This is a genomic window from Microcoleus sp. Pol7_B2, from assembly GCF_036701035.1.
Lineage (GTDB): Bacteria > Cyanobacteriota > Cyanobacteriia > Cyanobacteriales > Microcoleaceae > Microcoleus.
On the sequence record NZ_JAUBQB010000013.1, the window covers coordinates 57,672 to 114,721 of the forward strand.

47 protein-coding genes and 2 pseudogenes (1 of these 49 only partly in view) are annotated in these 57,050 nt (G+C 45.6%); 23 read left to right on the forward strand and 26 right to left on the reverse strand.

Features of this window, described 5'->3' with window-relative positions; translation table 11 throughout:
- Nucleotides 1–3,786, reverse strand: the 5' portion of a protein-coding gene (locus QUA57_RS07730) for a PAS domain S-box protein (RefSeq protein ID WP_333060171.1). The gene continues 1,722 nt to the left of window position 1, outside the view; only the first 3,786 of its 5,508 coding nucleotides appear in the window; it begins with the start codon at nucleotides 3,784–3,786; the stop codon falls past the left edge of the window.
- A gap of 229 nt (nucleotides 3,787–4,015) precedes the next feature.
- On the opposite strand from QUA57_RS07730, the gene QUA57_RS07735 reads away from it, so the two are divergent.
- Nucleotides 4,016–7,828 carry a glycoside hydrolase family 2 TIM barrel-domain containing protein gene (locus QUA57_RS07735; protein ID WP_333060170.1) on the forward strand — a complete coding sequence of 1,271 codons (3,813 nt, stop codon included), beginning with the start codon at nucleotides 4,016–4,018 and terminating at the stop codon, nucleotides 7,826–7,828.
- 2 nt (nucleotides 7,829–7,830) lie between these two features.
- Here QUA57_RS07735 and QUA57_RS07740 read toward each other — a convergent pair whose 3' ends face one another.
- From QUA57_RS07740 to dnaK, 9 genes are all read right to left on the reverse strand, one after another.
- On the reverse strand, nucleotides 7,831–8,217 hold the full coding sequence (locus tag QUA57_RS07740; protein ID WP_333060169.1) for a type II toxin-antitoxin system VapC family toxin: 387 nt from the start codon (nucleotides 8,215–8,217) through the stop codon (nucleotides 7,831–7,833).
- The gene (locus QUA57_RS07745; RefSeq protein ID WP_333060168.1) at nucleotides 8,214–8,450 is read right to left on the reverse strand and encodes a toxin-antitoxin (TA) system antitoxin; all 237 of its coding nucleotides are present in this window, start codon (nucleotides 8,448–8,450) and stop codon (nucleotides 8,214–8,216) included. Before QUA57_RS07745 ends, QUA57_RS07740 begins: the two co-directional genes overlap by 4 nt.
- A 91-nt stretch (nucleotides 8,451–8,541) precedes the next feature.
- The gene (locus QUA57_RS07750) at nucleotides 8,542–8,787 is read right to left on the reverse strand and encodes an HNH endonuclease (protein ID WP_015179287.1); all 246 of its coding nucleotides are present in this window, start codon (nucleotides 8,785–8,787) and stop codon (nucleotides 8,542–8,544) included.
- 50 nt (nucleotides 8,788–8,837) lie between these two features.
- Nucleotides 8,838–9,272: a KGK domain-containing protein gene (locus QUA57_RS07755; RefSeq protein ID WP_333060167.1), complete on the reverse strand. Its 435-nt coding sequence runs from the start codon at nucleotides 9,270–9,272 to the stop codon at nucleotides 8,838–8,840.
- A gap of 28 nt (nucleotides 9,273–9,300) precedes the next feature.
- The gene (locus QUA57_RS07760) at nucleotides 9,301–9,669 is read right to left on the reverse strand and encodes a type II toxin-antitoxin system PemK/MazF family toxin (protein ID WP_333060166.1); all 369 of its coding nucleotides are present in this window, start codon (nucleotides 9,667–9,669) and stop codon (nucleotides 9,301–9,303) included.
- Nucleotides 9,650–9,853, reverse strand: coding sequence for a hypothetical protein (locus QUA57_RS07765; protein WP_333060165.1), 204 nt, complete (start codon nucleotides 9,851–9,853; stop codon nucleotides 9,650–9,652). Before QUA57_RS07765 ends, QUA57_RS07760 begins: the two co-directional genes overlap by 20 nt.
- Before the next feature lie 84 nt (nucleotides 9,854–9,937).
- Complete coding sequence (locus QUA57_RS07770) at nucleotides 9,938–12,373, reverse strand: dynamin-like GTPase family protein (RefSeq protein WP_333060164.1); 2,436 nt, start codon at nucleotides 12,371–12,373, stop codon at nucleotides 9,938–9,940.
- Nucleotides 12,374–12,757: 384 nt separating this feature from the next.
- Complete coding sequence (locus QUA57_RS07775) at nucleotides 12,758–13,945, reverse strand: J domain-containing protein (protein WP_333060163.1); 1,188 nt, start codon at nucleotides 13,943–13,945, stop codon at nucleotides 12,758–12,760.
- 124 nt (nucleotides 13,946–14,069) lie between these two features.
- Nucleotides 14,070–16,202: a molecular chaperone DnaK gene (dnaK, locus tag QUA57_RS07780; protein ID WP_333060162.1), complete on the reverse strand. Its 2,133-nt coding sequence runs from the start codon at nucleotides 16,200–16,202 to the stop codon at nucleotides 14,070–14,072.
- Nucleotides 16,203–16,257: 55 nt separating this feature from the next.
- Between dnaK and QUA57_RS07785 the strand changes: the two genes are divergently transcribed.
- From QUA57_RS07785 to QUA57_RS07805, 5 genes and pseudogenes are all read left to right on the forward strand, one after another.
- Nucleotides 16,258–16,425, forward strand: a complete 168-nt coding sequence (locus tag QUA57_RS07785) for a hypothetical protein (protein WP_333060161.1) — start codon at nucleotides 16,258–16,260, stop codon at nucleotides 16,423–16,425.
- Nucleotides 16,426–16,517: 92 nt separating this feature from the next.
- The gene (locus QUA57_RS07790) at nucleotides 16,518–17,771 is read left to right on the forward strand and encodes an FAD-dependent oxidoreductase (protein ID WP_333060160.1); all 1,254 of its coding nucleotides are present in this window, start codon (nucleotides 16,518–16,520) and stop codon (nucleotides 17,769–17,771) included.
- 49 nt (nucleotides 17,772–17,820) lie between these two features.
- Complete coding sequence (locus tag QUA57_RS07795) at nucleotides 17,821–18,045, forward strand: hypothetical protein (RefSeq protein ID WP_333060159.1); 225 nt, start codon at nucleotides 17,821–17,823, stop codon at nucleotides 18,043–18,045.
- An 86-nt stretch (nucleotides 18,046–18,131) separates the two neighbouring features.
- Nucleotides 18,132–18,422, forward strand: a pseudogene (locus QUA57_RS07800) (Uma2 family endonuclease); the annotation flags it as partial.
- Between the two features lie 352 nt (nucleotides 18,423–18,774).
- A complete protein-coding gene (locus tag QUA57_RS07805) occupies nucleotides 18,775–19,404 on the forward strand; it encodes a TraX family protein (protein WP_333060158.1) in 630 nt (209 codons plus the stop codon).
- Nucleotides 19,405–19,507: 103 nt separating this feature from the next.
- Here QUA57_RS07805 and QUA57_RS07810 read toward each other — a convergent pair whose 3' ends face one another.
- Nucleotides 19,508–19,672: a hypothetical protein gene (locus QUA57_RS07810; protein ID WP_333060157.1), complete on the reverse strand. Its 165-nt coding sequence runs from the start codon at nucleotides 19,670–19,672 to the stop codon at nucleotides 19,508–19,510.
- 381 nt (nucleotides 19,673–20,053) lie between these two features.
- On the opposite strand from QUA57_RS07810, the gene pds reads away from it, so the two are divergent.
- Nucleotides 20,054–21,427, forward strand: a complete 1,374-nt coding sequence (pds, locus tag QUA57_RS07815; protein WP_333060156.1) for a 15-cis-phytoene desaturase — start codon at nucleotides 20,054–20,056, stop codon at nucleotides 21,425–21,427.
- Between the two features lie 92 nt (nucleotides 21,428–21,519).
- Nucleotides 21,520–22,449, forward strand: a complete 930-nt coding sequence (crtB, locus tag QUA57_RS07820; protein WP_333060155.1) for a 15-cis-phytoene synthase CrtB — start codon at nucleotides 21,520–21,522, stop codon at nucleotides 22,447–22,449.
- A gap of 142 nt (nucleotides 22,450–22,591) precedes the next feature.
- On the opposite strand, the gene QUA57_RS07825 is transcribed toward crtB, so the two are convergent.
- The 4 genes from QUA57_RS07825 to QUA57_RS07840 all read right to left on the reverse strand — a co-directional run bounded on the left by QUA57_RS07825 (nucleotide 22,592) and on the right by QUA57_RS07840 (nucleotide 26,743).
- On the reverse strand, nucleotides 22,592–23,089 hold the full coding sequence (locus QUA57_RS07825) for a hypothetical protein (protein ID WP_333060154.1): 498 nt from the start codon (nucleotides 23,087–23,089) through the stop codon (nucleotides 22,592–22,594).
- A 74-nt stretch (nucleotides 23,090–23,163) separates the two neighbouring features.
- Nucleotides 23,164–23,511, reverse strand: a complete 348-nt coding sequence (locus QUA57_RS07830) for a DUF5615 family PIN-like protein (RefSeq protein WP_333060153.1) — start codon at nucleotides 23,509–23,511, stop codon at nucleotides 23,164–23,166.
- Nucleotides 23,512–23,823, reverse strand: coding sequence for a DUF433 domain-containing protein (locus QUA57_RS07835; RefSeq protein ID WP_333060152.1), 312 nt, complete (start codon nucleotides 23,821–23,823; stop codon nucleotides 23,512–23,514).
- 196 nt (nucleotides 23,824–24,019) lie between these two features.
- A complete protein-coding gene (locus QUA57_RS07840) occupies nucleotides 24,020–26,743 on the reverse strand; it encodes a valine--tRNA ligase (RefSeq protein WP_333060151.1) in 2,724 nt (907 codons plus the stop codon).
- Nucleotides 26,744–26,900: 157 nt separating this feature from the next.
- Between QUA57_RS07840 and QUA57_RS07845 the strand changes: the two genes are divergently transcribed.
- Complete coding sequence (locus QUA57_RS07845; protein ID WP_333060150.1) at nucleotides 26,901–27,278, forward strand: GxxExxY protein; 378 nt, start codon at nucleotides 26,901–26,903, stop codon at nucleotides 27,276–27,278.
- A gap of 71 nt (nucleotides 27,279–27,349) precedes the next feature.
- Here the strand turns inward: QUA57_RS07845 and QUA57_RS07850 are convergent, their stop codons facing one another.
- A complete protein-coding gene (locus tag QUA57_RS07850) occupies nucleotides 27,350–29,002 on the reverse strand; it encodes an FAD-dependent oxidoreductase (protein ID WP_333060149.1) in 1,653 nt (550 codons plus the stop codon).
- A 329-nt stretch (nucleotides 29,003–29,331) separates the two neighbouring features.
- Between QUA57_RS07850 and QUA57_RS07855 the strand changes: the two genes are divergently transcribed.
- The 4 genes from QUA57_RS07855 to QUA57_RS07870 are packed head-to-tail and all read left to right on the forward strand — an operon-like array spanning nucleotide 29,332 to nucleotide 34,808.
- Entirely contained in the window at nucleotides 29,332–31,449 is a 2,118-nt protein-coding gene (locus tag QUA57_RS07855) for a GNAT family N-acetyltransferase (RefSeq protein WP_333060148.1), read from the forward strand.
- A 17-nt stretch (nucleotides 31,450–31,466) separates the two neighbouring features.
- Nucleotides 31,467–31,898, forward strand: a complete 432-nt coding sequence (locus QUA57_RS07860; RefSeq protein ID WP_333060147.1) for an ASCH domain-containing protein — start codon at nucleotides 31,467–31,469, stop codon at nucleotides 31,896–31,898.
- Between the two features lie 52 nt (nucleotides 31,899–31,950).
- A complete protein-coding gene (locus QUA57_RS07865) occupies nucleotides 31,951–33,555 on the forward strand; it encodes an AAA family ATPase (RefSeq protein WP_333060146.1) in 1,605 nt (534 codons plus the stop codon).
- A gap of 56 nt (nucleotides 33,556–33,611) precedes the next feature.
- Entirely contained in the window at nucleotides 33,612–34,808 is a 1,197-nt protein-coding gene (locus tag QUA57_RS07870) for a 5-methylcytosine restriction system specificity protein McrC (RefSeq protein WP_333060145.1), read from the forward strand.
- 91 nt (nucleotides 34,809–34,899) lie between these two features.
- Here QUA57_RS07870 and QUA57_RS07875 read toward each other — a convergent pair whose 3' ends face one another.
- The gene (locus QUA57_RS07875) at nucleotides 34,900–35,904 is read right to left on the reverse strand and encodes a phosphoribulokinase (RefSeq protein WP_332956917.1); all 1,005 of its coding nucleotides are present in this window, start codon (nucleotides 35,902–35,904) and stop codon (nucleotides 34,900–34,902) included.
- A gap of 587 nt (nucleotides 35,905–36,491) precedes the next feature.
- Here QUA57_RS07875 and petH point away from each other — a divergent pair.
- From petH to QUA57_RS07890, 3 genes are all read left to right on the forward strand, one after another.
- Nucleotides 36,492–37,697 carry a ferredoxin--NADP reductase gene (petH, locus tag QUA57_RS07880; protein WP_333035852.1) on the forward strand — a complete coding sequence of 402 codons (1,206 nt, stop codon included), beginning with the start codon at nucleotides 36,492–36,494 and terminating at the stop codon, nucleotides 37,695–37,697.
- Nucleotides 37,698–38,012: 315 nt separating this feature from the next.
- Nucleotides 38,013–39,329: a homoserine dehydrogenase gene (locus QUA57_RS07885; RefSeq protein WP_333060144.1), complete on the forward strand. Its 1,317-nt coding sequence runs from the start codon at nucleotides 38,013–38,015 to the stop codon at nucleotides 39,327–39,329.
- A 217-nt stretch (nucleotides 39,330–39,546) separates the two neighbouring features.
- The gene (locus tag QUA57_RS07890; protein WP_333060143.1) at nucleotides 39,547–40,398 is read left to right on the forward strand and encodes a hypothetical protein; all 852 of its coding nucleotides are present in this window, start codon (nucleotides 39,547–39,549) and stop codon (nucleotides 40,396–40,398) included.
- Nucleotides 40,399–40,415: 17 nt separating this feature from the next.
- Here QUA57_RS07890 and QUA57_RS07895 read toward each other — a convergent pair whose 3' ends face one another.
- On the reverse strand, nucleotides 40,416–40,892 hold the full coding sequence (locus QUA57_RS07895; protein ID WP_333060142.1) for a hypothetical protein: 477 nt from the start codon (nucleotides 40,890–40,892) through the stop codon (nucleotides 40,416–40,418).
- Nucleotides 40,893–41,052: 160 nt separating this feature from the next.
- Nucleotides 41,053–41,937: a PhzF family phenazine biosynthesis protein gene (locus QUA57_RS07900; RefSeq protein ID WP_333060141.1), complete on the reverse strand. Its 885-nt coding sequence runs from the start codon at nucleotides 41,935–41,937 to the stop codon at nucleotides 41,053–41,055.
- 182 nt (nucleotides 41,938–42,119) lie between these two features.
- Here QUA57_RS07900 and QUA57_RS07905 point away from each other — a divergent pair, with 182 nt between their 5' ends.
- A complete protein-coding gene (locus QUA57_RS07905) occupies nucleotides 42,120–43,442 on the forward strand; it encodes a WD40 repeat domain-containing protein (RefSeq protein ID WP_333060140.1) in 1,323 nt (440 codons plus the stop codon).
- Nucleotides 43,443–43,588: 146 nt separating this feature from the next.
- Entirely contained in the window at nucleotides 43,589–44,143 is a 555-nt protein-coding gene (locus QUA57_RS07910) for a Uma2 family endonuclease (RefSeq protein ID WP_333060139.1), read from the forward strand.
- 82 nt (nucleotides 44,144–44,225) lie between these two features.
- On the opposite strand, the gene trpE is transcribed toward QUA57_RS07910, so the two are convergent.
- The 4 genes from trpE to QUA57_RS07930 form a co-directional block, all read right to left on the reverse strand.
- Nucleotides 44,226–45,773, reverse strand: a complete 1,548-nt coding sequence (gene trpE, locus QUA57_RS07915) for an anthranilate synthase component I (RefSeq protein WP_333060138.1) — start codon at nucleotides 45,771–45,773, stop codon at nucleotides 44,226–44,228.
- 111 nt (nucleotides 45,774–45,884) lie between these two features.
- Nucleotides 45,885–46,745 (reverse strand): GNAT family N-acetyltransferase, encoded by an 861-nt coding sequence (locus QUA57_RS07920; RefSeq protein WP_333060137.1) that lies wholly within the window; start codon nucleotides 46,743–46,745, stop codon nucleotides 45,885–45,887.
- Between the two features lie 163 nt (nucleotides 46,746–46,908).
- Complete coding sequence (locus QUA57_RS07925) at nucleotides 46,909–47,334, reverse strand: photosystem I reaction center subunit II PsaD (protein WP_332949173.1); 426 nt, start codon at nucleotides 47,332–47,334, stop codon at nucleotides 46,909–46,911.
- Nucleotides 47,335–47,633: 299 nt separating this feature from the next.
- Nucleotides 47,634–48,116, reverse strand: coding sequence for a peptidoglycan-binding protein (locus QUA57_RS07930; RefSeq protein WP_333060136.1), 483 nt, complete (start codon nucleotides 48,114–48,116; stop codon nucleotides 47,634–47,636).
- A 131-nt stretch (nucleotides 48,117–48,247) separates the two neighbouring features.
- On the opposite strand from QUA57_RS07930, the gene QUA57_RS07935 reads away from it, so the two are divergent.
- Nucleotides 48,248–50,029, forward strand: a complete 1,782-nt coding sequence (locus QUA57_RS07935; protein WP_333060204.1) for a hypothetical protein — start codon at nucleotides 48,248–48,250, stop codon at nucleotides 50,027–50,029.
- A gap of 244 nt (nucleotides 50,030–50,273) precedes the next feature.
- Here the strand turns inward: QUA57_RS07935 and QUA57_RS07940 are convergent, their stop codons facing one another.
- The 3 genes from QUA57_RS07940 to QUA57_RS07950 all read right to left on the reverse strand — a co-directional run bounded on the left by QUA57_RS07940 (nucleotide 50,274) and on the right by QUA57_RS07950 (nucleotide 53,705).
- Nucleotides 50,274–52,262, reverse strand: coding sequence for a DICT sensory domain-containing protein (locus QUA57_RS07940; protein WP_333060135.1), 1,989 nt, complete (start codon nucleotides 52,260–52,262; stop codon nucleotides 50,274–50,276).
- Between the two features lie 643 nt (nucleotides 52,263–52,905).
- Nucleotides 52,906–53,217: a DUF2973 domain-containing protein gene (locus tag QUA57_RS07945; protein ID WP_333035863.1), complete on the reverse strand. Its 312-nt coding sequence runs from the start codon at nucleotides 53,215–53,217 to the stop codon at nucleotides 52,906–52,908.
- A 158-nt stretch (nucleotides 53,218–53,375) separates the two neighbouring features.
- The gene (locus QUA57_RS07950; RefSeq protein WP_333060134.1) at nucleotides 53,376–53,705 is read right to left on the reverse strand and encodes a DUF2605 domain-containing protein; all 330 of its coding nucleotides are present in this window, start codon (nucleotides 53,703–53,705) and stop codon (nucleotides 53,376–53,378) included.
- Nucleotides 53,706–53,990: 285 nt separating this feature from the next.
- Between QUA57_RS07950 and QUA57_RS07955 the strand changes: the two genes are divergently transcribed.
- From QUA57_RS07955 to QUA57_RS07970, 4 genes and pseudogenes are all read left to right on the forward strand, one after another.
- Nucleotides 53,991–54,167 (forward strand): hypothetical protein, encoded by a 177-nt coding sequence (locus QUA57_RS07955; protein ID WP_333060133.1) that lies wholly within the window; start codon nucleotides 53,991–53,993, stop codon nucleotides 54,165–54,167.
- Nucleotides 54,160–55,989 (forward strand): threonine--tRNA ligase, encoded by a 1,830-nt coding sequence (gene thrS, locus QUA57_RS07960; RefSeq protein WP_333060132.1) that lies wholly within the window; start codon nucleotides 54,160–54,162, stop codon nucleotides 55,987–55,989. The genes QUA57_RS07955 and thrS overlap by 8 nt, the downstream gene beginning before the upstream one ends.
- A gap of 168 nt (nucleotides 55,990–56,157) precedes the next feature.
- On the forward strand, nucleotides 56,158–56,286 hold the full coding sequence (locus QUA57_RS07965; protein WP_333184679.1) for a DUF4058 family protein: 129 nt from the start codon (nucleotides 56,158–56,160) through the stop codon (nucleotides 56,284–56,286).
- A 267-nt stretch (nucleotides 56,287–56,553) separates the two neighbouring features.
- Nucleotides 56,554–57,026 (forward strand): annotated as a pseudogene (locus QUA57_RS07970) (IS1 family transposase); the annotation flags it as partial.
- Nucleotides 57,027–57,050: the final 24 nt, after the last annotated feature.

Sequence of the window (57,050 nt, forward strand, 5' to 3'; positions counted from 1 at the left end):
GTTTAATTCCTCCCCGGACACCGCCGCAGCTTTTACCTGCTGTTGAGTCAAAGCGCGATCGTCTGGATGCAACATTTCCACCCAACTTTGATAGCTGTCGATACCGCCTGCAGGCAGCCCGTACAAAGCCTCTAACTCCGGTGTACAGGCGATCTCGCCGGTTTGGACGTTCCATTCAAAAGTTCCGATTTTGCCTGCTTGCTGAGCGATTTGCAGCCGTTCTTGATTGTTTTTGAGTTCTGCTTCCACGCGGGAGATCTCGGTCAAGTCGATGAAGAATGCGACGATCGTCTCTGGTTCGCGATCGTCGGCACACAGAGTGGTTCCGCCCATCAGAATCGGCACGCGGCTGCCATCTTTGCGGATGTACTCTTTCTTGAAAGGAGTTGCGACTCCCTTAGCCCGCAGTTCTTGGGCCGCTAAGGCGTCAAGGTGCAGGTATTCGGGGGGAGTCATTCTGTCCCACCGTATTTGACCAGAGAGCAAGTCTGAGCGGGTGTAGCCGACCATGTTGAGCAGGCATTGGTTGGCGTAGGCGATGCGGCCGCTAAAATCGCCGATCGCGACTCCAAAAATATTTGACTCGAACAGCCGCCGGAATATGGCTTCGCTTTGCTGGATTACCCGTTTTGCTTGGTTGCGATCGGTGATTTCGGCAACCACGGTGCTGACTCCCAGCAGCGTTCCTGATTCATCGCTCACGGGGTAAAAGCTGATTTGCCAATCGCGCAAAACTCCCGGCTGTTGCTTTGTTTCGGCCTTAACTTCCAAGTCGAGCACGGGGGTTTGCGTCGCCAGCACTTGGCGGTAAATCCGCTCTACCATATCGGCCATTTCGGGAATTACTTCTCTAATGGTGCGCCCGATGTGGTCTGCGATCGATCGCCCGTTGATCTGAGCGAGGCATTCGTTCAGGCGGATGTAGCGCAAATTGGTATCGACAAAGCACAGCCCGACTGGTGTAGTCTTGTAAACTAAATCGAGTTCTGCTAGTTGGCGGCGAATGCGTATTTCGTTTTCTCGAAGTTGGTTTTGGGCTTGTTTGCGATCGGTGATATCTAGTACGAAGAATGCTCCTTTGTCTGTACATCCTTGGAAGTTTCCGCCGCCGACTAAAACTGGGAAGCGCGTGCCGTCTTTGCGGAGATATTCTTTTTCAAAAGGTGTGCAACTTCCTTCTGCTTCGACTTGCGCGATGGCGACGCGATCGAGTTCTAGATATTCCGGCGCAGTGAGTTCGAGCCAGCGGATCTGTCCCGAAGCTAAGTCTTCTCTTGTATATCCGATCATTTCCAGCAAGGCGTCGTTAGCGTCCGTAACTTCGCCGCTGGCATCCCAGAAACCGATGCCGATCATGTTAGATTCTACCACGCTGCGGAATCGCATTTCGCTTTCCCGCAAAGCTAATTCAGTTTGTTTTTCTGCGGTAATATCTGTGATAATTAGGCCGACTCCGATTATTTCTGCCCTTTCATTTTTTACTGGGTAGTAGTTGGCGAGCCAGTAGCCGAAATATCCGGGTTTTCCATCAGGTTCGCCGCTCATTTCTAAGTTTAAAACAGGCTGACCCGTTGCTAAAACTTGCTGAATTATCGGCGCAAATTTGGCTGCATGTTCTGGCAACAATTGCCGGAAGTCTTGGCCGAGATGCTGTTCTATCGGCAAACCGTTGAGTTCTGCTAAGACTTGATTGATACGGATGAAGCGCATTTCGCGATCCAGAAAGCAAATCGCTAGGGGAGATGCTTCTAATAGCGAGTCAATTAAGGCGAAGGATTGCGATGTTTGAGATAGTGCTTCCTGCGCTTCTGTGTAAAGTCTGGCGTTGTCGAGGGCGATCGCCACGCGGTATGCTAAATCTTCTAGCATTGCCATGTCTTCTGCAGTGTAGCGGCGGCCCAACTTCGAGGTAAAGCAAGTGATGGAACCCATTACCCGCCCGCGGGCTTTCAGCGGTACGCAAGCGTGAGATCCGATATTGAGCGATCGCAATATTTCCATTTCTGCGGCATTTTCCGCTCCTGCTGCTAAAATCTCCTCATCCACTTCGGTAATTAGTTGGGATTTTCCGCTGCGGATTACCAGGGGATAGCCGTTAACAGCATTGTCGGCGCTCAAACTTCGGATTCTCAAGTTATTCAGACTATCAACTATAGAGGCTTCGGCGTGAGCTGCAGCGACTCGACGCACTTTTGAGTCGGTTTCGGTCAAATGAATGCAGCACCCGTCGGCGATCGAATTTATTGCTAATTCTGCTACCTTTTGCAGCACCGTTTCCCCGTCAAACGCATCAGCCAGCATTTTGCTGACTTCTGCTAAAAAGGCCGAGCGCTGCTGTTCTATTTCCGCTTTTTCCCTCGCTGTTTGCTCGATTGTTAACTGCAATCTTTGAGTTTCTGCAAGTTTTATTTCTGTGATATCGCGGGCGACAATTAAAGCCGATTCTGCTACGCCATTTTGGTCAAATTCTGGAACTACCCGCGATTGATAACTTCGGATGCCGTTGGTTGAGGAAGCCTGAAATTCGATGATTTCTTCTCGACCTGTTTCTAACACTTTGTGCAGGGTTTCCTCCCACATCTGGCACTGTTCCGGCGACATTCCTATTGCTTGACTGGTTTTGCCCAAGAAGAATGAAAGCGGTTTTCCTTGGGTTCTTTCAACTGCTTGATTGACATAAATATAACGCAGTTCTTTGTCAGCGCGGATAATGATATCTGGCGTATTTTCTAGCAGCCTTCTCAGTTGCTGTTCGCTGCTTGCCAAAGCTGTTTGCGCTTGTTGTCTTTCCGTGACATCTCTCACCGTGCCCACGTGTCCGATGAGTTCGCCGGAGTCCGAAAACATCGGCGAGGAACAAACGTTAATCCAGCGAACAATCCCCTGTGGTGTTTGCAGGCGATACTCGATCGCATATTCCCCACCTTGCCGAGTATAATCCAGCCATCGGCTCAATACGCGATCGCTGTCTTCCGGGTGAATGCACTTCTCCCAACCGTCTCCTAAAAGTTCTGTCAAACTTAAGCCACAAATAGCCTGACAGCGTGGGTTTGCATAGGTGTAGCGCCCCTCAAAATCTGCCATAAAAATGCCGACAGGCGAACAGGAACTTAAACAGCGAAATCGTTCTTCTTGAGCTTGCAGGGCTTCTTTAGCTACTGTCAGTTCTGCTGTGCGTTGTTTGACGTGGCTTTCTAGGTTAGTGTAGGATAAAGCCAGGGCTATTTCTGCTTCTTTGCGATCGGTAATATCAATACCAGTTCCTATCACATATTCCACCAAGCCATCCCCATCTAGGGTCACAGTATTAGACCAAGAAATTAAGCGCTTCTGCCCATTTTTTGTGCGCCAATAGTTTTGATATTGGCTGTTAAAATTTTCGAGCTTGAGCTTGGTAAAAACAGTTTTAACTGGCTCTGTTTCTTCTGGAATTAAAAACAAATCCCAAAGATATTTATTGATTACTTCTGCTGTCGAGTAGCCTGTAGTTTTTTCGCAAGCTTGGTTAAACCGGACAATCCGTCCTTGGCTGTCTAGAACTACAATCAAGCAAGCCGTCGTGTCAATTACTTTGGAAATAATATTACGTTCTATTTCTAGTTCTTGTTTTGCGGACTTTAAGCCCGCATACCAAGCGATAACCATTGCAGCCGCCAAAAGTAAGATTGCAGGAGCTGCCTGGAAGGAAAACAGTAACAGAGTTGTCAGCAGTAAAGCCGTGCCGGCGCTAAATGTAGCAATACTGTAAGATTTAATGGGTAAGGGCAAGACCTCAAACGGACTCATTTTTGTTGACCTGTAGCGATGGCGCGATCGCACTATTGCTTATGTCTATGAAACAACCTTGTTAAAACTTAGTTAAAACTAAGTATTTATTTTTTCTATACAAAACCACATTTGTCGGCTCTGTGCCATCTTCCCAGAGACAGATTGGCACGGGAATTTCTGCTAAATCAACTGCTATCATAGATCAAGGGACAAATTAGATTATCTAATTTCTGGGAGCAATAAGCGAGTGAATCACAAGCTGGCCAAAATTATCGGATTATTTTTCGCAGCCGCCACCCTCTTTGGATTCGTCGGTTACGCGCTGCAAAATCCCAACTTCGCCAGCAGCTCAGCGATATCCATCGGCTTCCCCAATCTTACCACTCTGGCCGTCGGGGCGATCGACAACAAACGATCGCAAATTTATCTCAACGGAACTTGGCAATTTGTCCCCGCAGTTGGCAACCCCCAAAACCCCCCTGTCTCCCCAAATTGGGGATCCATCTCGGTGCCCGGAGATTGGCAAAAAGAAAACAACGAATCCGTACCCGGAATCATCACTCGCGGCAACGGCAAAGATTGGGAAAACTTCAACAGTAAACAACTATCAAAAGCTTGGTATCAAAGAAATATAGACCTTCCCGGCGACTGGACAAACCGCCGAATTTTTCTCGACTTAGCCAGAGTCAGCACCGATGCAGTCATCTTTGTCAACGGCATTAACTGCGGTCAAATCCCCTGGCCCTACGGCACTATTGAAATTACCAAAGCAGCAAAACCAGGTCAAAACACCATATCTATTTTAGTGGTGGCAGTATCCGATGAAAAGGAAAAAGCCGTCATCATGGGCCCCACAGAAATCTACACAGAAAAATCAAAGTTGCAATCGCGGGGAATAATCGGCGAAGTAAGGCTTCTGAGCCTTCCTCCAGGCCCGCTAATTAGGGACGTATTCGTCCAAACTTCCACCCGAAAAAAGCAAGTTAAATTAGATGTTGAACTCAAAGACGTTGCCCAAAACGGTCAAGTAGAAATAATCGCGCAAATGCTCGACGAAAAAGGCAAACTACAACAAAAATTCACCGCCACTGCCAACGTTAAAGCTAAACCAATTCAAACCGTTCAAGTTCATTGGAATTGGCCAAATCCCCGTCTTTGGGATCTCGGGCAACCAAACCTTTACACCCTGCAATTAGAAGTAAAAGGCAGCGGCATTGACACACAATACAACCAACCTTTTGGCTTCCGCGAATTTTGGATAGAAGGGCGCAAATTTTTCTTAAACGGAACTGAAATTCGACTGCGACCAATCTTGCACTCCGATACTTGGCAAGGCGGCACAGTAGAAGTTGCAGATAGCCTAATTGATGGCTACGTCAAAGCCGGGTTTAACATAACAGAAATGTGGCCTTGGAATCACGACGAACGGGGTAGATGGCACTTCCGAGAGTTGTTTTCCGAAAGAGCAGACTTCAAAGGTTTTCCCATTATGGCTCCCGCTTTAGACATTAGTCCTATCGCTTGGAATGGCAAGTGGAAGAACCCCCTGTGGAAAAACCGCTGGAAAGAGCGAATGGTGACTGAAATGCGCCGCTACCGCAATCATCCATCAGTATTAATGTGGGCGACAAGTCCTAATTTTTTCGGCAACGCTGACGACCTAAATCCCCGTCGCATCGGCAAAAGCAAAGTAGAAGGAACTCTCAGTCCCCCGGAAAACCAGCGTTTGCGGGTCAACACTCCCCTAGGAAATGACGCTTTAGCTACTATTAAATCGGCAGACCCAACCAGACCTGTGATGGTACACCAAGGCGCACACTTCGGCGATGTTTATGCGCTGAATTCTTATTTAAATATGATTCCTTTGCAAGAACGGGAAGAGTGGATTTCTGAGTGGAGCAAAACCGGGGAAAGGCCCTACATGGCAGTCGAGTTTGGGACTCCTCTGCACGCAACAATGATGCGGAATCGCAAAGGTTTTGGTCAGGTGATTCTCAGCGAACCTTGGATGACGGAGTTTGCGGCAATTTATTTTGGCAAGCAGGCTTACGAGTTGGAAACTGCCGCTTATAAAGCTAAAATTCGCGAGCAATTTGTCAAGGGTCAGGAGTATCAAAACTGGCATTTAAAAAAAGAGTTAGATTTTGCCCCAGCTTTTCAAAAGTTGCAGCAGTTATTCAGTACAAATACTTGGCGGAGTTGGCGGACTTTTGGAATGTCTGGGGGGATGATTCCTTGGAATGACGGACATGGTTGGGAAGTTTCCGAAGCAGGCAGAAAAAAGGTGGATATTGGGGCCTTTCAACCGGGTCGCCGGGGAGTTTATTTGAAGCAAGTCTCGAATAATCTTTTGAATTATTTGCAGCCCGAAGCTTACACTGTTCATCCTGGGGGCGAGGCAATTATGAATAATAATAGCTCGACTTTGGCTTGGATTGCTGGTGCTAGCCCGGTTTTTACTGCCAAAGATCACAATTTGTTTGTGGGCGGAAAAGTGGCAAAGCAAGTAGTGTTAATTAACGATAGGCGGACGCCGCAAGAATTTACGTTTAATTGGCGAGTTTTGGTGAAGGGCAAAGAAGTAAAAAAGGGCGAGGGAAAAGGGATAATTGAGGCGGCAGAAACGCTGTTTTTCCCAATAGACGTAAAATTGCCAAATACCATTTCTAGCAAGGCTGACGGCGAAATTCGCTTGACCGCACGGGTGGGCGATCGATCGCATTCTGATACATTGGCTTTCCGCGTTTTTCCCAAACAATCCAACATCAAAGATTCGGTGACAATTTTCGATCCAGCCGGCAAAACATCGGCAATGTTAAAACAATTAGGTTATCAGCTTGTACCGTGGAAGGGTTCGCAAGTTTCATCGCTATTAATTATCGGTAGGGAAGCATTTTCTAGCGGGGAAAATTTGCCGGGAAGTGTAGAAAGTTTTGTGCGAAACGGCGGCAAAGTAATTGTGTTTCCTCAGCGCAGGGAATGGCTGGAAAATACGGGTTTCCGGGTTGCTGCCCACGTCAGCCGCCGCGCTTATCCAGTTGACAGCAAACATCCCGCAATTAACGGTTTAGACAGTGAAGATTTGCGGGATTGGGTGGGGGAAAGCACGCTGCTTGAAGCTTATCCAGATACAATCCAAACTGGCCCTAATTTGAGTCCAGCAAATAAACCTTGGTACGGCTGGCGTTGGGGAAATCGTGGCGGTGTTAGTAGCGCTTCTATTGAGAAACCGCACCGCAGCGGTTGGCGTCCCATTTTGGAATCTGAGTTTGATTTAGCTTATTCGCCGCTGATGGAATTGGATTACGGAAAAGGGCGGCTGATTTTAAACGAGTTGGATTTGGAAGACCATTATTCTGTAGATGCTGGGGCGGCGCAGTTAGTGCAACAAATGGTGAGTTACGGGATGAATTCTCCGGTACTTGGAAAGCCGGATCAAGTGGTTTTAATAGGGGGAGATGAAGATGCCCAAAAGTTGGACAGTTTGGGGGTAATTTATCAGCGCGCTAGTTCGCTTTCTAATGATGTTGGTTTGGTCATTGTGGGGAGAGAAGCGAATCTGAAAGATGCAGATTTGCGCGGTTATTTGAATGCTGGTGGGAAGGCGTTTTTCTTGCCGCGTCAAGTGCCTGCTGCGGGTTTGGGCGTGGGTTTGCAGCAAGCGCAGGATTTCGGAGGTTCGCTGGCGGTTCCGAGTTGGGATGAGGTGAAGGGGGTTAGTGCCTCAGATTTGCGATCGCGCTCTTTTTATGATACTTGGTTGATTAAGTCTGGGGGAGAAATCGGTGCTGACGGTTTGTTAAGTCGGCTACAAGTGGGCAAGGGTGTGGCGATTTTTTCTCAGATTGAACCGGACAGTTTGAATGCTGATACTAAGACTTATTTGCGTTTTACTCGCTGGCGGCAAACCCGGGCAAATGCTCAGATTTTGGCTAATTTAGGGGCGAGTTTTAAGGCGGATGGTTCTGTGTTTAACGGTTCGAGTCGGGAGTTTTATCACTGGGATTACAGAACGGATTTTGAGAATGGGGACGATCCTTATCGGTATTATAGATGGTAGACTTACCACTCTATTTTTACGGGATAGTTCGCTAGTATGGAATCGCCACTCACCAGCACAGCGTCTTCTACAATCGCTGGAGAAATTAACAGCCGATCGAACGGATCTTTGTGATGGTTGGGTAGGCTATCCAAGGTGAAAATATGAGTTAAATTAATAGGTAAGACTTCTATATTATTAGTCTGTTGCTGACTTTCTATAAGTTCTGGTAAAGGCAGATTGAGACTCAGCTTCCCCAGTTGGAGCTTGATTTGCATTTCCCAAATGCTGCCCATGCTTAAAAGCAAAATATTTTCTGGGTTTTGGCACAATGCCAAAGCCTTTGGTGAAAGCTTTTGGGGGGAACTATCCCACCAAATGAATGTATGAGTATCCAGCAGTAGTTTCATAGATTCCCTGTCCAAAATTCGTCTGGTAACGGTTCATCAAAATCGTCGCTTGTCCAGATTGATCCTGCGTGCAATCCCGCTGTACGCTGCTTAGTTGGGGAGGCGATTGGCGCTAAACGGACAAGGGGAATACCACCTTCTGTGAGAACAACCTCTATGCCTTTAAGTGCTAGAGATAATAACTCTTTTAAATTTGTCTGTGCTTCTTGCACGTCAACTGTTTTTGTCACCATTGCAGCTATCCAAACTAGGGATTAAAAGTGCGATCGAACAGAGGTTAGCAATTTCAAGCTTAAATTGCTGATTTTATTATACTGTTAAATATCAAAGGTCAAAGTGTCGCCTGAAGCGCGGGTCTAGTTTGTCGGTTTTCTTTTGGTTGCAGGTGCCGCAGAGGGTTTGCAAGTTGCTGATGTCGTTGCTGCCGCCGCGCGCTAGGGGGATGATATGATCGATCGTGAGTTGGGTTTCTAGTTTGGTTTGCCCGCAGCTTTGGCACTGGTATTTATTGCGAGTAAATACGTATTTTCTGACTTCTGGGGGAATGGGAATTCTAGGGGTTTTAGACATGATGTATTTTAACCGCAGATGAACGCGAATGAACGCGGATGTTTGATGGATTAGCTGGGTGAGTTTTCTTGATTGAGAAGTTGGCGGCGCAAATCATCGAGGGGGGAGTCGAGTTTGCTAGTTTCTGACTCGTTGTTTTCTGGTGTTTCTTCAAATTCTGGTTCGTCGGGGCAAAATTCTATAGTGACATTGAGTTTGAGCTTCATCTTTCCTTTCTTCCAGCCCTGAGCACCCACTCTGAGAATTTCACAATCTATACCTTGACCAAACCAGTTCTCATATGAAAAACGTTTTTGGCGATGGTCAAAAGGTACAGAGATATTTAAGTTTTGTTCTTTTAACGATTTATTGAGTGTCTCTCCTAACTCATTTTCAGGCAAAACGTTATTTACTGTTTCCTTAATATTTTCTACTTTAAGCATTGCGTTACGAAAAGATAAAGCATCGTCATTACCGCAGTTGTGCAAATCAAATTTATCTTCCATATTCTTGCCACCCTCGCGTAAGTTCTATTTAATCTACTACTCTTTCTAATTCCAAAGCTACCATCAAACAGCTATTAATGTGGTTTATGGCATCCTTTGAAAGGAAACCAAGTTTCCGGGCAATCATTGACTTGTTGAGGGTAAAAATGGACTCGCACCTAACTACAGACTCAACTCTAATACCAGCTAATAGAATTTCATCTCCTGTTATCAAATATTGAACTGCTGTCAAAGGGCGAGTTGTCTTAGAAGTACAAGGTATCACCATCACATCGTCAAGAATTTGGTTGATATTATCTGCCGAAATTATCACAGCCGGACGCAGTTTAAACTGTGTTAGCTGAGTAGAAGGCATTGGCACTTGAGCCAACACTACATCACCGCGCCGTAAGTTCATCGGCAAATAGTTCGTCGTAAATGTCATTTTCCGCACTCAGCCAATCTTGATAAGCTTGGGATACAAGCATCGGTTGAACAGATTCTTTCCCACTTTTCAAGAATAGGGCTAGGTTCAGAAGTGTTGCTAACTTATCCTCTGGAAGTTGTTCGATTATTGTTAAAAGTTTTTGGCGAATGTTCATAGGATTAAAGTCGCTCTTTGTTGCCTATTATAGCACAATAAACAGAATCAAGAGAGCGGCGAATTCTATTCGCCAAAATTGCAATCATTCACCATCCACCGAAACGCTATCATTTTGCCCGATTACAGGCAACAAATGCTCGTGCAACTTCATCGCCTGCAAACAACTATTAATCCCAGAAACCGCCCGATCGTACTCTTGAATCTTCTGCTCATTCTCAGCTTGCCGCCGCAGATTCCCAGCAATCTTTTCCTCAGCCTCCTGTGCCAAAGTTTGCTCCAAATAATCGCGGGCTTGACTGTATTTCTGCAAAATATCATCAGCTTGCTTTTGGGCCAGCGGCAACAAATGCTCTTTCAGCGTTTGGTTGACAGTTTGACGGAAAGTTTGCCGAATAGTTCTAGATACTTTCGGCTCAAAATCCAGCCGCAATAATTGCCGAATTGCCGGTTGGGCATCCACCATGTTTTCGCAGTCGAAACCTTGGGATGTTTGCTGCAATGTTTCCCGGAATTGATAAATCGAAAATGTGCCTTCGTCGTAAAAACGGGGACTTTCTCGCACGTAGCGATCGCACTCAACGCCAGCCGCATTTACCAAAGCATCTGAAACCCGCTTTGATAACTCCTCTAACTGCTGTTCAATTCCCCCGTCGTTCCCCAACAACCGATAGAGTAATCGATAGTATTCAGACTTGCGAACGCTATCTTTCAAATACTGGAAATAATTATCAACCAGTGACTTAGTAGCCTCTACTAAAATATCTTCCAACTGATTCGCTAAATAGTAAAGTGCCTCAACTAAAACAGCAATTAAAGGTGCTGTCGCATTGCGGGGATGATTCCGCAAAGTGCGTCCGTAAGCCGCCTCAACAGAAAATCCATCTAACAATTCATCCAAGCGGCGGATCATCCGAGATTGCAGTTGCCGAAAGTCTATATCGAAAATATCGCATCTGTTCATAATCATTTCATTGACTTCTTCGGCGATATGTTCCCGAAAATCCTGTCCGACTTGCTGCAACTCTTGATTTAGTCGCAAAAGTTCCTGTGCTTTCATTGCTTCAATTTCGCGGGGCTGGCTGTCCAAATTCCGCTGAATTGTTTGGTAATGTTTCCGCAGTTGAATGCACAAATCTTCTAAATCGTCAGCGAGATTTTTGAACAGTTGCGGGCGTTTTTCTTCGGTGAGGTAACGGGTGATGGCTGTGCGAAAATCTTCGATACCGCTATCTTGAATTAATTGAGCAATTAATGGTTGTCCTTGTTCTGCAAGAATCCGCACGTAGTTTTCATTTGGTGTTTCGTAGCTGTTAACAGAAATCCGAAATTTGCTGGGAGATAACTTGCCGGAATTGGCACAGTATCGGTTAAACTCGCTGACAAATTGCGGTGTTTCTTCACTATTACCGAGAAACTCTGAATCTAATTTATCATCTCCAGAAACTCGCCCTTGACTGCTGGCAAAGATTGTATTTAAACCAAAGCGATCGCGCCCTGTTGTCCCTCGAATCAAACTCCCGTAAAATCCCAACAATCCGCTAGTTTTGTAAACTCTCGCAGTATCGCGAAAGTCAGAATTAATCAGATTTTCTAACCGCTGTCGCAGTTGAGTGTTGTACCAAGTTTCGTCAATGCGGTTAAAAATGTAAAACAGCCGATCGCGAATTCCCGGATTTCCCCGTGTTTTTTCCATCAACTCGGTTTCCTCCGTCGTCATTTCCCCAGACGAAGCCGCTTTCAAAACGCAGACAACTGCCGAAGTATCGGGGCTTTCAATCTTATCATAAGTCAATTCTGCATCCCGCTGCACCGGCGCATCAATTCCCGGCGTATCGATAATAATATTGCCATCTTGTAGCAAGGGATGATAACAGTAATATTCAACTCGCTTGAGTACAGCACTGTTACTACCGCGACGGGCATAACTAGCAGCTTCCTTGAGATTGGAAAAGTTAAACTGTTCCATCGAGTAGGTAGCGTTTTCGAGAGTTTGGATGCGATCGCGATTTGCCTCAAAACCTTCTAACAGCAGCATCAAAGCCTTAGCTTTTTTGGCTACCTCGGATTTATTTTCGCCGCCTTCCGTTTCAATAATTATGTTACATCCCTGAGACAACAGGGACACTACATCTGTTTGATTAATATTAAGTTCAGTAGCTAAACCTAACTGATGGCACAGCACAGAAGCTTGCTGGCTAATCTCAAATTCGCTCAAAAAAGTTAGAACAACGCGCTCTTTTTCCGGCTCAGCAAAGGCGATATAACATTCCGTACCTGTCGCGTGTCCTTCAGCACTGTAGAGCAATTCCCGCTCCAGCAAAGCATTAATTAACATAGATTTTCCCGCACTGAAAGCGCCAGCAAACACAATTTCAAACTCAGGAGAAATTGCCTTTTTCAGAGAAGCTTGTACCGCCGTGATATCTTGTTGTCGCAAAGAAGATTCCTGACGCAGCAGTTGCAGTAAAGAGTCAACTTGTTCTTGCAGATTGTTGCATTGAGGGGGCATTTGAGTCATCGCTGCAGACTGCTCCTGATTGTGGGAAAATTACCTTATTGTTAATTCTCTGCTAGTTCAGGAATAATCACAACAGTAATTTTACTTATGCAATCCAGGATTGCTGAAAGTGCGATCGGCTATTCTGGCGACAAATCCTATAGTTTACGGTTGTTTCGGAATTATTAAACCGCAGAGGCCGCAGAGGCCGCACAGAAAGAGAAGAGAGAGATAAATAATTGCTATACCCACGGATTTGATATCATCTATTTACAGCCAATTGGCTAAATCTGATATGTCAGTAAAATTTAGCCAAGCATCTCCTAATTTTTCGTACACCATTAGTAGTAAGGCGCGCCTTATTGCGCCCCTACAGAATTCAACTGGCGCATTGCGTACTCTACATTAAACCGATAAATCCTGACGCGGTTTAAAAGACTCAACCTGCCGCAACTTTTCGTATAATTCCCGTTCCTCCTCACTAATTTCTTTGGGAATTAACACCTGAATTTCTACCAATTGATCGCCCCGATCGCCATTTCCTGTCGGATAGCCCTTATTAGCCAGCCGCAACCGCTTTCCAGACGTTACTCCCGGTGGCAATTTCATTTTCACCCTACCATCTAGCGTCGGTACTTCCACATCTCCACCCAACACCGCTTCGCTGGGAGTCAGTGGCAATTCGCAGCAAATATCCGACATTTCCAAGCGAAAAAATGGATGGGGAGAAACTGTGATTTTTAAATATAAATCTCCGCCGCCCATACCTTGATTTCGCAAGCGAATCCGCTGGCCTGATACCATAGCAGGAGGCAGATTCACCTCGATCGCTCGCCCATCTTCCAGACGAATTCGCTCAGTACCGCCCGAATAAGCCCTTTCCAAAGGCAGAGTTAGCCTTGCTTCAATGTCTCTTCTGGGTTCGCGATCGACTGTTTCCCGTCGAATTTCGCGATCGACTGCTTCCCGTCGAATTTCGCGATCGTCCACATCCCTTCTGGTTTCGCGATCAACTGTTTCCCGTCGAATTTCGCGATCGACTATATCCCTTCTGGTTTCGCGATCGACTGTTTCCCGTCGAATTTCGCGATCGTCCACATCCCTTCTATCTTCCCTAGAATTAGCTACATAACTCGTTCTCTTAGAAGCCGTACTCCACGGTTCATAGGAGGCTGCTCGCGGTGCATCATTGGCGGTCGCCATCCTCACTTCCCGGCGCCTTCCGAGCACTTGATCTAGAAATTTATTAAAATCCGAGTAATCGCTAAAATCGACATCTTCGGCCGGTTTTTTGCGGGTAGCTTTACCATTTCCCCAAGTTTTGAAATTGGGAAGTCGCACCCCTTGCTTGCCTTGAAATCCCTTTTGTTTCCAGAACTTACTAAACTGATCGTATTGAGCTCGCTTGTCAATATCGGAAAGAATATCGTAAGCTTCATTAATATCCTTAAACCTATCTTCAGCCGATTTATCCCCCGGATTTACGTCAGGGTGCAACTGTCTGGCTAGCCGTCGATAGGCTTTCTTAATCTCATCAGCCGTGGCATCTTTGGGCACTCCCAAAATTAGATAGTAATTGCGAAAATTCTGCATAGTTAGTCATTAGTTATTAGTCATTAGTCATTAGTTATTAATTATTAGTCATTAGTCATTAGTCATGCTGCTTCCCTGCTTCAAACTAGGGACTAATGACTAGGGACTAATGACTAACCACTAATTAGAGCCAATCGTCGTCATCATCCCAATCGTCGCTTTGATTTTGATAAGGCCGAGTGGGGCGATTAGCACTGCTTCTGCGATCGCCCATACGATCGCCCATACGATCGCCCATACGATCGTTCATGCGATCGCCCATGCGGTCGCCCATGCGATCGTTCATACGATCGTATGGGCGATCGGGAATTGGATCGACAGTCGATCGCCTGTACGGCTTAGCATTGGTATAATAGCTGCTGTCATCGCTGCGCCGCTTGGTACCGTCGCCCGTAAAAGTCCGCTTCACAGACTCAAAGAAATCGTCATCATCGTCATCCATCGCAAACGCGGAAACTTCCCGGCTCAAATCGTAAAGAGCATCCTGCAAATCCGAACCAACTTGGTCAACTCCGCGCTCATCATTGCGTTCTAAACTGTCTCGCAATTCCCGAATTAAAGTTTCAATTCGCTGGCGGCTTCTTTGAGCAAACTGCATTCCGCGATCGAGTGCAACTTCCCGCAACTGCCGCTCGGCTTGATAAGCTAAAGCTTCAGCGCGATTGCGTTTTTCCACCTTTTCCCGCTGCAACTTATCAGCTTGAGCAAACTGTTCCGCATCGCGAATCATTTGATTCACTTCCTGCTGAGTCAGCGTCGAAGCACCTTGCACAGTAATGCTTTGTTCCCTACCAGTAGTTTTGTCCAAAGCAGTCACCAACAGCATCCCGTTAGCATCAATATCAAAAGCTACTTGCACCTGCGGAATCCCTCGCGGCGCCGGTGGAATTCCAGTTAGTTTAAACCGCCCCAAAGACTTATTATCTCTGCCTAATTCCCGTTCCCCTTGGATCACGTGAATCTCTACCACAGTTTGGTTGTTTTCAGCAGTCGAAAAAATGTCCGATCGCCTAACGGGAATAGTAGTATTGCGAGGAATCAATTTTTTCATCACCCCGCCGATAGTTTCCAAACCCAGCGACAGCGGCGTCACATCCAACAGCAGCACATCGCGGACATCGCCACCCAAAATCCCCGCCTGAATTGCCGCACCCACCGCCACAACTTCATCGGGATTCACATTTTGATTGGGTTCTCGATCGATCAAACTGCGAACAACTTCCTGCACCAAAGGAATGCGAGTCGAACCGCCGACCAACACAACTTCATCAATGCGAGAAGGACTCAAACTTGCATCAGCCAAAGCTTGTTTGACTGGCCGCCGCAGCCGCTGCACCAAATCTGTGCACAGCCCCTCAAATTGACCGCGAGTCAGCCGCGTTTCCAGATGCAATGGCCCATCTTCGTTCGCATCGATAAACGGCAAATTAATCTCCGTGACACCGACTCCCGACAGTTCAATCTTGGCTTTTTCTGCCGCTTCGATCAAGCGCTGCAAAGCTTGCCGGTTGCGCCGCAAATCAATTCCTTCTTTTTCTAAGAATTGATCGGCCAACCAGTCAACAATTTTAGAGTCAAAATCATTGCCACCTAATTGAGTGTCGCCGCTAGTTGCTTTAACTTCAAATACTCCGTCTCCCACGTCTAAAATCGACACATCAAAAGTACCGCCGCCCAAATCAAACACTAAAATAGTTTGACTTTCTCGCCTCTCCAAACCGTAAGCCAAAGAAGCCGCCGTCGGCTCATTTAAAATCCGCTTGACATCAAGTCCGGCAATTCGTCCCGCATCGCGCGTCGCCTGTCGCTGCGAGTCGTTGAAATAAGCGGGAACAGTAATTACAGCCCCCGTTACCTCTTGTCCCAGATAGCGGCTGGCTTCATCAGCCAGTTTCCGCAACACCATCGCCGAAATTTCCTCCGGGGCAAAATCTTTTTTCAGGCGGGGACACTTGATTTTGATGTTCCCGTTTTCGTCGCGGCGAGTTGTGTAAGGGACGCGCTTTGATTCTGGAGTCAGTTCGGTATATTTGCGCCCGATGTACCGCTTGACGGCGTAAAAGGTGTTTTGCGGGTTGAGAACAGTCTGGCGTCTGGCCATCTGTCCCACCAGGCGTTCTCCTTCCTTTGTGAAAGCGACTACCGAGGGAGTTGTCCGCATCCCTTCTGCATTGGCAATCACAACCGGTTTGCCGCCTTCCATGACGGCTACTACTGAGTTTGTTGTTCCGAGGTCAATGCCAACTACTTTACCCATGCGTCAGTTGTCTCCTGTGGCGTTGTGTGTAGCCTTTTCAATATAAGCGTTAAGTATGATTGCATTTATTGTACCGCGTCGAGAAGCGGGGGCTGCGGGGGGATTGCCTCACTTTGGTCAAGCGGCTGCGGTTGGCTGGGTGCGATCGCTCCGCTGGTGGATGCCAGATCCTGCGAGGAGTAGGAGTGTCAACTTGGGAAAGCAGTGTATGTTCATCTTTTGACAGCCAAAAAATTTTCCGAATAGATTAACTAATGCGTTTTGCTAAACTAAAAGCAGCTAGCAGGATTGTTGAGCAAACAGGAACATACAAATATGACTGTCAACTCTGTTCAAAATTCAGAATCCTCTCAAGAACACTCGATCGTTGACGTGCAGCATACCAACTGCTGCATTGTCGGAGGTGGGCCTGCGGGTGCTGTTTTAGCATTACTTTTAGCGCGGCAAAACATTCCAGTCATCCTGCTAGAACTACACAAAGATTTCGATCGAGAATTTCGCGGCGATACGCTGCATCCGTCTGTAATGGAAATTATGGAGCAATTGGGTTTAGCAGAAAAATTGCTGGAATTGCCCCATACAAAAATGCACAAACTCACCATCCAAGCTGCTGGAAATACCGCCACACTCGTAGATTTAGCCTGTCTTAAAACCAAGTATCCTTACATCACTATCCTTCCCCAAGTCAAGTTTCTCGAATTCATCATTGCCGAAGCGCAGCGCTACCCCAGTTTTCAGCTAGTAATGGGAGCTAATGTCCAAGAAACGATCGTAGAAAATGGGGTTGTGTGCGGAATTCGATACCGAGGACGCGGGGGATGGCATGAAGTGCGATCGACCCTCACTGTCGGTGCAGACGGTCGCTTTTCCCGCCTTCGCCAATTAGCAGGTTTTGAACCGATTAAAACTTCCCCGCCGATGGATGTCCTTTGGTTTCGTTTGCCGCGCAGTCCCCATGATGTCCAAGATTTCGGCGTGGGAGGTCGAGCTGTTGGAGGTCATTTATTAGCCATAATTGACCGCTTGGATTATTGGCAACTCGGTTACATTATTCTGAAAGGCAGCTATCAGAAATTGCGCGACTCAGGAATAGAAGCTTTGCAAAAATCTGTTGCTGAATTAGCGCCGGAATTTGCAGATAGGGTCGAGCGACTGAAAGATTGGTCGCAAATTTCTTTCCTGTCCGTTGAATCGAGTCGCCTTCCCCGCTGGTATCGTCCCGGTTTGCTCTTAATTGGGGATGCCGCTCACGTCATGTCGCCCGTAGGCGGTGTGGGAATTAACTATGCTATTCAAGATGCTGTCGTGGCCGCCAATGTACTCAGCGCCTCCCTGAAAAATAATCACTTGCATCTGTGGGATTTGGCAGAAGTGCAGCGACAGCGGGAGTTGCCCACACGCATCATTCAAGCATTTCAGTCGTTTGTACAGGAACGAATTATTAAAGGGGCATTAGATACAAATCGACCGTTTACACCGCCACTTTTGTTGCAGTTACCCATTTTGCGAAATATTCCAGCGCGATTAATTGGTTTTGGATTAAACCGGGTTCGGGTGCGAAATCAATGAGATATACCTATACTTAAGTTATACCTATCATCAACATAGAGGTAACTGAATGGCCGGATTAGAACTATTGCAGTCAGTTGAATTTCTCAAGTTAAAAGGCAAACAAGTTGCTGTTTTAGATGTCGAAAATTGGCAAGCATTCATCGAATGGTTAGAGAGTGTAGAAGATTTACAAATTGCCAAACAAGCATTAAATGAGTTAAAAGCTGCTGGTAGAAATCGCGATCGTGCCGGTTGGTTGAAATGGGATGATGTGGAATCGCAGCTAGACTGAGTAATTACACAGTTTATATCAAAAAAAATCGAAATTAAAAGTGCTATCGCCCACCTACCAAAAAGGCTTCCAATCAAAATAAAACTATGAAATTCACCCTAGATGTAGAAAACAATCCTACAGGCTGGCCAGACCACACTCAGCTACCCGAATCAGACGGTACTTTTGTGAAAAATTTTCAAGAACACCCCCAAAGCATTCTGTTAACCGATTCAATTACTCCCGTGTTCCAAAGCATTCATCCAGATGGTAACTATTGTATCGGTCAAGACAGCGGCATTTATTGGCGATTAACTGAGCCGTTAGAATGGGGTGCAGAAGCACCCGACTGGTTTTATGTGCCTAATGTGCCGCCAACTATATCAATAAATTTAAGGTAAATCTACCTTAAGGAGTACACAACAGTGTTTTTAAGTATATTTTTTTAAACAGCTAAATTAAAGAGAACAAGCTCTCTTTAATTTAGCTGTTGCTTTCAGGATAGATTATGAGTACAGTAGCTTTAATTGTAGTGAAGATTTTAATAAAAACAAATCCTGTTTTCATAAATAAAAGATAAAATACGAACTATCGCCCTTAAAAAACACCTTCAACAACTGCATTTTATAGCATATAAAACATACTGAAAAAGCGAATTTATGTAAATAATAAATTGTGTCAAAAAGTTCAAAAAATATTTAATCAGTACAAAAAACGAAATTTTAATAACATAATTTGAGAATCAATTGTATGAATCAAAATCAAATTAAATGGTTGGCCGCAGCTCTAATGCTAATAGACCACATCGGATTTATGCTTGAAGCAGAACCCATGCGTATCGTCGGCCGCCTCAGTTTTCCGTTGTTTAGTTGGGTGTTTGCTCAAAACTGGAAACGACCGGGGGACAAAAATCCTCTAATTACTCGACTGATATTATTTGGGGTACTTTCTCAAATACCTCATATGTTAATTTTTGGCAATTTACAGTTAAACATCATGTTTAGCTTTGCCGTAGCAGCACTAACTTTGAGCTACATCCGACGCTTCGATCGCAAAATTGCAGTTTTAAGCACAGGTCTAGTAAGTGCTCAAATTTTAGGAGTGACTTACGGCTGGTATGCAGTGGCTTGCCCGCTATTGATGATTAGGTGGAAAGGAGGAGGATCTCGCCTTTGGTGGTTCGGCTGGACTATCGCAAATATCGGATATGCAATTAGTTGCAAAAGCTGGATTCAAATTTTCGCTATATTCACACCGCTAGTTCTGGCATACTACGATAGCTCTAAAGACCAAAAACCAACGGCTCTAGAAAAAAGATTTTTCTATTATTTTTACCCACTACACCTTGGGGGGCTAGCGGCACTGCGAACAATTGTCTAAATAAGACTGCGGATTCTAATTAGTTGATTGTTGATTTTTTATTTAAACGAAGTACAACCGCGTCTCTGAGCGCTCGCCGCCAGAAGAGCGCGATCGCTTTCCTCTAACTTGCTTTCACTCTGTCCAGTCGCTGTTTTTCAGCATCATTGATTTCTGGTAAATCATCTTGCCACTCGCGAAAGAATTGGTCGTCTTCAACCCGCTCTATTTTGAATTTGGTTTCCCAATCGTACATCGTGACATTTCTATCTTGAATTGTTTGTGCCATAAATTTAAGCAATTCATCAAAATTTCTCTTAATTTATGATAGTAAGAATTGCTAAATTTCCGTTAATACTGAAGTATTGCGTCTTTTAAAACACGACATCGCTGAATGCTGAATAACGATATTGCCCGCAGTTCGCTTAGTCCGGCAGGGGTTTAAACCCCTGCCTCAAAGCAAAAGTCCTCTGAAATAGGACTAATGTATTCTTCAGTCCTCTTGAGCGAGGACTTGCGCTATGAGACAGGGACTGAAAGTCCCTGGCGGACTTTCGGGCTAAGCCGACACCTCCAAGCACTGCTGTGTCCCTACAGATTTCCCAAAAAAATGTAACGAGTTGTAAAGTATAATTAAACCGAAGCGAACACAGAGGCCAAGTAGTATCAAATGCGAGTTGCGATCGCCGGAGCAGGCTTAGCAGGACTTTCCTGCGCTAAATATCTTACCGACGCGGGCCACACCCCCATCCTCCTAGAAAGTCGGGACGTACTCGGCGGCAAAGTCGCCGCCTGGAAAGATGCAGACGGCGACTGGTACGAAACCGGCCTCCACATCTTCTTCGGTGCATACCCGAATATGCTCCAACTCTTCAAAGAACTTGACATCGAAGACCGGCTGCAATGGAAAGAACACTCGATGATTTTCAATCAGCCGGAAACCCCCGGAACCTATTCCCGCTTTGACTTTCCCGACCTTCCCGCCCCCTTCAACGGCGTCGCAGCCATCTTGAGCAACAACGATATGCTCACCTGGCCGGAAAAAATCCGCTTCGGTATAGGTTTGATTCCGGCGATGCTTCAGGGTCAAAACTATGTCGAAGCAATGGACAAATACTCGTTTTCCGACTGGCTCAAAAAGCAAAACATCCCCCCCAGAGTCGAAAAAGAAGTATTCATCGCCATGTCCAAGGCGCTCAACTTCATCGACCCCCACGAAATATCTGCAACCATACTGCTGACAGCCCTCAACCGCTTCTTGCAAGAGAAAAACGGCTCGAAAATGGCTTTTTTAGACGGTTCCCCCACAGAAAGGTTGTGTCAGCCGATGGTAGACTACATAACTGAGCGCGGGGGTGAAGTACGGCTGAATGCACCCATCAAAGAGTTTTTGCTCAACGATGACAACACGGTGCGCGGCTTCCACATTCGGGGCGTAAAAGGGGCAGAGTCAGAAATTCTGACGGCCGATATTTACGTTTCCGCGATGCCGGTTGACCCGCTCAAGTTGATGATGCCGAAACCTTGGGGCGAAATGGATTATTTCAAACAGCTCGAAGGCTTGGAGGGAGTACCCGTCATTAATGTACACTTGTGGTTCGATCGCAAATTAACTGACATCGACCATTTGCTGTTCTCGCGATCGCCCCTGCTGAGCGTCTACGCCGACATGAGCAACACCTGCCGCGAATATGCCAACCCAGACAAATCAATGCTGGAACTGGTTTTAGCACCGGCAAAAGACTGGATAGGCAAGTCTGACGAAGATATCGTCGCAGCCACAATGGTCGAGTTAGAAAAACTCTTTCCCGATCAAATCCCAGAACCAGCCAAACTGCTCAAATATCACGTAGTCAAAACCCCTCGTTCCGTCTACAAAGCCACTCCCGGACGCCAGCAGTGCCGTCCCACACAAACAACTCCCATTAGAAATTTCTATCTAACGGGGGATTATACGATGCAGCGTTATCTTGCGAGTATGGAAGGTGCCGTGCTTTCTGGTAAGCTGACAGCGCAGGCTATTTCAACGGCCAATAACCAATGAAAAATTAAGAATTTTTCATAAAGACGTAAAAGAATCTCCCGTTTTCTAAACGGGGGAATGTCAGTTCTAATCTTTAAATTTCTTATTCTCGGATGCTGCAACTGTCAAAACTCCAGTGCATGAGAACTCTGGCTTCTGTGGATGACTCTTACGAACTGTGCCGCCAAGTCACCGCGAGTTATGCCAAAAATTTTTATTTAGGCACTCAACTCATGCCCGAAGCCAAGCGTCGGGCGATTTGGGCGATTTACGTCTGGTGCCGCCGCACCGACGAACTCGTAGACGGGCCGGGTTCTGATGCAACGACTCCTGAAACCCTCAATCTGTGGGAAAAACGCCTAGAATCTGTGTTTGCCGGCCATCCTCACGATGACTACGACGTAGCTTTGGTGGATACGCTGTCTCGTTTCCCGATAGACATTCAGCCGTTTCGAGAGATGATTGCGGGCCAGCAAATGGACTTGTACCGCAGCCGCTACGAAACTTTTGAAGAGCTCAATCTTTACTGTTATCGAGTAGCGGGTACTGTAGGGCTGATGTCGATGTCTGTCATGGGTGTAGGCGAATCGAGCTCCGCTGCTAACTGGAATTGGCACTGGGGGAATAGAATTCCCAAAGAAGAAGCGATAGCCCTGGGTATTGCCAAGCAGTTGACTAATATTCTGCGCGATGTCGGAGAAGACGCCCGCCGTGGCCGCATTTACATTCCCTTAGAAGACTTAGCCTTGTTTAACTACACCGAAGAAGATTTATTCAACGGTGTAATTGACAACCGCTGGCGGGAATTGATGCGGTTTCAAATTCAGCGAGCTCGCAAATTATACGCCAGCGCCGAACCTGGAATTAAAGTGCTCAGTCCCGATATCCGCTGGACTGTTTGGGCGGCTACAATGCTGTACAGCAGAATCTTAAATGCGATCGAACGCAATCAGTACGATGTTTTCCAGAAGCGGGCTTATGTTAGCAATTCTCAGAAATTGCTGTGTCTCCCCGCCGCTTGGATGAAGTCAAAAGTGCTTTAGCCGCAGGCAATTGTGCTGGCGATTCGGCAACGGGTAAGGGGTATTTGTCAAGTTACAAATTATATGATGTCCAGCAAATTGCATATGAGGTTTGTGGGGATGCGCTAGTGCCGTGTCCCTAGCTTTGGTGTGTTAATTTAAGTCAAATTAGTGGAGTAGCTGGCGGAATTTGCAATTGGGCGATCGAACTTTCCAACAATTGCTTTTCCTGCTGGAGTTTTGCTTCTAAATTTTGAATTTGTTCTCGGCGGGCTTCAACTTCAATCAAGCGGCGAGACAATTCTTGACTCTGCAAAGTGAGAGATTGCCTCCAATCTTCTGCTTTCTGGGCTTCTTGCTGCAAAAAATCGGGAGTAAAGCCTGTTGTTAAATATTTCTCTACTAATTGTAGTACCCAGTTTGTAGCTGCTTGAATATTTAAAACCTGGTTATTTTCGCCAATATCTGCTAATACTAGCATCCCTTCCTCTAAAACATTAGTTGCAGAGTTAATTAAATTTTGAGCCAAATCTTTCGGTAATGTCAAGAAACTTTCTTCACTAAGAATAGCCCAAGTATCATCAGAATTTTGGCAAGCCAGCAATTGCAGACTTATCTCGCCTAAATTTTCCTGATTTTTTACTTGGGCTAAATATAACATGAGGGTTATTAGTGATTGGTAATTTTTGTTTGGCCTAATTTTTACTATTTTTCTCACACGGAAGTGCGATCGTCCTAAAAAGGAATATACTCAACAGCATTCATCCATTCATCAGATTCCGAGGCTAAAGTAATGAGCTCCAAATCCTTAACAAATTGTCCGATCGTACCGCCTAGCTGATGTCCAAATATCAAACCAGCAAACTGTCTTTCCTGACGCTGCCAATCTTGAGCCATTGCCCTAAAACGGATATCTTGAGTAAACAATACTCTCCCTAGCTGAGTGGCACGTTCCAAAAGTTCATCATCCGGCAATTCTGTCGCACCATCTTCGATCGCAGTCAAAACATCTACACCACGACGGCGCAACTGCTCGGTAATTGCTTGGGGAATGTGAACGTCCATGTACAGAAAAATTGCCACTTACAATAATCCCTTAGCTCGCATTCTCACGAAAAATGGTGAAGGTAAAAGCAAAGATTTTTCCTGTTGTACCTGCTCCCATTCCGCGCGAATCTCCTGCTCAATTTCAGATTGAAAGTCGAAGTAATAAGCCATCGCTGCATGAGCCTCCGACGGCATCAAATAAGGATGCTGGCGGCACATTTCTTCGACTGACCAACCGTAAGCTAAATAATCCATCACAATCTGAACAACCCGCACCCGGGGTATCCGCTGCAACCGTGCGGGTTGACCCGCTACTTTCTCGATATGAGGATAAATTATTGATAGCATAGTGAGATCCCAAACTAAAATCTCTAAATAGTTAAGTTAAAAACAAAAGACCTTGTAAAATCTTATTTGATTATAGCCGATCGCGCGATCGGTGCGTGAGAGTCAATATTTTCCTTGCGATTTCAAGATTCTTCGCCCTCACGCCACCTACAAATTGACTAAAACCAGTCAACAGTCAACAGTCAACAGTCAACTATTAAAACAACTTTAGCCGATCGCGCAAAATCTCCGCTTGTTTTTCGGCTTCCGCCAAAGCATCCCTCGCCCCCTGAACTACATCAGGAGTAGCCTTATCCACAAACTTCTGATTAGTCAAGCGCGCCGCAGTATGCTTAATTTCAGCTTCCACCTTGCTCAACTTCTTCTCTAATTTAGCACGCAAAGCCGCCAAATCGACCACCCCAGCCAGAGGAATCAATACTTGCACAGTACCGACCACCCCAGCAATTGTCTGTCCCAAATCTGCATCCAAATTAGCAGTAACTGTCAGATTCTCGACTTTTGCCAAATCCTGAATGTAAACACCTCCATCTGAGATGATTTGGCGTTCTTTCTCGCTTTCGCTTTGCAAAATCGTCGTCACCTTCACACTGGGCTTGATATCAGCATCTGCCCGCAAATTGCGAATAGTGCGAATTGTACCGAACAACAACTCAAACTGCTGTTCCAAATCAGCATCAATTAGCGAGAGATAAGCTTCAGGATAAGTCTGCAAAGCCAAACATTCATCCTCACCTGTTTGAGTCAGAGTGTGCCAAATTTCCTCAGTAATGTGCGGCATAAAAGGATGCAGTAGTTTCAGAATCCCTTCCAGCACAAAAGCAAAAGTTTGCTGTGCCACTTTTTTAGAATTTGGTTCAGCATCCTGCTGCAAGCGAGACTTGACTAACTCAATATACCAGTCACAGAAATCGCCCCAAATAAACTCATAAAGTCCCTTCGCCGCTTCCCCCAAACCGTAATTTTCCAAACAATTGCGGCTTTGCTGCACAACTTGATTGTAGCGAGAAAGAATCCAGCGATCGCACAATTCCAAACCACCTCCCACAGAAGGACTTCCCAACTGCTGCGGGGTCTGTCCCTCCAAATTCATCATCACAAACCTGGCCGCATTCCACAACTTATTCGTGAAGTTCCGGGAAGCTTCCACCGATTTCGATTCATCAGTTTTGCGATCGTACTCCATGCGAATATTTTGACCGGCCCCAACCACTTCCTTAACCAAAGTGTAGCGCAAAGCATCAGTACCGTACTTGCCAATCAACAGCAGCGGATCGATACCGTTGTTTTTACTCTTAGACATTTTCTGACCGTTTTCATCCAACACCAAACCGTGAATGTAAACAGTATCAAAAGGCATTTTTCCAGTAAAATGTCCGGCCATCATCGTCATTCTAGCAACCCAGAAAAAGATGATATCAAAACCCGTAACCAAAGTAGTTGTCGGATAGTAAAACTCCAAATCTTTAGTTTCGTCCGGCCATCCCAGAGTTGAGAAAGGCCACAAACCAGACGAAAACCAAGTATCCAATACGTCGGGATCTCTTGCTAGCTGCACGTCATTACCAAATTTAGCCGTAGCTTTTTCCTTAGCTTCAGCTTCAGTTTTCGCAACTATAAAAGGTGTTGTATCAGTAATTTCTCCTTGGGTTTCGCTAACAGCATACCAAGCCGGGATTTGGTGTCCCCACCACAATTGTCTGGAGATACACCAATCCTTTAGCTTCACCAGCCAATCGCGATAAACCTTTGTCCATCTGTCAGGAACAAAGACTGGTGAGTTACTTTGATCTAATGCTTCTAAAGCGCGTTGAGAAAGAGGGTTTATCTTCACAAACCATTGAGTAGATAGCAACGGTTCGACCGGAACTTTGCCGCGTTCGCTGTAGGGTACTGTATGCTTGTAATCTTCTATTTTAACCAAAACCCCGTCAGTTTCTAACCGCTGCACCACATTTTTCCGGGCAACAAATCGATCTTGTCCCTGGAACTCTCCGGCATTTTCATTTAAAGTGCCGTCCTTATTCATAATGTTAATAAACGGCAAATTGTGACGCTTACCCATCTCGAAGTCATTCGGATCGTGGGCGGGTGTCACCTTGACACAACCAGTTCCGAAAGTCGGATCGACAAACTCATCAGCAATGATTGGGATTTCGCGATTCACGATCGGCAAAGTCACAGTTTTACCGATAAGATGCTTGTAGCGATCGTCCTGTGGATTCACAGCCACCCCAGTATCGCCCAACATCGTTTCCGGCCGAGTCGTCGCCACCTCCAAATAACCAGAACCGTCCGTCAAAGGATAGCGGAAATGCCACAAATGCCCGTCAACTTCCTGCTGATCTACCTCCAAATCCGACACAGCAGACTGACTAGCCGGACACCAATTCACCAAGTAATTGCCGCGATAAATCAGCCCCTCATCGTACAGACGGACAAACGCTTCTAAAACCGCAGCGGATAAGCCTTCATCCATCGTAAAGCGTTCGCGCGACCAATCAACAGACACGCCCAAACTGCGTAATTGATTAGTAATAGTATTGCCCGATTCAGCTTTCCACTCCCAGGCCCGTTCCAAGAATTTTTCTCTACCTAAATCGTGGCGAGTTTTGCCTTCTGCTTTGAGTTGCTTTTCGAGAATAGTTTGAACTGCGATGCTAGCATGATCCGTTCCCGGCAACCACAGGGTATTGCGTCCAGTCATGCGGTGATAGCGGACGAGGACATCAATCAGCGTCTCTTCAAAAGCGTGTCCCATGTGGAGACTGCCGGTGACGTTGGGCGGCGGGATGACTACGCAGTAAGGTTCGCCGCCTTTTTCGGGGTCAGCTTTGAAGGTTTGGTTGTCTTCCCAGTATTTTTGCCACTTCGCTTCGGTGGCTTGGGGGTCGTATTGGGGGGGTAGGTTTGCGGTCATGGTGGCTTGAGAGTTTGATCTTATTTAAGATTGTGCCACAGGAGAGGGAGGAGAAGAGTTTTGAACCGCAGAGGGCGCAGAGGGCGCAGAGGGAAGAGTGTGGGGAGGGTTTTGGGTTAGGATTGTGATCTAGGTTTGAGAAGAGGAGAGAGGAGAGTTGGGAGAGGAGCTTAATGAGTTGACTTATGCTGTGATTGGGGCAGCAATGGAGGTTCATAAGGAGTTGGGGCCGGGGTTTTTGGAAGCGGTATATGAGAATTCGTTGCGTGAAGAACTCTCGCGCCGGGGAATTCCTTTTCAACCTCAACCTACAGTAAATGTAACTTATAAAGGTGTTGTTGTTGGGGAAGGCAGATACGATATGCTGGTTGCCAACACTATCGTAGTTGAATTAAAGTCAGTCCAAACTATACTTCCTATCCATGAGGCTCAAGTTATATCATATCTGAAAATGACTGGTTATCCTCTCGGTCTTCTCATCAACTTTAACGTCCGCTTTTTAAAAGAAGGAATCCGCCGCCTCATCCTCTCCTAAATAAACCTCTCATCCCTCTCCTCTCTGCGCCCTCTGCGCCCTCTGTGGTTAAATCCTCTTAATATCTTTAATTATTTCACCTCCTTATAATCCACCCCATAACTCGTATCTCTCCCAGACAAATACGTAGTTTTCCCCGTTAAAGCCTCCAGAGTTTTTTTCGTTTCAGCGGAAGTAATCGAATTCAGAGGTACGCCGAACTTGGTAGCCAAGGCAGCCGCCACGCCCACACCTTGTCCTTGATAAATATTCACCGTCGCAATTCGCCCGACGGATACAGCCATACCCACATAACCGGACGATCGCCCGACAATGGCTAAATTCTTCACTTTGCTAGCTAAAGCACTTTCTATTCCGAAATTATAGACTGGCAGCGGCGGAATTCTCGCAGATAAATTCTTGACTCCGCCCCGCATATCGAAATCGTAGGAAAAACTGCCGATCGACTTTTCGGGTACTGTTCCTCCTTTGATAATCTCCTTCCCCGTCAGCGGATCTATCACATCGCGAACGTTCAAAGTTTGCCTGATATAAATCTCGTCTGGAATAAATACTCTCACATCTTTACCAGACTTTTTTTGTAGCCAGTGTTGGAGATGTGACATTTCTTTAATCATTTCAGGAGTCGGTTTTCTGCCGTTAGCTTCCATCTTCATGATTTGGTGAACTTGGTATTTAAACAAAAACCCGTTCCAGGAGAGTACATTTTTGTTATAAACGCAGACATTGCCTTTATCAAAAAAGAATCCTTTATTTTGACTAAAGGGCAGATTTCTGTCTATGTGATACGCTGCGCCTATGGCTACGCTTCTGATATCGTAGCCGTCTGTATATGGCTGATAAATCGTACTCCAGAAATTCCTCAGCCAGAATTTTGTACTAGCCGGATCTTTAGATTTCATAATGCTTTCTTTGATCTTTTTTACCAAAGACCGATTGTAGAGAATTTCATCTTCTATACTGCGGAATTCGGACATCGTTATACCTGTAATTCTCGGAACTACAGAGACAGCTAAAGTTTCATTTTTGGATTTTATATTTTGAGATTCATATCCGGTATAATAAGATAATCCGGCTTTTCTAGCCAATTCAGCGTCTTGAGTTACGTCAATAAAAGAGTTGGCTTTAATTTTTAGAGTGCTGCCTTTTACTTCGGCATATTCAATTTTTTTATCTACGACGTGGGGAGTAAGATCTGAGTTGGAAATAACTCTGACTTTTGCTGCTGAAAGCATTTGCCTGAGAGCTCGATCTGCCTTTTTTGGATCTAAGCAAGATTCGCGCGCATTGGCTTTATCTAAGAATTCCTTAAAACATTGGGCGTAGGGTTGGCGATACCAACCGGGGATTTTATCTAAATCGATGTAAGCTAAACCGCCGCGGGTGAGTAAGCCGCCCAAAGGATCTCTTCCGTAGTTCGATCGCACGATCGCAACTTTGCCCTTTGGGCCTAAAGTTTTCTTAGCCCATATCGCCGCACATATCCCCGGTACTTCATCACCATATACTACTACATCAAACTTTTGCTCCGGTGATTTTTTGGGAACTACCGGAGGCGGGCTGCTGGGTTTTTGCGGCAGATTTCCAGCGTCTAAGGTAGCACTTGCTGGGTCTCTATTTGCGATATAATTTTCTATTTCTCTGAAAACTGGATAATTAAGTAAAAGTTTTAGGGCGGCAAAGATAATTGCAATTGAAGCTAATTTCTTAAAAGTAGAGAGCATTCAGTTGACTCGTTTGTAAATTTGCATTACCTGAAAGCACAGTTCAGGGTTGACGGAATTGAATATAGCACGTTTAGATAATTTCGACACAAGTTTAAATTTTCCGGCAACTGTTGTTAGAGGTTTTGCCAGTGTTACTGGTTTGGCAGGGCAATTGATGAGGGTAAGGATGGGGGGTGCGATCGTACTTTATGGCTCCCGACTTTCCCAGCCGCTTGTAATGTGATACTGAGAGGGAAGTAAGGGCGAGATAGCCACCCAAATCATTGACTCAGTAGTAAATTTATATCAAACTGAGGTATGGCGGTAACTTAAGGAGGTACAAAAAAGTGACAGAAGAAACACAGGTGACAATTGAAGAGATTGACGAAACATCCCCCCATTTAGAAACAGTTATAGCCCTAGGTGATGCCAATAAAAAAACTCTGGGTTTTTTTACAGAAGGTGCTTTTCGCGAAAGTGCTAGAGATCGGGTGATACTTATAGCACTCAATCCTCAAAAGAATTGCATTGGCTATCTGCTTTACCGACCAGTGCGTCGCCGCAACATTATTGTTATCGTTCATCTCTGCGTCGATCCTGCATATCGCGGTCGGGGTGTTACTAAACAGCTAGTCAATTCCCTCAGCCAAAAAACTCAGAATTTTTATGGAATTCAACTCAAATGCCGTCGCGATTATGGAATAGATAGAATGTGGGAAACACTGGGCTTTATTCCTCTCAACGATCGGCCTGGAAGAAGTAAGGAGGGTAAACTGCTTACTCTTTGGTGGTTGGATCACGGTCATCCAACTATATTTTCTCAAACTGCTGCACAACAACTTGAGTCTAAAATTTGTGCTGTTATTGATACAAGTATTTTTTTAGAATTGCACGGTAATGAAGATATTGAAAGCGCGGAATCAGACTCTCTACTTGCTGACTGGTTACAAGATTATTTGGAATTGTGTATTACCGATGAGATTTATAAGGCAATAAATGCGATCTCTGATGTCCATCTCCGAAAGCGTAAACGCCTGTTAGGGGAGACTTTTACTAAAATCCACTGCGAGCGGCAGGCTTTTGAAACAAAATTGCAGTCTCTCAATCGTCTAATTTCCAGTATCAATCTTGATGAAATAAACGAAGCATTAGTTCGTCAATTAGCACAAGCTATTGCTGCTGATTACTTAATTTTTTTAACTCGCGACCTCAAAATATTAGCTTTAGCAGATGCGGTATATGAAAACTTTAGTTTAGCAATTATGACTCCTACAGATTTAATTGTTAAACTGGATGATGTTCGCCGAGATACTCAATATCAACCAGTAAGGTTTGTCGGCATACAGAATCTCACGATTCAACTAATTGATAGCAAATTTGATAAGTTACTATTAACTAACTGTTTTTATGCGGTTGATAGGCGCGAAAAAGTAGCCGATTTTCAGAGAAATCTGCGCCAGATTATTTCCAATCCCGATAAATTTAAGTGTCATGTCGTTTTAGATGGTGAAAATCAACCCCTTGCTTTAATTGCCTATTGCCAACAGAAAAATCACGAATTAGAAGTTACAATGCTCGGAGTTAAACGCGGTGTTCTAGCAGCGGCCCTTGCACGGTACTTACTGTTCCACTCCATATCAGTTTCAATAAAAGAAAACAGGCAATTTACGAGAATTATTGACCATTATCTCGATGAAATTGTTATACAAGCTATTCAAGAAGATGCTTTTGTTCGAGTTAATAATGGGTATTTAAAAGCCAATCCGCCTGTAGCAGAAACAGCAGTAGATATGTCTAAAAAACTGGCAAACCTAGCCCAAATAGGGGAAGAATATAATTTTTGCATGAAAATTGCAGAGACCCTTAAGACTCCCGAATTAATTCAAGATATAGGAACGATGGCAGAGCTTGAACGTCGCCTTTGGCCTGCTAAGATTATTGATGCTGACCTCCCTACTTTCATGATTCCCATTCAACCCAGATGGGCAAAAGACTTATTCGATGAAGAGTTAGCTAAGCAGTACCTTTTTGGCTCTCAAATTGAGCTAGCGCTAAAACGGGAACTTGTATATTATAGAAGCAAGTGGGCTAATGGTGGCCTCAGACCGGGTGTTATTGGTAGAATTTTATGGTACGTCAGCTCCAATTCATCATTTACTCTGGGGACAAAAGAGGTTAAAGCTTGCTCTAGACTAGAGGAAGTTATCATAGACAAGCCGGACAAACTATATCGACAATTTCGCAGCTTAGGAGTGTACGAATTAAAAGATTTAATGAAAATAGCAAAAGACGAAGCAAACGCAGATATCATGGCGCTCAGATTCAGCCACACTCAGCTTTTCACTAACCCATTGACATTAAATAGAATTCAGGGAATACTGGGTAAGCAGACAACGGTTCAAAGCGTATTTAGGATTTCAAAAACTGATTTTGGAATAATCTACAAAGAAGGAACCGAGACCTAGAATTAGGACAATTACAAATGTCAAATATCTTATTATTCTCTATTCGTCCCGAGTACGCAACTAAAATATTCAACCATACAAAAACAGTTGAACTGCGCCGAGTTCGACCTCGACTTTTGAATGAAGGAGATCTAGTGGTAATCTATGTTTCATCTCCCGAAAAAGCTGTAGTTGGTTCCTTCAATGTGGATAATATTGTTGAAAAACCGATTGCAGATCTTTGGGAGGAAGTTGAAAACATAGCAGGAATTAGCCATGAAGAATTTTATGATTATTACAAAGGTGTAAAAGTAGGTGTAGGCATCTTTTTAAAAGATATTCGTAGGTTTAGTCAGCCAGTAGAGTTACATCGTTTAAGAAACAACTTGCCTAACCTTAAACCGCCACAGAGTTTTCGATACCTGACAGCTAAGCAGTTTAACATTGTCAATTCATTAGGAGAAAGTTAGACAGGAAGTGTTGCTGAAAAATATTAAATAATGGAGAGTTTTTGAGAAGAGGATGGAAGCGAAAAAAAAGGCTGAGTTTATCAAACTATTTCAAGAATTTGTCAATTCATATCCATACACTCCCGATGGGTTGCGTCACACAGCGGCTTACCAGGAGCAGCGTCAGCAGGGGCGTCGAAATTTTGAAGTGATCGCTGCTGCTGCTGAGTCTGGAGAAGATGTGACTGAATCTATAATGTTGAAACTTCTACCTTACGAAGACTCTCCTACTAATCGACAAAGGGGAGCCTGGATTCATATTAATCCGTGCATAATAAAAGGGTTATTATGGAATTCAAACTCGTATAAAAAATTGTCATTAATAGCGCCAGTAAGAATGGCCGAATTAATTTTTTATTTAGTCTGCTCTTGTAACGACGATCCGAGTCAGCTATATTCGGCCTGTAGAGAGTTTTCAGAAGAAATGCGCGTCTCCTTGTTCGGCGAGATAGGAATGCTAACGCCTATCCTCAATGCTCTCCGTCCCGATGAGTTTCTCGCGATTAATGACAAGTCAGTACAGGCTATTAACTATTTCGCCAATACTTCGTACAGCAAACAGCTAATAGACTACTCCTATGCTAACTTAACCGGACACAAGCTGATCAAAGAATTAACTAAAGAAATGCACCAGACTGGCGTTCCATCTATCCGAGAGGACGATGTATTTGATATGTTCTGCCACTGGCTTGTAGAGAGAAAAAAATATGACTTTCCTAGTAACGAAGTGCCATCAGTAGATGAGGCAATTGTGTTTGAATACGCTGTAGAAGAAGTAGAGTTGCAACCGGAATATCTTTTGAACCAATGTGCCGAAGAAACTGGCTTTGACGAAACAAAACTAAAGCGCTGGATACGCACCATCCACCGCAAACAACAAGCCATCTTACAAGGCCCGCCCGGAACCGGAAAAACCTTCCTAGCTGAAAAACTCGCCCAACACTTAATCGGTGGCGGTGACGGCTTTTCAGACACGATCCAATTTCATCCAGCTTATACTTATGAAGACTTTATTCAAGGCATCCGCCCGCAAAGTCAAGATGGGCAATTAACATATCCCATAGTTCCCGGCAGATTCCTCGAATTTTGCACCAAAGCTGAGTCTTGTCAAGACATTTGTGTTCTGATTATTGATGAAATTAACCGTGCAAATTTATCTCAGGTATTTGGAGAGTTAATGTATTTGCTTGATGACCGCGATCGCACCGTTAAATTAGCCAGTGGCGAAGAATTTAGAATCCCTACAAATGTCCGAATTATCGGCACAATGAATACAGCAGACCGTTCTATTGCCTTAGTCGATAACGCACTCCGCCGCCGCTTCGCATTCATTCCCGTCTATCCAAACTATGAAGTGCTGCGACAGTATCACGACAGAGAGGAAACAGGTTTTCCAGTTGATAAATTAACTAGCATTCTAGAAGATGTCAATCGAGGAATTAACAATAAACACTATGAACTAGGTATCTCTTTCTTTTTGACAAAAACCTTAGCTGAAGATATCCAAGATATTTGGCAAATGGAAATTGAGCCATACCTCGAAGAATACTTCTTTGATAGCCTGGAAAAAATGGATGAGTTTCTCTGGGAAAATATCAAGACAAAATTGGGCTATTGACAATCTAACGCCGTCATTAACGCCGATACGGTGGCGTTACTGCATCCACCACAATTATGAAACCAGAATCCCGCCGAATTATCGAACTTACAGAATATCAATTAGCAACTTTTGACCAAGACTCAATCCCCGAATCAGTAGGACAGAAAATATACCATAATTATGCCAAGGAAATCGAGATAGAATTTCCCAACTTTAAAACAAAATATCAATGGCACTTAAAATCTAAAGGCAGAGTTGGCAACATTCCCATCACTCCAGAATTTCACATCGCCATCCGCCCCAAGGTTCCCATAAACAACCTCTTCGGAATGCTTGATTATGCCTACAACCTGAAGATAAAATTTCCGCAAGGCTCGATTCAGTGCCAATTTTTAGAACAAGTTTACGAGACATTAGCTAACATTCTTGCCCATAAAATCCTAGAACGCTGTCGCAAAGGATTATATCGCGATTACTTATCCAAAACAGAAAGACTCGCCTACATTCGCGGCCGCGTCGATTTGCGGTCAGCCCTGCAAAAACCTTGGGATGTTAAACTAAAATGCCACTACAACGAACAAACAGGCGACATCGAAGACAATCAAATACTCGCTTGGACACTATTCATCATTGGCCGCAGCGGTTTGTGCGGTGAATCTGTTTCATCCACTGTGCGAAAAGCCTTTCACGCACTCCAAGGATTTGTTACATTAAAACCTTTTAAATCTGAAGCTTGTATTGATAGAAATTATCACCGTTTGAATCAAGATTATCAACTTTTACACGCCTTATGTCGATTCTTTTTAGATAATACAGGGCCGAGTCACGAAAGTGGCGATCGCGAAATGCTCCCTTTTCTCATAGACATGGCTAATTTATATGAACAATTTGTCGCTGAATGGCTCAAAGCAAATACACCAAAAGGCTTTTTTGTCAAACAACAACACCGAGTCACCCATGACCAAAACTATTACGATCGGATTGACTTACTCCTAGGCGATAGTGAAACAAAAAAAGTCCAATACGTCCTCGATACAAAATACAAAGCTCCCGATAAAGTAGCCAATAATGACATTCATCAAATAGTTGCTTACGCAAATGCCTTAAAGTGCCAAAATGCAATTCTCGTCTACCCGCAAGACCTCAAACAGCCACTAGACATAAAATATGACGATATCCGAGTTCGCAGTCTAACTTTTTCCCTAAATAGCGACCTCCATGAAGCAGGAAAAACCTTCTTAACCTCTCTACTTCCAAACACCCTCCCCTAACTCTACTCTGCGCCCTCTGCGCCCTCTGCGGTTCATTTATCCACAAAAAAAGAGGCGCAATTGCGCCTCCCAAATCTTTCATGTCTGCGTTTTAAACACTAACAGCCACTTTCGCTTCTTTTGCAGTCAACTTCTCGTAAGTCGCCCGCATCTTCAATCCGACTAACACTTGGAACAAACCAGTTCCATTGTTAGAACCAGGATATTCGCGGTGCTGGAGTAACAGGTGAGTTAACTCGCCTTCATACTTCGCAGAAGTTTTGCTCAAATGGCTTTCGATGTAAATAACTTCTTCGAGATTCTCGAATTGACCATCTACTTCCAAAATCGAGACTTCGTGACCGTAGAAAGCATCAGGCCCGTAGTACATCTTAATTCCGGGATAAGAACAAGTCAGCTTGCGGCCGCAAGGAACCCAGTTAATTGTTGAACCTTCGTCAAACAAATACGCAGGCTCAAAATTGGCGATGCCTTCGCGCTGGATCATCTGCACGCGCAGAACCTTCCGCTCCTTGTCATCTTTGATCAAGTTGGTCGGCAACACTTGAATTACCACATCAGCATATTGCTTTTGCGGGTCGATGTAGGCCGTAAAATCGGGTTTGCGAGCATTGATCGCAAACAGCACGTCTTCGTAACGGTGGCCCCGTTCCGCCATGTCGCGCTGGATTTTCCAAGCAATTTTTACCTCGTCGCTGATGTCGAGGTAGACGCTGAAATCGAGGAGCGATCGAACTCGCTCGTCGTACAGGGGATGCAGCCCCTCAATCACAATCACGTGATTCGGCTCAACCCTTTCGGGCGGGTCGATCATACCGGTTTCGTGGTTGTAAATCGGCTTGTCGATCGCGTGACCTTCTTTGAGCGCCTTCATTTGCTCTGCCATCAGGTCAAAATTGTTCGCTCTGGGGTCAAGGGCTGTAATCCCTGTTTCCTTGCGCTGCTTGCGATCGAGACTGTGATAGTCGTCAAGGCAGATTACAGTCACGAAATCTTCCCCGAACAAATCTGTCAATCGGCGTAAAAAAGTAGATTTTCCGCATCCGGAATCTCCGGCAACGCCAATTAAAACCACGCGATCCGGCTTACTGGTCATAGTTTCCCTCTAACAAAATCACTGTTTACTAACTAACTCAAGTCTAGATTCCACAAAATTTCAGCCCGCAGGTAGCGGCAAGCAGGCTTTGTGCTGCTGTGCTACCCCGAGACGATCGAGTTCTCACCAGCATACAGCAGTGAGTTGACTGCCTGCCCGGGCAGACCCAAGCAATCTTCAAGGCAAGTAATTAATACTAACTTTAGTGGTTAATCTTACCAGAAGGCGTTCGCCCCCTACAAGCTCAACCTCATTAAACTGCTCGAATCTTCCTTTCTCTGGTGGGGCGCTCCCCAAATCAGAAGGACTTAGCGGGGCAGATCCCCCGATCGGGTAAAATATTGGCAGTACGCAGACAACAATAGCTATAGGTCAACAGCCGAACGCAATAGGGCTCGGTGAGCGCGGCGTTCGGCTAGTAGGGATTTGATACGCGAGCGATCGCAACTTCAACACTCCCGCCGGCGTGGCGAGGCCCAAAAATTGGCGCGGCCAATTAGTCCCGATGGCCTTAAGAAAAAAGTAAATTGAGTCTAACGTCACATTCTCTTTCTTTATAACTCTGTATCGTGAAGGACAAGCAACAAATGTACAGCCCAAGCATATCTGGTGTGGCGGCCAACTCAGAATCAGGCAGCCGCATCTTTGTTTACGAAGTGGAGGGTATGCGTCAGAGCCAAGCAACTGACCAAATAAGTAACCCGATTCGCCGTAGCGGCAGCGTATTTATCTCCGTACCCTACGAGCGCATGAATCAGGAAATGCGCCGGATTGCTCGGATGGGTGGAAGAATTGTCAGCATCCGCCCCTCAAACAGCGCTCCCGAAACAAATGGCAAAGTCGCACCAGAAGCAGGGCTACAGAGTCAGAAATCTGGAGAAGAAACTAAGCCCATGACTCAAGCCAAGGAAAAAGTTCAGGTTCCTGTTAACCTCTACAAGCCGGCCAATCCCTATATTGGTAAGTGCATTTCTACAGAAGAATTGGTCAAAGAAGGCGGCGAGGGTACAGTCCGTCACGTCAAATTTGACATTTCTGGAGGCAATTTGCACTATCTCGAAGGTCAAAGTATCGGGATTATTCCCGATGGTACGGATAAAAACGGCAAGCCTCACAAAATTCGGCTGTATTCGATCGCCTCCACCCGTCACGGAGACGATGTAGACGACAAAACAGTCTCTCTGTGCGTCCGCCGCCTAGAGTACAAAAGCCCAGAAACCGGCGAAAAAGTCTTTGGTGTTTGTTCAACTTTTCTCACCGGTTTGCAACCTGGAGATGATGTCAAAATCACCGGCCCCGTAGGCAAAGAAATGCTGTTGCCCGACGACGAGGAAGCCACCGTGATTATGATGGGTACCGGTACGGGTATTGCTCCTTTCCGGGCTTATTTGTGGCGGATGTTTAAAGAAAACAACCCCGATTACAAATTCAGAGGTTTAGCTTGGTTGTTCTTTGGAGTTGCTTACACTCCCAACATTCTTTATAAGGAAGAGTTGGAGCAATTGCAGCGCGAGTTCCCCGATAATTTCCGCTTGACTTATGCAATTAGCCGCGAGCAAAAGAATGCTGACGGCGGCAAGATGTACATTCAAAACCGGATTCAAGAGAACGCAGACCAATTGTGGGAATTGGTTCAAAAGCCGAATACTCACACTTATATCTGCGGTTTGAAGGGTATGGAAGGCGGAATTGATGAGGGAATGTCGGCCGCGGCTGGCAAGTACGGCGTTGACTGGGCTGCCTATCAAAAACAGTTGAAGAAAGAGCACCGTTGGCACGTTGAAACTTATTAATGTGTTACCTGATTTAATCTGATTTGTAGGGTGGGCTGGGCTCGCCCTACAATTGTTTTTATGGCAATTGTATCCGACTTGTAATATCATTTCCGGTTACACCGGAATAATGTTGACGGTTCAGTGTTCACTGTTGACAGTGAACACTGAACACTGAACCGTCAACAGTGAATAGTGAACTCGAATTTACTATTCACTGTTGACGGATTTGATATAAGGTAGGGAATGCGTACCCTACAATACTATTTTCATTGATCCGGTACGCCAATAGCCTACAATGGTTGTGGCTTAATTGAGTTTCTACGGGTCAAAGTCGTGGCTTTCAAAATTGGTTTGTTAGGTTTGGGTACAGTTGGCGCGGGAACAGCAGAGATTTTGCTCTCCCCAGACGGCCGCCATCCGCTGTTGCAGGAATTGGAAATCTATCGGGTGGGAGTGCGCGATATTTCTCGAACTCGGTCTTTACAATTGCCAGAAAATGTGCTGACAACTGACCTAGAAGCGATCGCAACTGACCCGGAAATTGATATTGTAGTAGAACTGATTGGTGGATTGGAACCGGCGCGATCGCTCATTCTGCAAGCTATTGCCAGCGGCAAGCACGTCGTCACTGCCAACAAAGCAGTTATCGCCCGCTACGGGAATGAAATCTTCGAGGCCGCCAACAAAAAAGGCGTTTACGTAATGCTAGAAGCTGCTGTCGGCGGCGGCATTCCGGTCATTCAAAGCCTCAAACAATCTTTAGGTGCAAACCGCATTAAAACTGTCACCGGCATCGTCAACGGCACAACTAATTACATCCTGACGCGGATGCAAACAGAAGGTGCAGACTTTGCCGAAGTGCTCGCCGACGCTCAGCAATTAGGTTATGCTGAAGCTGACCCCACAGCAGATGTAGATGGATTAGATGCTGCCGATAAAATTGCTATTTTAGCCTCGCTAGCTTTTGGCGGACGCATCAAATTAGCAGATGTTCACTGCGAAGGTATTAGAAAAGTTAGTGCGGCTGATATTAACTACGCCGACAAGCTGGGATTTGTGATTAAATTGTTGGCTATTGCTCAAGAAACCTCCCGCTACAATGGCAAGCAAGCGGAGGGAGAAAGCGAACTGCTGTCAATTCGAGTGCATCCAAGTTTTGTGCCGAAAACTCATCCGCTGGCGAGTGTTAACGGGGTTTACAATGCAATTTTAGTCGAAGGAGAGCCGATCGGGCAATTGATGCTGTACGGGCGCGGCGCCGGTGCGGGCCCAACAGCTAGCGCCGTAGTATCCGACATAATGAATGTGGCGGCCATCCTGAAAACCGAAACTGTTCCGATTCCCCATCCTTTGCTGAGTTGCAGTCACCAACACTACTGCAAAATTGCTCCGATGCAGGAACTTGTTACTCGCTTTTATGCCCGTTTTCTGACGCGCGATACTCCGGGGGTAATTGGCAAACTCGGCACTTGTTTCGGCAACCACAAAGTTAGTTTGGAATCTGTTGTGCAGACGGGAATTCGCGGCGATTTAGCAGAAATTGTCGTCGTAACTCACGATGTTAGGGAAGGGAATTTTCAACAAGCACTCGATGAAATTCGCGCGCTGGAAGCAGTCGATAGTATTGCTAGCACGTTGCGAGTTTTGTAAAAGTGATTTGGTAGGGTGGGTTTCACATACAATATTTGCTAATCATTGACAATATCTAAAACCCGCCCTCTCTCTCACCCAACGGTAAATGTCATGTAGATTTTTGCCATTTGATACAAGTAAAAGTTACTTGAGATTATTCGTTGTGCGGTGGCGGGTTTAGGTAGATTTTTTTTACTTATTAAAGATTGTTGGTAAAACCGGCGGCTACGCGATAATGAAAGGAACAGAATTCGATTTTGTCGATCGCCAAACGGGAAGGCACTTGCTAGATTCCCTGTATGAAAAGTTTGCAAAACCCCAACTGCACGATACTTTTAAACCCAATAATCCTTCAATTTACATTCGGCACGAAGAAGGGCAAGTGATTGATGGAAATTATATCATAAAAAAAGTGTTTGAAGACTCTCGCACTGGTTTTTATGCTGAAATTCGCCTCCCCATTTCTGGCAATAACCCGCCTGTTTTAGTGATTCGCGGCTACGGTTCTTGGTATCCTTTCGAGCGCGTTTTGGAAGATACGCCAGATGTATTTATGGCCAAACTAGAACGTCAGTTAAAATCGGCGCAAACTGTGGGTGTTATTGATTGGATAAAGCAGCAATTTCACAGCGGGAATCCGCCAGATATTATCGGAGAAAGTTTGGGCGGCAAAGTTGCTCAGCAAATAGCAGCAAAATACCCGGATTATATTAGATCCACTGTAATTTTTAATTCTTTGGGCGTTTCGGAAAAGTTAGCTAAAACTTCCACGGCTAAGAATGTTTTTCACTATTTTACTTTAGGCGAAAGGTATGCTTTCTGGGCAAATGAAGGCGATTACATACCGGGAACGATTTTTGTGATTTCCCAGAAAGGCAACAACTGTTGTTATAAAATCGAAGAGGCGATCGTCCGAATGGCGCGTTTTGAAGGCAAGTTTCTCAAAAGACGCGCGATTGTGGCAATATTGGCTCAGTTGCTTTTGGTAAATAGACACAATGCGATCGTCCTCAACAAGCGACGGCCAGTAGTCGTTGAGATCGATCGCACTCAATTGCAAATTTTCCGAAAAAAGCGCTTTGTTTAAACTCAGACAGAATGGCTTCAGGCCGCAGATGGCTGATTTTCCCGCGCTGCGACGGCGAGAACCAGACAAAGTGCTGCGATCGCTTTTTCCCATTCTTGCTTTACAGCGGTGGGTTGAACTTCATCAAAGGCGCTAACTAAACGAGGTATCGCTCGTTCTAATGCCTGTCTGGGAATTGATTTGTGCAGATCGACTAAACGAGTTAAACTTTCTTGATTCTTCAAAAAACCGATTACCCATTTCGTAGTATGAGCGGGACTCTCAGGGACGTTTTTAATTCCTAGTTCTGTTTGCAACCAGTCGTAAAAAGGCGGCAGCTTTTGAGCTAAAACAGTTCCAGCAGTTGGCAAAGTTTCTTTGAGCAAACCACTATCCAGACTTCCCAAGACTTGATTGAATTCTGGTGAATCGAGCAAGCTGGTTAATGGCAGTGAAAGCAGGGCTTCAGAAGCGTCAGGGGATACATTTAAAGTCCGCGAAAATGTTTGCAGCATTGGAAAGTCTCTGGTATTGATGACTTTTTTAGCCTAACAATCACGCGAATCAATGAATATGAGCTACCTCATATTAGCAAAATTGTAATATCTCGATCGCCAAAGAAGCCTCTAAATCTAGCTGCGTGCCTCTGCGGTTAATAATTTGCCATTAAATATTCTACACAAATTCTCCCTTAGCAACCATCACCACCTTACCACCCACCAAAACTGCTATTTTCCCTTCATTTTTGGCGGCTTTTAATAACAGCAAAGAAGGTCGATCGATTTCATAACCCTGCTCAACTCTTACATCAATCTTTGCTTCCCCATAATAATCATGTTCTACCAAATATCCAGCCAAGCAGCCGTTAGCACTGCCAGTCGCCGGATCTTCAGGAATTCCTAATGAATGGGCAAAAACTCGCACGCTTAAATCATTAATGTCGCTGTAACTTTCTGGGCAAAATATCAAAATTTCTTTTGCTTCCATTGTATTAACTAGCTCAAAATATTTATCTAAGTTGACTTGAGCTTTTTTGAGCGAGGCGAGAGTTTTTAAGGGGACAATTATAAAGGGTACTCCCGTAGAAACTTCTTGAATGGGGAAGTTGGTATCAATTTCATCGGGTGCTAAATTCAGGACATTTACCAGAGTCTCGGCTGATAAAACTTGACCAAAACTAGGCGCGTTTTGTCGCATCCACAAAATATCTGCCGATTCATTGTGGTAATTAAATGTAACTGGAATTTGACCGACGGCGAGATTGAGAATTACTCGATCGACCTTTTCGCGAATAATCTCTTGCTGCAACACAAACGCAGTGCCCAAAGTCGGATGACCCGCAAAGGGCAATTCCTTCTTGGGCGTGAATATCCGCACGTCATAGCCGCCATCTCGCGGATCGGGCGATCGAATAAACGTAGTTTCTGAATAATTGATTTCCCTCGCTATCAGCAGCATTTGGGCCTCAGATAGTTCGGCAACTCCCGCACCCCAAAATACAGCTAGTTGATTGCCAGCATATTTTGACTCGGCAAACACGTCAACTATATAAAAATTCATAATTATGCCTTTGGTAAAAGTCGATAACTGATATTTTACATCCAGCGTTACAAAGCAGATTTATTTTATCGATAGAGTCACCGCGACGATTTGACGATTTGACGCAGTTTAAAGAAGTGCTTAGAATTGGAAAGATATAGAGAAACAGGGATTTGTAAGAATTTGTTGAGGGATTTGTAACGATGAGTGAGTTTAAACAAAAGTTAGGGGAAATGTCGCGGGAAAAGCGACTTTATACTTTAGAAACTCTGCCAAGGCATTTAGTAGAGAGTGGGCAAGGGGAAAAGCTGTACCAGTTGTTAACGGATTTCGATTTTATGGAGGCGAAACTGGATGAGTTGGGGCTTCAATCGTTAATTGAGGATTATGATTTAGCGATAGATTCTCAATTGTTGGATGGGCCGGAGCAAAGTCAAACTTATCTCTACTGGATTCAACAGGTACTTCACAGGTCAGCGCCAATTTTGGAAAGGGATAAAACGCAATTAGCAGGTCAATTATGGGGGAGATTGCTTGCTTTTGAAAAGCCTGAGTTTCAGAGGATGTTGGAACAAGCCAAGCAGTCGAAAAATAGTCCTTGGCTGCGGCCTTTGAGGTGGAATTTAATAGTGGGGCCATGTTGGCGTAACCTCGCGGGCCATTATTTCGGGGTACAAGCAGTGGCGATCGCACCCGACGGCAAACGAGCAATTTCGGCTTCATCGGATAAAACCCTTAAAATCTGGGACACAGACACTGGCATAGAACTGAGAACTCTCACCGGTCATACTGGCCCGGTAAGGGGTGTCGCGATCGCACCGGATAGCCGGACAGCGATTTCGGCTTCAGACGATAACACCCTAAAAATCTGGGACATCGAGACAGGTAGAGAACTTCAAACCCTCACCGGTCATACTAACTCGGTAAGGGGAGTCGCGATCGCGTCCGACGGTCTGACAGCGATTTCGGCTTCAGACGATAACACCCTAAAAATCTGGGACTTAGCCAGTGGCAGCGAACTGAGAACGCTCACCGGTCATAGTAACTTTGTAAGGCGAGTCGCGATCGCACCCGACGGTCTGACAGCAATTTCGGCTTCAGACGATAACACCCTAAAAGTCTGGAATTTGCTCAGCGGAACCGAACTGAGAACTCTCACCGATACTGGCTATGTATATGCAGTGGCGATGGCACCAGACGGCTTCATAGCGATTTCGGTTCCACAACTTAACACGCTGAAAATTTGGGACACAGACACCAGCAGGGAACTTCAAACCCTCACCGAGGATTTTAGCTTTGTACAGGCACTCGCGATCGCACCCGACGGCAAACGAGTAATTTCGGCTTCATCGGATAAGACCCTAAGAATCTGGGATCTGGCTAGCGGCAAAGAAATTGCTAGTTTCACCGGAGATAATTGGTTTGATTGCTGTGCGATCGCGCCTGATGGGGTGACAGTGGTAGCGGGGGGTCTACCGGGCACCGTGCATTTCCTGCGATTGGAGGGAGTTAGCGGCGGGGGATAGGAGTTTTAAGTGCGATGGAGTCTTCAATCGGCTTTCGTCGGGTTTTGTTTGACAAGACGCGGTTTCAACCGCCCGGCGCGAGCGAAAAAAGTCGGTTCATAGGCGATCGCGTATAAAATCAGAATAAAAACATAGGAGTAATCGCCGTGAGCATCACGACTGTAAAATGGACGGTTGCAGACTACCACCGCATCATTGCAGCCGGCATTCTGGAACGGCGAAATGCTGAATTAATAGATGGAGAAATAATCGAAATAGCTCCCGAAGGAGAATCTCATGCTTACTCTAGCGATGAGGCTGGAGAGTACCTAATTTATTTGCTGGGCGATCGAGCTAAAATCCGCCAAGGTAAACCGATTATCTTGCCGCCAAGCAACTCCGAGCCACAACCCGATATCGCTGTAATTCAACGTTTGGGACAAGATTACCGAGAACATCATCCCTATCCAGAAAACATCTTTTGGCTGATAGAATACTCGGATTATACTCTGAGCAAAGACTTGGGAATCAAAAGCAAGATTTACGCGGAAGCCGGCATTTCTGAGTATTGGGTTGTCAATTTGCAAACTATGGAATTAATAGTATTTCGAGAGCCTACCAATGAAGGATATCAATCGAGAGAAACTCTGACTCAGGGTAATATTAATCCGCTGGCTTTTCCTGATATTGCAGTTTCGGTCGCTCGAATATTAGGGGCTTAGGTAAATAGGACTTACGCAAAGAAACCGGATTTTCTTGTTACCAGGCAGAGCCTGGTAACACAGATCCAGAGGCTCCGCCTCGCTATTTCAAACAGCGAATTGCTTCCAACATTCCCCTGGCTTTATTCAGCGTTTCTTCGTACTCCATATCTGGGTTAGAATCAGCCACCAAACCAGCACCTGCTTGCACAGAAACCGAATGTTTATCGCCTCCTTGAGAACGAACAACCATAGTCCGAATGGCGATCGCACTATTCAATTGTCCCTCAAAATCATAATACCCGTAAACCCCAGAATACGGCCCCCGGCGGCAACCTTCCAACTCGTGTACAATCTCCATCGCCCGAATCTTCGGAGCACCGCTAACCGTACCCGCCGGAAAACCAGCTTTCAACAAATCCCAAGCAGTCTTATCCTCAGCCAATTCTCCCACCACATTGCTCACAATGTGCATGACGTGAGAATAACGCTCAATTTCCATTAATTCGTCAACTTTTACAGTACCGTTTCGGCAAACTCTTCCTAAATCGTTCCTGCCCAAATCAACTAACATGACGTGTTCCGCAATTTCTTTCGGATCTTGCAGCAATTCAGCAGCCAAAGCATCATCTTCTTGAGGAGTTTTACCCCTGCGGCGAGTGCCCGCAATCGGTCGCAAAGTTGCAATTTTTTTGCCATCAGCAGTATTTTCCGCCTTCACCATAATCTCGGGACTCGAACCGATAATCTGCCAATCTCCGAAATGAAAATAAGCCATGTACGGAGAAGGATTTATCAGACGCAAAGATCGGTAAAGTGCAAAAGAATCGCCACTGTATTCAGCCTCTAGTCGCTGCGAAATAACTACTTGAAAAATATCTCCGGCTTTGATATAATCCTTAGCCTTTAATACATTGGCACAATACTTTTCACGGGTAATATTGCTCGTGTAAGCCAATTCTGTATTTCCGGTTGTGGAACGGGAATCTTGCCCGTTATTGGGAGGTGTCCATTCTATGAGAGTAGATTGCCGGGACAGCGGCGATTGCAGCTTCTGAACTAACTTACCAACCCGATCGCACGCTTGCTGATAAGCGTCAGCCAAATCAACGCCAACCTCGCGCAAATCCGCATAGGCGACGGCCCAAATTTTCCGCTTCACCTGGTCGAAAATCAGCAAATTATCCACCTGCATCCACAATCCATCCGGCAAATCATTCTCGCTTGCTGGATGCACGGGAACTCGCGGTTCTATCCACTTAATTAACTCGTAACCCCAAAAACCAAATAACCCGCCAATTCCCGGCGGCAACTGCGGCAATTTCACCGGTTGATAAGACTCCAAGCATTCAGTTAAAGCTACAAACGGATCGCCCGTAAATACTTTTTCGGAACCGTCACGGTAAACTTGAGTTGTGCGAGATCCCCTTGCCTCCAAAATCCACAACGGATCGCACCCTAAGAAACTATAACGCCCAAGTTTTTCCCCACCTTCCACCGACTCCAGCAGAAAACTGTAAGGTTGACCGGCACAAACCCGATACCACGCAGACACCGGCGTATCCAAATCAGCAACCCATTCTTGATACACGGGTACAAAATTGCCTTGTTTCGCCAGTTCCGAAAATTGTGAGAAATCGGGGAATATCATATATATCAGAAGGGAGAAGGAAGAAGGAAGAGGGAAGAAGGAAGAAAGAAGAAGGAAAATGGAATCCTGGCAATAATTTCAGCGATTAAAAGCGTCCTAACCGTCTTGGGTTCAATAAACAAAAGACGGAAAGCAACAGCCATGAGGCTGCTGGTACTCGCCAACTGCCATCACCGCCATCGGTTTGAGCGCGCGCAGCCCCTCTTGCAAACACCAGCGAAACAAACTTGCGTAACGCACCGGCAAGTGGAAAGAAACCTGTGCTTCGGAGTTCGACGCGGCCGCCCCCAACAGTAAAGCCTGCATATCCGCTTCAGTTTCTGCGACGCTGTGGCTCAAAGCCGACACCGCACAAGTATAAGCCACAATCCGACCTTGTTTGCAAGCAACCCAAGGAGAAAAGAAATTCAGGGCGTACTCAATATCGCTAGTTCGATCGCACCTGTATAATTTCTTGCACAAAGCCGCACATTCACCAACATCCTCACTAGCCATCGCCCGAACCTCAAACCCATTCTGTGGCTGGCTGCGAAACTTCCCCTCCATTAACACGAAAGGTTCCTTCACCTCAAAACCCAATGAAGCGTACAGCGACAGCGACGCCATATTAAAAGATTCTTGAACCAAACGGATACCCACAGCGTTCTGTCCCTGTTCCAGCAAAGCTTTCATGATTTGCCGTCCCGTGCCGCGGCCCTGAAAAGTGCGATCGACACTGACGGGCCCGATACCGCGAATCGGGCTGCGTTCGTCCATAAACCCGCAGCCGACAACCGCACCCTCGCTGTCGGCTACTATGTCAAAAAACAACGGACTTTCGATCAGAAGACCAATAATTTCAGTTGAAAACTCCAGCGTCGGAAAATCTGTAGGGAATTGATGGCGATCGGAAATACATTTAAAAGCTTCATAATTAATGCGAGCGCAAACATCGATATCAGAAGGCTGCGCTCGCCTGATTGCGACATTCATTATTAATTTAACGATTAACTTTTAATAAGATTTGAAGTTTGCAGTAGTATTTTGGCGCTGCGGGCTTAGCCTCCCGCGCCAGAATACTACTGCAAAAACAAGTTTACAAGCTGAGCCTTACAGGGAATATTACCTATGTTTTGCTCAGCCATGAACTCATTGTCTAAGGATCGAAAGTCTTCTTACCGCTGAACTTGAGCTTAGCCGGATTTGGATTGCTGCCAATATTGCGGTCAATCTTACCGTTGTAGGGACGACCTTCGTTCACCTTCTCAGGGAACACGCCATCTTTGGGATGGAGGTACTCAGTAGTACCGTCGGGAAACACCCGGTAAATTTTGTAGTTGGTGATTTTGAATTTGGCCCGCAGTTGCTGGCCGCCCAAAGCGATGCACTGCTCCTTCCGGGGCAGATGCAGCAAGTTGTCGCCTTGACGCATAATCGCAGCGCCACCAGTAGGCATTTCAAACACCTGCTCCTTGGGGCTAGTCCAAGTGATAGCGTACTTCTCTTCAACTAGCGCCTTGGTCAGCAAGCCGCCGGTGCTGCCGCCGAAGATTGGGGGTTGTCCAGTAAGTTGTTCGGCCATAGATATATCCAAAGGATTTTTACGGCATCGTATCATCGAGACTGCACGCTGTTCTCGAAATTGTAAGGAAAATTAACAGTTTTTTGGCGATCGATCTATTCTGATAATTGATAATTAGTAGTTAATAATTGATAATTGATAATTTCCACCAAAGTTATAAAACCAAATTAGGCAGCACGAATCCCGAAAAAATAATCAAAAAAAAACAGCAATTATTCTGGTGCTTGTGGGGCACCAGAATAATCGCACATTCCTCTAATTTCTTCCCACACACGATCGAACAATTTACCGCGTCAACCCTAAGTCAAGAACCAATTAGGGTCATAGCCGCGCGGAATTTGGCTCAAAGCAGTCCAAGTTTCTTGATTGACAATCCCGTCGGCCTCAATCCCAAAGCTTTTTTGAAATGTGCGAACAGCTTTGTCCGTCAAAGTAGCAAAGTCACCGTCAACTTTACCGCCATAATGCTTGGAAATTTTGAGAACTTCCTGAACAGTAGCGACTGCTTCCCCAGAACTTCCCAATCTGAGTACCGGCATATTAACTGGAGCACCAGTATAAAGCGCCTGCCAAGTCAGCGGCCCGACAATGCCGTCCGGCGACAAGAAAACCCGAAACTGAAACAGCTTCACAGAAAATTCAATTGCTTTGTTAAAAATTCCTTTAGCAGGATGCCGATAAAGTTGCAACTTAATTAGCAGTTGTTCGAGTTCCAATACCGCTTTACCTTGAGAACCTAATTGTAGTTGTGGCTGGTTGGGGATAGCTTGGGTAGATTTCATCTGAGTTGTAAGTAACGCAATAGCCTTGAACTATTGGGAATATACGTGTCACAAAAATCTTTTTCCGGGCTAAACAAGTAAAATTTTCATGTTATATATGTATTTTGAACTTTTCATTGCAGGATATTGCCATGCGAAAAATATCGCGTTTTTTGGTCGTGTTCCTCAGTGCTTTGCTCCTATTGGGTATCGCATTTGCGTTTGATATTCCCAAGGGATTAGCCCGATCGGCGATGGACTATGAAGTTTGGGCATCGGATCAGTCCAATTCTCAAGCAGGAGCTAGCGCTCCTGGCGTCAGCGGAAGCTTCATCTGGATTTGGGACAGTCGGGATTTGAATCGACAAGTCAAAACTGGCAAACCCGCTGCACCGATCGGTTGTGATGGTCGTAATCGACCTGGCACCGGTCCGTGCAATTTATACGATGTCTTCCCCACCAGTTTGAAAGAGTATGATACCAATGGACTGACGGGTAATACGCTCGGTAATGTATCAGGTTTTGGGCGGTTGCATGGGGTTTTGTCAGACCCACAGAATCGTTATCTGAACGCCAGCTTTTTTGCCCCAGATGGCGGCTATGTTGGGATTATTGATGGCGAGACAAAAGAAGCTGTGTCACTGTTTCGGGTTTCCGGGACCTCGGCAGGTCGATCGGTCCATATGACATTCTGGAACACCAATGGTTCAGCATTGCTGATTGCTAACTTGAACGGTAAAGTGCTGGAGCGAATAGACATTCAACGCGATCGTGGTGGCAAAATTATAAACGCTGTGTTTAACAAATCGGCTTCATTAGGGGTTGGGAAAAATTTACAAATCTCGGATCAACCCAAGGTTTACCTCGGCAAGAATAGCCAGGGTCGATCGATGATCGGTAGCATTACGGGGAACTACGATTTGCAAGCTTTAGGCAACCTCACACCCAACGGACTCTGTAAGGAAAATGGCTGCGGCACCGGATCGGATGCCCCTCTCGGTGGACGTCCGATGAATATGATTATTTGCCCAGTTCCTGCCGATAACGGTAAGGTATTTGTCAGTTTTTCAGGGGGCGGGTTGATGGTGGCTGATGCCAAAACAACTCCTATGTCGATCGTGGGTGAATATAGCAACCAATTCTTCAATGGCGCAGGTTGTGGCGGTGTGCAAGTTAGTAAGAATATGTGGTTGAATACGGGCGTGGGAACCTCGGCAGCCGGTGCAACCCAATCGACCTATACAATTTATGACATCAATACTCAGGCCTTCGGCAAAACCGCGAATGCACCGAATACACCCGCACCGCGAGTGATTTTCAAAGATCCCAACAACACGGCAACAGGTGGTAATAGCAGTGGTCAAGCCTCGAACAGTACCGGACAGCTTCCCGGTGTTTCAACGCGCCGTGACGCCCACGGGATTGCCCAGACCCTGGACGGTCTCTACGTTCATGCCGCCGATCGAATTCAAAATCGGATTGAGGTATTCAATACCAAAACCTTGGCGATAACTTCCTATGACCTCACCTCCGCTGATGGGAAGGGTAACAACATCGGTCCTTGTGCATCGACTTCAGTGCCGGATTATCCCCGATCCCTATCGAACGATCCCGCACCGGATCTGATGCAAGCAACACCAGATAATAAATACTTGGTTGTGGCATTACGGGGACCGATTCCAGTTTCAGTCGATCATGCCTCGCAAGGGAGTTGTCCTGGGATCGGTGTGATTGAGTTGACGCAGCGCGGGGCATCCGGGAAGTTGGTGAGCGTTTTGCGCGCATCGAATACCGTCGATACTGTGAAAGTCGATATTCCAGCACCGGGTGGCTATGCTTATCAGGGTAACGAACATAGCGATATTCATAACATCGCAATTCGCCAGAAGCATCATCCTGGGGGCAGCATATTCGATTTCCATATTAAGCCATGAACCATGTTTAGGGGTGTGGTGGATTTCAAGGCGATTCAGGAGGCTTCTGGCCTCTTCGAGTTTAAAGGTCTTAGCTGATCGCCCCATTATACAAGTCCGATGCAATCGGACTTGATATGACTCCTAAGGACTAAAGTCCTCACTACAAACCATTTAGTTGACATTTGACAGATGTGAGTTCTAATCAACAATTCGCAATGCCCAATGCCCCATTTCCAATTCCCAATGCCCAATTCCTATCAATCTAAACAATCGGAATAGTAAAGTGAAATTCACTTCCTCGGTCTTTTCCTGCGGAATCTACCCAAATTTTACCGCCCCAGCCGGCAACAATCTGTTTGCAAATTGCCAATCCCAAACCTGTACCGCCGGCGCTGCGGCGCAAAGCTCCTTCTTCTTGATAAAATCGATCGAACACTACTTTTAAACTGTTCGCCTCTATTCCCCTCCCCGTATCGGCTACGAGCACTTCCACCATCCGAGAACCGTTGCATTTCGCTCGCACTGTCACGCTTCCTTGAGGTGTGGTGAATTTGCAAGCGTTGTCTAAGAGTTTGGAGAGCACCTCCACCAACCACTCTCCGTCAGCTTGCACTAAAGGCAATTCTGCCGACACCTCGGCGATAATTTCCGGTAACTGTTGATCGACAGTGCGCGATCGCACGCTGCTGAGGGCCAAATCAACGCATTCTTGCAGCGTCAGCGATTCTACATTCCATTGAACTCGCCCGCTTTCTAAGTGAGAAAGAGTTAAGAAATCCTGCACGAGTTTCCGCATTCTATCGGCATCGCCGAGGGCAGTTTCTAACATGATTTGCCGCAATTCGGCAGGCATATCTGGTTCGGAGTTCAAACTTTCCAAACAAACTTGAATCGTAGAAAGAGGGGTGCGGAGTTCGTGTCCGGTGATGGCAATTAGATTGCTGCGTGTGCGGTCTAATGCTTCTAATTGTTGGTTGAGTTCTTCTAAATGAGCGTAGGTTTCTGCTTGAATTAAGGCTGCTCCGAGTTGGGTGGCGATCGCCTCTACTAAAGCAATTTCGTCTTCTTCCCAAGGTAAAACCGAGCGGCACTGGTGCATTTCCACCATTCCCAAAACCCGCCCCTGATAAAGCACTGGCACCATTAACCAAGAGACAATTTGCCAATTTTTTACAGTTTTTTTCAGGGATTTTGTATTGACAATCAGCGGGTGTTGTGATGTGTCTTGGATGTAAACTCGCTCTTGCCGCGCCACCGCGTCGCTCCATATTTGATTTTCCTGCAACAGCCAAGTCTGATCCAGCATGGAACTAGCGCCCGGACGCAAAAACTCGCGATCGATTTTGACCGCCACCTCTGTGGCCTTGCACCGATAAATCAAACACCGGCTTGCCGACAGGGCAGTGCCCAGTTCTTGCACTGCGACTTCGACGATTTCTTGTGGGTTGAGAGACTGCCGCATTGCCGTGGTAATTAAGTTTACCAGGCGTTCTTTGCGTTCCTGAGCGGCGATGGCGCTGTATGCTTTGAGCAGTTTGTGCTGGCCTGCTTGCAAGTAGGTTACTAAGCGTTCGGTAAAAGCATCGCTCAATTTGGGATTGGGAATTTTTGAGTTTTTTCTCGTACTTATGTCTGGTTTGGCGGCTTTGGAAGTGGCGGATTTCCGCGTTTTTTTCGGTGTTTTGAGCTTGTAAGTAGTTCGCGCTCGATCGATCTTTTCGGCCAATTCCGGGCGATAATTGACAATTCTATCGAGCAACAATGCGGCCGCTTTGGAGCTGACCTCGCGATCGAACGTCCAAATTCCTTCAAATCTGCGAGCTTGATCCATCAACAGTGGCCCGCGATCGTCCTGGTTGTCGATCGGCACAATTTTTTCTTGACAAATCAAGCAAGTTGAGTATTGTTGGCCCAGCACCACTAAGTGCCACTCTTTACTTAATCCGTCATCCGGTGCAAATGCCACAGTTTCGTGACACTCCGAAGCATTTTTAAAGTCAGTTTCCGGTGCTGCCAGCACGTATACCTGAGACGAGCGTGAGGCAATTCGCCGGTAGCGGTGAGCTTCCTGGCGGTAGAAGCGCTCTCGCTGAAAGCTTGCAATGACTAGCGGTTCGTCGTCGGAACCCGCCAAAACTAAGTCTTCCATTGCGTGAGACAGGGCTGTCATGGAAGATTTGAAATAAATTTGTGCCCGCAGTTGGGGCAAAGCTTGCAGAAGTTCTGCCAGTAGCGAAATAGGGACGATCATCTAGCCTTAAACGTGCATTTTTGCCGATGACAAAACAGGATCGATAGGAGGTTTAGAGCGATCCCTTTTCAGTATCTGATACATTTATGCTTCATAACACGACTGTTTAAGTCATATCATGCTAGGCATATCATTTAGACGAATCTAAGCAGAGGTATGCCTCCAAGACCTTGAGTTCATCCCAAAGTCACCTGTTTTTACCTCTAGGTTTTGACGCCAACTCATCTATTCAGGGTTCGATTCGGGCGTTAGGACTCTCACCATTCAGACTTGTTAGGCACCGCTTGCGGATCTCTTGCATTATACTATTCTTGAGCTATTTGATATCAGCGCCATCTTTATCGGTTTTTGGCTAATCGGTTTTTGGCGATCGCTCTGGCTAATCGGCAATTAAACTTTCAAAAATCACAAATAATTGGCCATTAGCTAAAAACTAACGGCCAATTATTGTGAGGACTTATATCCAATCTGGTTAGATTCGGAATGATGCCAAGGATGCTCGGAAAATTATTATGCCGATGAAGCGCGGAAACGATTTTCACCAAAATCTATGAAGAAAAAGGGTTTCGGACACCTAGCGTGTAAATCCTATTTTTTTTTTGAGGCATCGCCCCTAAGTATAAATGCTGCCGCTGTGGTTGTCTTAGGCTAGTTCGCCCCCTTCGTCGCTGCCGCCCGGAGATGATTTGTAGAGAGCATCTAATTGTTCGCGGGCGTCTTGGACAGTCAGCGAACGCATCACTAACAGGGGCTCATTGACAATGTGGCCGTGTTCGTCTAAAAGTTCTGGATGGGGTACAGATTGAGAGCGAGGATGGGATGCGTGGCGATTATTTGCCATGAATTGTTGAGGGCGCTGGGACTCCATACCTACGGTGACTAGACTGCGGATTAAGTTACCGACTGCCAGAAAGGCAAGAACGGTAAAAGCTAAAATATAAAGCAGGTGCAACATTATTTTCTCCTCCGGGCTAAACAGCCACACAGCAATTTACAAAGGTGTTTCAGCAAGTAATAACTTATTAACTGGAAATATGTTTGAGGTTGTCAAGTCAGCCCCTACATTTCCAAAGGTTTGGGGTTTGAGTGCAAGTTTAACTTGAACTCGCTTCCTTATTTTCCTGGGTGAGCTGACTGCAATGAGCGAAAACGCGACGATACTTGCCAGCATTCGGCGAGCAGTCGGTGCCACGGCATCAGTGCTGCTGTTTCAATCCCAACTTGACCTCCGGTTGCTTGAAATAGAGCTGTAGCCGCGCCTACTTCTTGGTGAGCCTGTTTGACTCGCGCCAGCAAGTCAGATTGATCTTCGTCGCTGAGAAAGGGAATTTCTTCAGTTTCTAAGAGCTTTGCCGATCGAGCGAACCAGTAATTGAAATCCTCTAACAGCGGTTCCAGTAACGCTTTGAGCAATTCGGGCTCGGGCAAGTTGGAATTAAGCATGGATCAAAATTGGGTTATTTATCTATTATAGTCTTAGACGGTCTTTACAAATTGTAACATATTTTTAACAAAAATTCAATAATTTAATCACAATTAGCAGGTGGGTGTGAATAAATTTAACTGTGCCAGCAGCGATTTTTGAGTCGAAATCCCAAATTCTGCAATATCCGCTCAGACTCGCTAGCAATAGCTCATAGCAGAAGGAAGTTCGGCAACGGATTCGCTTTCTTCGGATGTAACGGATGTAACGGATGAAAGAAAGAAAAAAGAAGGAAGAAAAAAACTATGCCCAATGCCCTGTTTGGCCAATGCCCTGTTTGGCCAATGCCCTGTTTGGCCAATGCCCAGAATGACCTAATTTCCCGGAGTGTCCGCCAGTCGGAAGTCGGCGCTTGCTGTCCCAATCTGAGTAAGATAGAAGCAACTGCAACTAAATTAATTGCTAATTCAGCCGATGTCTAGCTCAGAATCCATGTCCCCTCCAGAAGAGTCCGTTAAGATTGAGTTGCCCCGCACGAGTGAGTCGGAGGCACTAAAAAAAATTCGCCACACCACCTCCCACGTTATGGCGATGGCGGTGCAGAAGTTATTTCCCAAGGCGCAAGTAACGATCGGCCCTTGGATTGAAAACGGTTTCTATTATGACTTTGACACTCCCGAACCTTTTACGGAACAGGATTTAAAAGCCATTAAAAAAGAGATGATCAAAATCATCAACCGTAAATTGCCTGTAATTCGAGAAGAAGTCAGCCGCGAGGAAGCGGAACGCAGAATTAAGGAGATTAACGAACCTTACAAATTAGAAATTTTAGAAGGTTTGATCGAACCAATTACTATTTACCATGTGGGCGAGGAATGGTGGGATTTGTGCGCCGGGCCTCACTTAGAAAATACCAGTGAGTTGAATCCAAAGGCGATCGAGCTAGAAAGCCTAGCAGGCGCTTACTGGCGCGGCGACGAAACCAAAGCTCAATTACAGCGCATTTACGGTACTGCTTGGGAAACTCCCGAACAATTAGCAGCATACAAACACCGCAAAGAAGAAGCATTAAGGCGCGATCACCGCAAATTAGGCAAAGAATTAGGCTTGTTTATCTTTGCCGATCCGGTGGGACCTGGTTTGCCTTTGTGGACGCCAAAAGGCACTGTTTTGAGAAGTATTTTAGAAGATTACTTGAAACAAGAACAAATCAAGCGCGGCTATTTGCAAGTTGTGACTCCGCACATCGCTAGAGTCGATTTGTTCAAAATTTCTGGACATTGGCAAAAATACAAAGAAGATATGTTTCCGCTGATGGCGGAGGATGAGGAAGCAGCAGCAAACGAACAGGGTTTTGTGATGAAACCGATGAACTGCCCTTTCCACATCCAAATTTACAAAAGCGAATTGCGTTCCTATCGCGAATTGCCGATGCGGTTGGCGGAATTCGGCACAGTTTACCGCTACGAACAATCGGGAGAATTGGGCGGTTTAACGCGGGTGCGCGGCTTTACGGTGGATGATTCCCACTTATTTGTGACGCCGGAACAATTGGATGCAGAATTCTTGAATGTGGTGGATTTGATTCTGTCAGTATTCAAGAGTCTGCAACTGAAAAACTTTAAAGCGCGTTTGAGTTTCCGCGATCCGAACAATTTAGAGAAATACATCGGTTCCGATGAAGCTTGGGAAAAGGCTCAAGGTGCAATCCGCCGCGCGGTGGAAACTTTGGGAATGAATTATTTTGAGGGAATTGGGGAGGCGGCTTTTTACGGGCCGAAACTCGATTTCATTTTCCAAGATGTCTTGGATAGAGAATGGCAATTAGGAACTGTTCAGGTAGATTACAATTTGCCCGAACGTTTTGATTTGGAATACGTTGCTGAAGACGGCACTCGCAAGCGTCCGGTGATGATTCACCGCGCTCCTTTCGGTTCTTTGGAACGTTTGATCGGAATTTTGATCGAGCAGTATGCAGGCGATTTTCCGCTGTGGTTGGCGCCGATTCAGGTGCGGTTGTTGCCTGTCAGCGCCGAGTTTTTGCCGTTTGCGAAGGAAGTGGCGGCGAAGATGAAGGCGCTAAATATTCGCGCTGAAGCTGATGAGGATAGCGAGCGTTTGGGCAAGTTGATTCGCAATGCTGAGAAGGATAAAATTCCGGTGATGGGTGTTGTGGGTGCAAAGGAAGTTGAGGCGAATAGTTTGAATATTCGGACTCGGGCTTCTGGGGAGTTGGGGGCGATTTCGGTTGATGAAGTGATTGGGAGGTTGCAGGCTGCTATTAGCAGTTACGGCGATTTTTAAGCGATTAAAATCGCAGATTTTAGAACGGGCGTCTCGCCCGTCCCACAATTCACTTAATGGGCGTCTCTCCCCTTCCACAATTCACTTAAGGGGCGAGACGCCCGTTTCACAATTAATACAAATGATAAGCTGTTGTGCATTTAATTTTCACAATCCTCTCCGTTGCCTTTGCGTGCAGGTGATGCTGAACCAATTGTAGATTTACAAGCGTTATTAAAGGGGGTTTACGATCGCCCCGCCAAGGACTTTAGAATAGATTATATCGCCGTATCAGTTCCCCCGCTGTCCGAAACTTAAGCTGCTGGGGCGGATGTTTTGTTGGAGGAGAGGGTATTGATCGAATTATAGAGGGAGGTTTAAGTGCGATCGCCCCCATATAAATTGCTGAGATATAATTAGATGGCGTAGAGTGGCAATAGAAAGTAATGGCAGATATTCAAATCAGCGTCGAATGACAAGATGCAGTTGCTGCTAAAGATGAACTGTTTGCGATTTCTGGCTTGTCGGGAAATTGGGAAACAACCGGGGATGATGAAAAAGAGGGAACTTTAATAATCATCCGCTTACGATCCAGAGACAATTCCAGAACTAGGAGAACTAGATGAACTACAAATCTTTATATGATAAAAAAAACAATCTGGGTGTGGACACCAGTAGATTACTTTAGACCAGGTATTCTAGGATGGCTATTAGGAGACCGAGCGTCCTAAAACGTTTGAACCTTTGTGGGATGTAGTTAGTAGATGGGGATGCTATTTTTATGTGACGGATGGCCCGAAAGTTTATGCAATGTTTATTCCAGATGTAAACCAAATTATGTGCCCAACTTACATGACTTGCGGTTGAAGGTGAAAACACAAAATTAAGACACTATCTGGCTCGCTTAAAACGAAAGACTTTTTGTTATTCAGGCAGCCGAACAAATGCTCAGATATCCAATTAAACTACTTATTCAGTATGTCAAGTTTAATGATGTTCCCCTTCCCTATTCAATTAATTATTTCGAGCGAGCATTAGTCACCGCACGCGATAGCTAAACCATACCCCTATTCAGCAACGCC

Coding starts and splice junctions, on each gene's coding strand:
- thrS (WP_333060132.1), top strand. CDS start 54,160: ATGTCTAGCTCAGAATCCATGTCCCCTCCAGAAGAGTCCGTTAAGATT.
- QUA57_RS07860 (WP_333060147.1), top strand. CDS start 31,467: ATGTCAAATATCTTATTATTCTCTATTCGTCCCGAGTACGCAACTAAA.
- QUA57_RS07900 (WP_333060141.1), bottom strand. CDS start 41,937: ATGAATTTTTATATAGTTGACGTGTTTGCCGAGTCAAAATATGCTGGC.
- QUA57_RS07810 (WP_333060157.1), bottom strand. CDS start 19,672: ATGGCACAAACAATTCAAGATAGAAATGTCACGATGTACGATTGGGAA.
- QUA57_RS07745 (WP_333060168.1), bottom strand. CDS start 8,450: ATGGTGACAAAAACAGTTGACGTGCAAGAAGCACAGACAAATTTAAAA.
- petH (WP_333035852.1), top strand. CDS start 36,492: ATGTACAGCCCAAGCATATCTGGTGTGGCGGCCAACTCAGAATCAGGC.
- QUA57_RS07890 (WP_333060143.1), top strand. CDS start 39,547: ATGAAAGGAACAGAATTCGATTTTGTCGATCGCCAAACGGGAAGGCAC.
- QUA57_RS07795 (WP_333060159.1), top strand. CDS start 17,821: ATGGCCGGATTAGAACTATTGCAGTCAGTTGAATTTCTCAAGTTAAAA.
- QUA57_RS07920 (WP_333060137.1), bottom strand. CDS start 46,745: ATGAATGTCGCAATCAGGCGAGCGCAGCCTTCTGATATCGATGTTTGC.
- QUA57_RS07865 (WP_333060146.1), top strand. CDS start 31,951: ATGGAAGCGAAAAAAAAGGCTGAGTTTATCAAACTATTTCAAGAATTT.
- crtB (WP_333060155.1), top strand. CDS start 21,520: ATGCTGCAACTGTCAAAACTCCAGTGCATGAGAACTCTGGCTTCTGTG.
- QUA57_RS07775 (WP_333060163.1), bottom strand. CDS start 13,945: ATGCAGAATTTTCGCAATTACTATCTAATTTTGGGAGTGCCCAAAGAT.
- QUA57_RS07835 (WP_333060152.1), bottom strand. CDS start 23,823: ATGCTATCAATAATTTATCCTCATATCGAGAAAGTAGCGGGTCAACCC.
- QUA57_RS07950 (WP_333060134.1), bottom strand. CDS start 53,705: ATGCTTAATTCCAACTTGCCCGAGCCCGAATTGCTCAAAGCGTTACTG.
- dnaK (WP_333060162.1), bottom strand. CDS start 16,202: ATGGGTAAAGTAGTTGGCATTGACCTCGGAACAACAAACTCAGTAGTA.
- QUA57_RS07840 (WP_333060151.1), bottom strand. CDS start 26,743: ATGACCGCAAACCTACCCCCCCAATACGACCCCCAAGCCACCGAAGCG.
- QUA57_RS07870 (WP_333060145.1), top strand. CDS start 33,612: ATGAAACCAGAATCCCGCCGAATTATCGAACTTACAGAATATCAATTA.
- QUA57_RS07930 (WP_333060136.1), bottom strand. CDS start 48,116: ATGAAATCTACCCAAGCTATCCCCAACCAGCCACAACTACAATTAGGT.
- trpE (WP_333060138.1), bottom strand. CDS start 45,773: ATGATATTCCCCGATTTCTCACAATTTTCGGAACTGGCGAAACAAGGC.
- QUA57_RS07825 (WP_333060154.1), bottom strand. CDS start 23,089: ATGTTATATTTAGCCCAAGTAAAAAATCAGGAAAATTTAGGCGAGATA.
- QUA57_RS07785 (WP_333060161.1), top strand. CDS start 16,258: ATGATTGCATTTATTGTACCGCGTCGAGAAGCGGGGGCTGCGGGGGGA.
- QUA57_RS07905 (WP_333060140.1), top strand. CDS start 42,120: ATGAGTGAGTTTAAACAAAAGTTAGGGGAAATGTCGCGGGAAAAGCGA.
- pds (WP_333060156.1), top strand. CDS start 20,054: ATGCGAGTTGCGATCGCCGGAGCAGGCTTAGCAGGACTTTCCTGCGCT.
- QUA57_RS07750 (WP_015179287.1), bottom strand. CDS start 8,787: ATGTCTAAAACCCCTAGAATTCCCATTCCCCCAGAAGTCAGAAAATAC.
- QUA57_RS07755 (WP_333060167.1), bottom strand. CDS start 9,272: ATGGAAGATAAATTTGATTTGCACAACTGCGGTAATGACGATGCTTTA.
- QUA57_RS07925 (WP_332949173.1), bottom strand. CDS start 47,334: ATGGCCGAACAACTTACTGGACAACCCCCAATCTTCGGCGGCAGCACC.
- QUA57_RS07790 (WP_333060160.1), top strand. CDS start 16,518: ATGACTGTCAACTCTGTTCAAAATTCAGAATCCTCTCAAGAACACTCG.
- QUA57_RS07955 (WP_333060133.1), top strand. CDS start 53,991: ATGCCCAATGCCCTGTTTGGCCAATGCCCTGTTTGGCCAATGCCCTGT.
- QUA57_RS07765 (WP_333060165.1), bottom strand. CDS start 9,853: ATGAACATTCGCCAAAAACTTTTAACAATAATCGAACAACTTCCAGAG.
- QUA57_RS07805 (WP_333060158.1), top strand. CDS start 18,775: ATGAATCAAAATCAAATTAAATGGTTGGCCGCAGCTCTAATGCTAATA.
- QUA57_RS07940 (WP_333060135.1), bottom strand. CDS start 52,262: ATGATCGTCCCTATTTCGCTACTGGCAGAACTTCTGCAAGCTTTGCCC.
- QUA57_RS07945 (WP_333035863.1), bottom strand. CDS start 53,217: ATGTTGCACCTGCTTTATATTTTAGCTTTTACCGTTCTTGCCTTTCTG.
- QUA57_RS07935 (WP_333060204.1), top strand. CDS start 48,248: ATGCGAAAAATATCGCGTTTTTTGGTCGTGTTCCTCAGTGCTTTGCTC.
- QUA57_RS07850 (WP_333060149.1), bottom strand. CDS start 29,002: ATGCTCTCTACTTTTAAGAAATTAGCTTCAATTGCAATTATCTTTGCC.
- QUA57_RS07895 (WP_333060142.1), bottom strand. CDS start 40,892: ATGCTGCAAACATTTTCGCGGACTTTAAATGTATCCCCTGACGCTTCT.
- QUA57_RS07760 (WP_333060166.1), bottom strand. CDS start 9,669: ATGAACTTACGGCGCGGTGATGTAGTGTTGGCTCAAGTGCCAATGCCT.
- QUA57_RS07740 (WP_333060169.1), bottom strand. CDS start 8,217: ATGAAACTACTGCTGGATACTCATACATTCATTTGGTGGGATAGTTCC.
- QUA57_RS07875 (WP_332956917.1), bottom strand. CDS start 35,904: ATGACCAGTAAGCCGGATCGCGTGGTTTTAATTGGCGTTGCCGGAGAT.
- QUA57_RS07770 (WP_333060164.1), bottom strand. CDS start 12,373: ATGACTCAAATGCCCCCTCAATGCAACAATCTGCAAGAACAAGTTGAC.